The 41,503-nt window shown below is 47.3% G+C and carries 44 protein-coding genes (1 of these 44 running past the window's edge); 27 read left to right on the top strand and 17 right to left on the bottom strand.

Going from position 1 to position 41,503, the window contains the following annotated elements:
- The 5 genes from Q502_RS05340 to Q502_RS05320 all read left to right on the top strand — a co-directional run.
- A partial coding sequence (locus Q502_RS05340) for a transposase (RefSeq protein WP_181815876.1) occupies positions 1-294 on the top strand: 294 nt, incomplete at its 5' end.
- A gap of 428 nt (positions 295-722) precedes the next feature.
- A complete protein-coding gene (locus tag Q502_RS05335; protein WP_207759768.1) occupies positions 723-1,196 on the top strand; it encodes a pyridoxamine 5'-phosphate oxidase family protein in 474 nt (157 codons plus the stop codon).
- Between the two features lie 180 nt (positions 1,197-1,376).
- Positions 1,377-1,856 carry a hypothetical protein gene (locus tag Q502_RS05330; protein WP_243392430.1) on the top strand — a complete coding sequence of 160 codons (480 nt, stop codon included), beginning with the start codon at positions 1,377-1,379 and terminating at the stop codon, positions 1,854-1,856.
- Between the two features lie 11 nt (positions 1,857-1,867).
- A complete protein-coding gene (locus Q502_RS05325; RefSeq protein WP_099830773.1) occupies positions 1,868-2,989 on the top strand; it encodes a sugar phosphate nucleotidyltransferase in 1,122 nt (373 codons plus the stop codon).
- Between the two features lie 56 nt (positions 2,990-3,045).
- Positions 3,046-4,257, top strand: a complete 1,212-nt coding sequence (locus tag Q502_RS05320) for a hypothetical protein (protein WP_099830772.1) — start codon at positions 3,046-3,048, stop codon at positions 4,255-4,257.
- Here Q502_RS05320 and Q502_RS05315 read toward each other — a convergent pair.
- On the bottom strand, positions 4,175-5,521 hold the full coding sequence (locus Q502_RS05315; RefSeq protein ID WP_099830771.1) for a patatin-like phospholipase family protein: 1,347 nt from the start codon (positions 5,519-5,521) through the stop codon (positions 4,175-4,177). The genes Q502_RS05320 and Q502_RS05315 overlap by 83 nt on opposite strands.
- 166 nt (positions 5,522-5,687) lie before the next feature.
- Here Q502_RS05315 and Q502_RS05310 point away from each other — a divergent pair, with 166 nt between their 5' ends.
- On the top strand, positions 5,688-7,418 hold the full coding sequence (locus tag Q502_RS05310; protein ID WP_099830770.1) for an ABC transporter ATP-binding protein: 1,731 nt from the start codon (positions 5,688-5,690) through the stop codon (positions 7,416-7,418).
- Between the two features lies 1 nt (position 7,419).
- Positions 7,420-9,363 (top strand): ABC transporter ATP-binding protein, encoded by a 1,944-nt coding sequence (locus Q502_RS05305; protein ID WP_099830769.1) that lies wholly within the window; start codon positions 7,420-7,422, stop codon positions 9,361-9,363.
- Here the strand turns inward: Q502_RS05305 and Q502_RS05300 are convergent.
- Both Q502_RS05300 and Q502_RS05295 read right to left on the bottom strand, forming a co-directional pair.
- Positions 9,360-10,835 carry an MFS transporter gene (locus Q502_RS05300; protein ID WP_099830768.1) on the bottom strand — a complete coding sequence of 492 codons (1,476 nt, stop codon included), beginning with the start codon at positions 10,833-10,835 and terminating at the stop codon, positions 9,360-9,362. The two genes, Q502_RS05305 and Q502_RS05300, sit on opposite strands and share 4 nt — an antisense overlap.
- Positions 10,836-12,502: 1,667 nt before the next feature.
- On the bottom strand, positions 12,503-13,603 hold the full coding sequence (locus Q502_RS05295; RefSeq protein WP_243392429.1) for a Xaa-Pro peptidase family protein: 1,101 nt from the start codon (positions 13,601-13,603) through the stop codon (positions 12,503-12,505).
- A gap of 240 nt (positions 13,604-13,843) precedes the next feature.
- Between Q502_RS05295 and Q502_RS05290 the strand changes: the two genes are divergently transcribed.
- From Q502_RS05290 to Q502_RS05275, 4 genes are read left to right on the top strand one after another with little or no spacing between them, the layout of a single operon-like run.
- Complete coding sequence (locus tag Q502_RS05290) at positions 13,844-14,197, top strand: class II SORL domain-containing protein (RefSeq protein WP_099830766.1); 354 nt, start codon at positions 13,844-13,846, stop codon at positions 14,195-14,197.
- A gap of 17 nt (positions 14,198-14,214) precedes the next feature.
- Complete coding sequence (rd, locus tag Q502_RS05285) at positions 14,215-14,373, top strand: rubredoxin (protein WP_099830765.1); 159 nt, start codon at positions 14,215-14,217, stop codon at positions 14,371-14,373.
- Positions 14,374-14,426: 53 nt separating this feature from the next.
- Positions 14,427-16,097, top strand: coding sequence for a 2-oxoacid:acceptor oxidoreductase subunit alpha (locus tag Q502_RS05280; RefSeq protein WP_099830764.1), 1,671 nt, complete (start codon positions 14,427-14,429; stop codon positions 16,095-16,097).
- Positions 16,094-16,945, top strand: coding sequence for a thiamine pyrophosphate-dependent enzyme (locus tag Q502_RS05275; protein ID WP_099830763.1), 852 nt, complete (start codon positions 16,094-16,096; stop codon positions 16,943-16,945). The genes Q502_RS05280 and Q502_RS05275 overlap by 4 nt, the downstream gene beginning before the upstream one ends.
- Here Q502_RS05275 and Q502_RS05270 read toward each other — a convergent pair.
- From Q502_RS05270 to Q502_RS05240, 7 genes are read right to left on the bottom strand one after another with little or no spacing between them, the layout of a single operon-like run.
- Positions 16,938-17,615: a DUF554 domain-containing protein gene (locus tag Q502_RS05270; protein ID WP_099830762.1), complete on the bottom strand. Its 678-nt coding sequence runs from the start codon at positions 17,613-17,615 to the stop codon at positions 16,938-16,940. The genes Q502_RS05275 and Q502_RS05270 overlap by 8 nt on opposite strands.
- Positions 17,609-18,397, bottom strand: coding sequence for an energy-coupling factor ABC transporter ATP-binding protein (locus Q502_RS05265; RefSeq protein WP_099830761.1), 789 nt, complete (start codon positions 18,395-18,397; stop codon positions 17,609-17,611). The genes Q502_RS05270 and Q502_RS05265 overlap by 7 nt, the downstream gene beginning before the upstream one ends.
- Positions 18,391-19,104 carry an energy-coupling factor ABC transporter ATP-binding protein gene (locus Q502_RS05260; RefSeq protein WP_099830760.1) on the bottom strand — a complete coding sequence of 238 codons (714 nt, stop codon included), beginning with the start codon at positions 19,102-19,104 and terminating at the stop codon, positions 18,391-18,393. Before Q502_RS05260 ends, Q502_RS05265 begins: the two co-directional genes overlap by 7 nt.
- Entirely contained in the window at positions 19,085-19,693 is a 609-nt protein-coding gene (locus tag Q502_RS05255) for a class I SAM-dependent methyltransferase (protein ID WP_099830759.1), read from the bottom strand. The genes Q502_RS05260 and Q502_RS05255 overlap by 20 nt, the downstream gene beginning before the upstream one ends.
- Positions 19,690-20,037, bottom strand: coding sequence for a histidine triad nucleotide-binding protein (locus Q502_RS05250; protein ID WP_243392428.1), 348 nt, complete (start codon positions 20,035-20,037; stop codon positions 19,690-19,692). Before Q502_RS05250 ends, Q502_RS05255 begins: the two co-directional genes overlap by 4 nt.
- Positions 20,034-20,699: a 5'-methylthioadenosine/S-adenosylhomocysteine nucleosidase gene (locus Q502_RS05245; RefSeq protein WP_099830757.1), complete on the bottom strand. Its 666-nt coding sequence runs from the start codon at positions 20,697-20,699 to the stop codon at positions 20,034-20,036. Before Q502_RS05245 ends, Q502_RS05250 begins: the two co-directional genes overlap by 4 nt.
- 48 nt (positions 20,700-20,747) lie before the next feature.
- Entirely contained in the window at positions 20,748-21,125 is a 378-nt protein-coding gene (locus Q502_RS05240) for a DUF1292 domain-containing protein (protein WP_099830756.1), read from the bottom strand.
- Between the two features lie 101 nt (positions 21,126-21,226).
- On the opposite strand from Q502_RS05240, the gene Q502_RS05235 reads away from it, so the two are divergent.
- A complete protein-coding gene (locus Q502_RS05235; RefSeq protein WP_258553705.1) occupies positions 21,227-21,808 on the top strand; it encodes a hypothetical protein in 582 nt (193 codons plus the stop codon).
- Between the two features lie 4 nt (positions 21,809-21,812).
- On the opposite strand, the gene Q502_RS05230 is transcribed toward Q502_RS05235, so the two are convergent.
- The 5 genes from Q502_RS05230 to Q502_RS05210 form a co-directional block, all read right to left on the bottom strand.
- Positions 21,813-23,144, bottom strand: a complete 1,332-nt coding sequence (locus Q502_RS05230; RefSeq protein WP_099830754.1) for an SH3 domain-containing protein — start codon at positions 23,142-23,144, stop codon at positions 21,813-21,815.
- A gap of 25 nt (positions 23,145-23,169) precedes the next feature.
- Positions 23,170-24,000 carry a carbohydrate ABC transporter permease gene (locus tag Q502_RS05225; protein WP_099830753.1) on the bottom strand — a complete coding sequence of 277 codons (831 nt, stop codon included), beginning with the start codon at positions 23,998-24,000 and terminating at the stop codon, positions 23,170-23,172.
- An 11-nt stretch (positions 24,001-24,011) separates the two neighbouring features.
- Positions 24,012-24,932: a carbohydrate ABC transporter permease gene (locus Q502_RS05220; RefSeq protein ID WP_243392427.1), complete on the bottom strand. Its 921-nt coding sequence runs from the start codon at positions 24,930-24,932 to the stop codon at positions 24,012-24,014.
- A 64-nt stretch (positions 24,933-24,996) separates the two neighbouring features.
- Entirely contained in the window at positions 24,997-26,340 is a 1,344-nt protein-coding gene (locus tag Q502_RS05215; protein WP_099830751.1) for a sugar ABC transporter substrate-binding protein, read from the bottom strand.
- Positions 26,341-26,369: 29 nt separating this feature from the next.
- The gene (locus Q502_RS05210; protein WP_099830750.1) at positions 26,370-26,942 is read right to left on the bottom strand and encodes an HAD family phosphatase; all 573 of its coding nucleotides are present in this window, start codon (positions 26,940-26,942) and stop codon (positions 26,370-26,372) included.
- 239 nt (positions 26,943-27,181) lie between these two features.
- Here Q502_RS05210 and Q502_RS05205 point away from each other — a divergent pair, with 239 nt between their 5' ends.
- From Q502_RS05205 to Q502_RS05135, 15 genes are all read left to right on the top strand, one after another.
- Positions 27,182-27,862: a Crp/Fnr family transcriptional regulator gene (locus tag Q502_RS05205; RefSeq protein WP_099830749.1), complete on the top strand. Its 681-nt coding sequence runs from the start codon at positions 27,182-27,184 to the stop codon at positions 27,860-27,862.
- A 174-nt stretch (positions 27,863-28,036) separates the two neighbouring features.
- Positions 28,037-29,116, top strand: a complete 1,080-nt coding sequence (locus Q502_RS05200) for a DUF933 domain-containing protein (protein WP_099830748.1) — start codon at positions 28,037-28,039, stop codon at positions 29,114-29,116.
- Positions 29,082-29,894, top strand: coding sequence for a TatD family hydrolase (locus tag Q502_RS05195; RefSeq protein WP_243392426.1), 813 nt, complete (start codon positions 29,082-29,084; stop codon positions 29,892-29,894). Before Q502_RS05200 ends, Q502_RS05195 begins: the two co-directional genes overlap by 35 nt.
- A gap of 9 nt (positions 29,895-29,903) precedes the next feature.
- Positions 29,904-30,245, top strand: a complete 342-nt coding sequence (locus tag Q502_RS05190) for a carboxymuconolactone decarboxylase family protein (protein ID WP_099830747.1) — start codon at positions 29,904-29,906, stop codon at positions 30,243-30,245.
- Complete coding sequence (gene polA / locus Q502_RS05185; protein ID WP_099830746.1) at positions 30,245-32,935, top strand: DNA polymerase I; 2,691 nt, start codon at positions 30,245-30,247, stop codon at positions 32,933-32,935. Before Q502_RS05190 ends, polA begins: the two co-directional genes overlap by 1 nt.
- 18 nt (positions 32,936-32,953) lie before the next feature.
- Complete coding sequence (locus tag Q502_RS05180; protein ID WP_243392425.1) at positions 32,954-33,238, top strand: AtpZ/AtpI family protein; 285 nt, start codon at positions 32,954-32,956, stop codon at positions 33,236-33,238.
- Positions 33,174-33,524 carry a hypothetical protein gene (locus Q502_RS05175; RefSeq protein WP_099830745.1) on the top strand — a complete coding sequence of 117 codons (351 nt, stop codon included), beginning with the start codon at positions 33,174-33,176 and terminating at the stop codon, positions 33,522-33,524. Before Q502_RS05180 ends, Q502_RS05175 begins: the two co-directional genes overlap by 65 nt.
- On the top strand, positions 33,514-34,353 hold the full coding sequence (atpB, locus tag Q502_RS05170) for a F0F1 ATP synthase subunit A (protein WP_099830744.1): 840 nt from the start codon (positions 33,514-33,516) through the stop codon (positions 34,351-34,353). Before Q502_RS05175 ends, atpB begins: the two co-directional genes overlap by 11 nt.
- A gap of 13 nt (positions 34,354-34,366) precedes the next feature.
- The gene (locus tag Q502_RS05165; protein ID WP_099772236.1) at positions 34,367-34,612 is read left to right on the top strand and encodes a F0F1 ATP synthase subunit C; all 246 of its coding nucleotides are present in this window, start codon (positions 34,367-34,369) and stop codon (positions 34,610-34,612) included.
- 33 nt (positions 34,613-34,645) lie between these two features.
- The gene (atpF, locus tag Q502_RS05160) at positions 34,646-35,131 is read left to right on the top strand and encodes a F0F1 ATP synthase subunit B (protein WP_099830743.1); all 486 of its coding nucleotides are present in this window, start codon (positions 34,646-34,648) and stop codon (positions 35,129-35,131) included.
- Positions 35,128-35,679, top strand: coding sequence for an ATP synthase F1 subunit delta (gene atpH, locus Q502_RS05155; RefSeq protein ID WP_099830742.1), 552 nt, complete (start codon positions 35,128-35,130; stop codon positions 35,677-35,679). The genes atpF and atpH overlap by 4 nt, the downstream gene beginning before the upstream one ends.
- Positions 35,676-37,190: a F0F1 ATP synthase subunit alpha gene (gene atpA, locus Q502_RS05150; protein WP_099830741.1), complete on the top strand. Its 1,515-nt coding sequence runs from the start codon at positions 35,676-35,678 to the stop codon at positions 37,188-37,190. Before atpH ends, atpA begins: the two co-directional genes overlap by 4 nt.
- Before the next feature lie 6 nt (positions 37,191-37,196).
- Positions 37,197-38,030, top strand: coding sequence for an ATP synthase F1 subunit gamma (atpG, locus tag Q502_RS05145; protein WP_099830776.1), 834 nt, complete (start codon positions 37,197-37,199; stop codon positions 38,028-38,030).
- A gap of 20 nt (positions 38,031-38,050) precedes the next feature.
- Positions 38,051-39,472: a F0F1 ATP synthase subunit beta gene (gene atpD, locus Q502_RS05140; protein ID WP_099830740.1), complete on the top strand. Its 1,422-nt coding sequence runs from the start codon at positions 38,051-38,053 to the stop codon at positions 39,470-39,472.
- Positions 39,465-39,872 carry a F0F1 ATP synthase subunit epsilon gene (locus Q502_RS05135; protein WP_243392424.1) on the top strand — a complete coding sequence of 136 codons (408 nt, stop codon included), beginning with the start codon at positions 39,465-39,467 and terminating at the stop codon, positions 39,870-39,872. Before atpD ends, Q502_RS05135 begins: the two co-directional genes overlap by 8 nt.
- A gap of 770 nt (positions 39,873-40,642) precedes the next feature.
- Here Q502_RS05135 and plsY read toward each other — a convergent pair.
- Both plsY and der read right to left on the bottom strand, forming a co-directional pair.
- Positions 40,643-41,251: a glycerol-3-phosphate 1-O-acyltransferase PlsY gene (gene plsY, locus Q502_RS05130; protein WP_099830738.1), complete on the bottom strand. Its 609-nt coding sequence runs from the start codon at positions 41,249-41,251 to the stop codon at positions 40,643-40,645.
- Positions 41,248-41,503 carry the 3' end of a ribosome biogenesis GTPase Der gene (gene der / locus Q502_RS05125; RefSeq protein ID WP_099830737.1) on the bottom strand. Its footprint extends 1,070 nt past the window's final position, so only the last 256 of its 1,326 coding nucleotides appear in the window; the start codon falls outside the window, past its right edge; the stop codon is at positions 41,248-41,250. Before der ends, plsY begins: the two co-directional genes overlap by 4 nt.

The raw sequence follows: 41,503 nt of genomic DNA, 5'->3' as shown, positions 1-41,503 counted from the left end.
TTGTCAATAAAAAGCTGGAAGGAAAACTGGGAATCTCTCTCAACCTTTTTTCAATATCCAGAGGAACTGAGAAGATTGGTTTATACAACTAATCCCATTGAATCAGTTAATAGACAACTGAGGAAGGTAACGAAGAATAAGGGAGTCTTTCCTACGGATACTTCTCTCTTAAAGATGGCTTATCTAGCAATAATAAATATAACAAAGAAATGGACAGTAAGAACCCTTGAATGGTCAAAGATCCTTACTCAACTTGTGATAAAGTATGAAAGATTAGCTAAGTACATAAGCTGATTCTTAAACCCATTACAAAAAAGGGGTTTACACAAAAAAAGAGACAGAACCTCTCGTGAGCGCAGCGAACGTCTCGACATTGCTCTTTCTCGATCGGATGGTCTTAGCGGTGAACGGGTACTTGTGCTTGGACGGCTGACGGAGGACCGCTCTTCCAGCGTACAGCTGCTCTTCTCGGGCGGTGGACGGCGAACCGTTGACGGACAACGTTGTCTTCGTCAGCGTTCAGCGGGTCCTTGTTCTTAAGCGTCCAGCGGTTCTTCCAGCGTTCAGCGGGTCCTTGATCTTAAGCGTACAGCGGCTCTTCCAGCGATCAGCGGGGCTTTCCAGACGACGATACGATGTAACGTCAACGATGGACCAATATCGCCTTTTGTCTTTGCCTTGTAAGGTACAATACAAAGGAGACATTCGGGGGGGTGAAAACTTTGCAGTTCAGGAAGATGAGGAGATCGGATAAGGAGCTGTCACTGAACGAAGCTAGTGAAATTCTGAAAAACGCTTCCTATGGGGTATTATCTACTGTAGGTATAGACGGGATGCCCTACGGGATCCCCGTGAACTACACGTACGAAAACAATTGCATTTTCTTTCACTGCGCCACCACCGGTCACAAGCTTGACAACCTTTCTCAAAACCCCAATGTTTCTTTCTGTGTTGTTGAGTCCTCTAAAGTGATTCCGGAGTCTTTTTCTACGATCTTTAGAAGCGCCATCGCCTTTGGAAGGGCCTCGATACTGGAAGACGATGGGGAGAAGACAGAGGCCTTAATGAAGCTCCTTTCAAAGTATGCGGCAGATTACGTTGAGGATGGAGTAGAGGAGATTAAAAACGCCTTGAAGGCCACCTGTGTTATCCGTATCGATATCCTTCATTTGACAGGAAAATCATCGATAAAGTAGTTCGCAGTCGTTCTCTGGTTTTTCTTGCTCAGTAAAATGGATTGATCGGGTTTGCCCGTATTAAGTATTCTGTCCATTCATCGGAAGCCTATCTAAAGGTTCAGGTATTTGATTTGAATACGTAAAGGCATCTCTTCTTGTTATAATTCCGATGAATGAACTAACTGGAGGCGATGGTTGATGAACAGGAACGCTCTTATGAGAACTATAATTGGAGCCATAATGATTCTGCTTGGGATCCTAATCATTTTTGTCAGATCGTTCACTTTCAATCTCTGGCTATTGTTTATCTGGATTCCTGGGATTTTCATGGAATACAGAGCATTCACTGGACGGGACAAGAATCTCTTTGTGCCTGCAGGCATTTTGCTAACGGTCGCTGTAATCCTGACTTTTAATGTTATTTTCCCGGGCTTCATAATGAGAGGCGGCTGGGTGCTATTCATAGCCGCTCCTGCTGTTGGCCTCTTTCAGTCGTATTTTGCCGGAGTTGAAAAGGATAATGGCGTTCTGGTTGCAGCATCGTTCTTATCGGCAATCTCCATGCTCTTTCTGCTCATAGCACTGGCGCCGAAAGTGCTTGGGATTTTCATAGGAATCTCGCTGCTTGCAGTTGGAGGGTTGGTAGTCTACAAAAATCTGAGATCTGTTAAGAGATAGGAGGAGTCTGGATGAAAGCCATGATTTTAGCAGCTGGCGCGGGGACGAGACTTAAACCGCTAACAAGCAGGCTGCCAAAACCGATGCTTCCCATTATTGAAAAGCCTGTAATCGAATTCATTGTCGAACTACTTGCAAAGTATGATGTGAAGGAGATAATGGTTAACGTCTCACACCTTGCCGGAGTCCTTCAGAGCTATATGAGAAGCGGCTACAGATTCGGTGTGAGAATAGGTTACTCCTTCGAAGGTCACTTTGAGAATGGCCAGCTCGTTCCGGAGCCCGTAGGTTCGGCAGGCGGACTGAAGAAGATTCAGGAAAAGTCTGGATTCTTCGATGAGACTTTTATTGTGCTATGCGGAGATGCTATTGTCGATTTCGATATCGCGAAAGCATACGAGTTTCATAAAGCGAGCAATTCTATGGCAACAATAATCTCAAAGGAAGTCGAGACGAAGAAGGTCTCGAATTACGGAATTATCGTTAGCGATTCTTCGGGAAGGGTTGAGTCCTTCCAGGAAAAGCCACCGATTGACAAAGCAAGGTCTAATCTGGCAAACACAGGTATATATATCTTTGAGCCTGAAGTCTTCGATTACATCCCAAGCAAACAGTTTTTCGACATCGGGGGAGAACTCTTGCCATTGCTTGTTCAGAAGAAGGAGCGGGTCTTCTCTCTGGACACGAAGATCGAATGGTACGATATAGGGCGGAATTCGGACTATCTTGAAATCCTTGGGATGGCTCTAAGAGGTCAAATAAGAGGTTTTGAGCCTTCTGGAAAGCAAGTTACCGAAGGTTTGTGGATAGGAACGGGTTCGGTTCTGGAGAAGTCTACGAAGATAATTACGCCCGTGTTTATAGGTGCGGGATCTCTCGTAGAGAAGAACGTGAAGCTTGAAGGGCCGGTAATGATTGGATCCAACTGCAAAATCCACAGCGGCGTTGAACTGAGTAACGTCTTTGTGGGAGACTATACGCGGATCAAACCCGGTTTCAAGGGAAAGAATTTATTGATCACATCTGAGTACTACGTGACAGTAGACGGGAGCGGGGGAAGTATCGCCGACTCGAATCTCAAGAATTACATTTCGGATGTGAGGTCTTTGGAAGGCAACTCCACTGTCCACTAGAGAGCTATCTTTAATCGTGCTACAATTGTCCATACGTTTTTTTGAGGAGTTGCCTTATGTTGAAGATAGTCAAAGTCAGGAGTCAGCGGGACAGGAAAGAATTCATAGATCTTGCCAAGAAGTTTTATTTTGATTTCCCGTTGTGGGTCCCTCCCCTAAGCCACGAGATTAAGGCGGTATTGAAGAGCAAAAGCTCACAGCTCCTTGCGAACGGTCCACACGATTTCTTCCTTGCCAAAGAAGGAAATATCGTTAAAGGAAGGATCGCAGTGGGCATCGAAGAGGTAATGAATAGTGCGAAATCTGTCGAGCATGCATACTTCACGCTCTTTGAGTCGGTAAACGATAGGGCCGTTGCCGACGCCTTGCTTAGGACTGCCGAAAGCTGGGCAAAGAGCAAGGGCATGAAGTATCTGAAGGGACCTGTTTCCCCTACTAACGGCGACGATTATAGAGGGCTACTGATAGATAACTTCGAAAATCCGCCTGCCGTTATGATGCCTTACAATCCCCCATACTATGTTGACTTTTTTGAAGACTTCGATATTTACTTGAAATATCTTGCCTTCAGATACGATCTTGAGCAAGTCATATCCGAGCGCGAGATAAAGTTTACCGAGATCGCAATGGATCGCTACGGGTTCCGCGTTGAAGAGGCCAATTTCAAGCGGCTAAAGGATGTCGCCGCGGATCTTCAGAAGATCATGGAAGAAGCTATTCCGAAGTGGGAAGAGGACGTTCTTCCTCCCACATATGAAGAACTGTGTGATATGGCCAAGACACTCAGGACGGTAGCCGATCAGAGAATGGTAATCATCGCGAAATCAGGAGAAAGGCCAATAGGGTACTTTGTTGCGCTGCCGGATTTCAGCCCGCTCATTCGCGAGATTGACGGCAAGCTATTTCCCTTTGGGTGGTACAAGCTGCTTAGTAAGAGAAAGTCTCTTGAACGGGTGAGGGCGGCGATACTCTTTGTCGTTCCCGATTTCAGAAACAAGGGCGTGCCTTCGGCCATGTTCTTGAGAGCGTACAGAAATATCCAGAATATGGGTTTCAAAGAGATCGAAGGATCATCCATCAGCTCAATGAACGCCAGGATGATCGCAAATGCCCGGCGCGCAGGAGGCCAGGAGTACAAACATTACATAGTCTACGGAAAGAGTCTGCTGAAGAGACCGCTTTCACTCAGTGAGATATACGGGATTGCTGCGAGCAAGTTTGTTCCAAAAGTCCAACAGACTCCTGAAACTCTTCTGCAAAGGATCTAAACTCGTTGGAAAGTTCCGATGTGCAGGGCTTCCGATCGTCTATGAATTCGAGAAAAACAAAGAGTTTCTTGTATCTGGTCAGGTACGTGAGATCCCTTTCGCTCTGAAAGTTATCTGCGCTGAACGCCGTAATGACTTCGTACATTAGAGTTGATGGCGAGTAGGGAGCCAGTCTATCGATCTGGAGAAAGGCAGCCATCTCTTCGAGCATTCCGGTAACGAGATGACAGGTTCTCGAGTAGGGCTGCTTCACAATGCTTTCCAGCCAGGGAATGAATTCCCGGTAGTAGTGGTATTCTGCCGTCTCGCCTTCGACACCTACAAGCCCCAGAAGTCTTAGCGCCTCAATTCTCGATTCTTCTTCTAGTGAAAGAAAATGGGCTCTCAAGGGATCCTCATCTCCTAGAATGAAATAGCTATCACCCCGCAGAACACCGAACTTCTTCATTGTATCGAGATAACCGCAAATAAGATACTTCTTCGAGACCTCAGGATCAAAGGTCATTACTGTCCCAAATTGCTCTGAAGGTTCTATCAACGTGACCTTCATTCCATCGGTGAAGATGTTTATAAAAGCGAGAGCTTCTCCAAAGTAGATTCCAATAAGGTCGACTGCGACAACCTCTTCGTGGCCTCTCTCCTTTGCCATGAAAAGAGGTAAGTTAGAATAGACGCCTCCGTCTATGAAAACCTCTCCGTTTATCTCTTCACGCGCGAAGGCGGGAAAGTTCGCGCTTGCCAGAACAAAATCGACCAGTTTTCCCTCCGGGATGAGGTCTTTGTACATTGCGTAAGGTCGCAAGCCACTGAGAGAGTAGAGAACGATTCCAAGTTCTATATTGCTTGCTCTCACCTTTTCCTCAACGATCATTTCTTTCATCTTGGTTCTCATGGGTTCTATGTCTATTCCATTTTCGGAGGTGAGAGTTCTCATTGCCGAAGCTAGCTCCATCGCATCGAGGCCCAGGAGATTTCCCTGGATCAGTTCGTACAAATGAGGAGAGGCATTCATAAGCTCTTGGTAATCTATGCTGCACCACACATCTCTCGCAGCCTCAAAGCCCTCACTGATAAGACCGGCCGCGTTGATTGCTCCGACAGAGGAGCCGTAAATGGCATCGATTTCCAAACCGAGATCAAGCATGGCTCCGTAAACACCGATTTCGTAAGCACCTCTACCTCCACCGCCAGAAAAAACCACAGCGACCGAGACAGCAGTGACCGCAAGTAGAACTACCGAGAAAACTAGAAGCGCTCTCCTCATTTCTCTTCCCCCAGATTTCTCCAAAGTTGTATGAAGAATTTGATGATATTATTATACATTGGAAAGGAAGAGACTCAGAATCCATATTTAATGAACCAATCACGAGTTCTCTCTCGAAATGGTGTATCATATTAAGTTAGTTTACCGGACTAGTGAGGCGATTGTTTTGATAAGAGACTTCCTGAAACACAACTGGCCAAGGTACCTTTATGGCGCTATTTTTCTTATTCTTGTCGATTTGCTAATGTTGATTACTCCAAGAGTGATTGGATTGATAGTAGATGAAATCAGAGGTGGTGCCCAGGACCTAGGTTTTGTCAGACTGCTTATATTTGCCGTTATCGGGGTTGCCTTCGGACTTTTTATAACGAGATTGTTCTGGCGGGTCTTCATAATGGGGGCGGCAAGAAAATTCGAGTACTACACTCGAAAGACTCTCTTCGAGAAGCTTCTGACGCTTCCACCAACCTTCTATGACAGGACGAGGGTCGGCGATCTTATGGCCAGATTTACGAACGACGTGAATGCCGTAAGAATGGCTATGGGTCCTGCGATTGTCATGATCATAGATGCCTTCTTTCTCGTAACTGTAACGATCTTTGCAATGGGGCTTTTCACGAACTGGAATCTGACATGGATCTCAATCGCTCCGCTTCCGGCGCTGGCTATCGTTTCAACCTTCTTTGGAAAGATGATTCATAAGAGATTCAAAATGGTCCAGGCATCCTTTTCCGATCTTACAGATACAATTGAAGAGTCCATCTCAGGAGTCCGGCTTATAAAGAGCTACGGAATCGAGGACCTTAGAAATGGAACGCTCTCCGATAAGTCAGATATGTATGTAGAGAAGAACATGGCTCTTGTAAGGGTCTGGGGAATGTTCTTCCCGTTGATTCAAACTCTCTCTATGCTTGGTACTGTGCTGGCGACATTGTTTGGAGGACGCATGGTAATACTGGGTCAGATAACTCTAGGAGAGTACATCACGTTCACTTCGTACCTGGGAATGCTGATCTGGCCGATGACGGCCTTTGGCTGGGTGATCAACATCATCCAGAGAGGACGCGCCTCTTACAGAAGGCTTATGGAAGTCCTTGAAGAAGATAACAACATAACTACCGATGACCCTGTAAAAATCGACGAATTTGAAGGTCATATAGTCATGAAGAACCTCACCTTCACCTACCCGACCGGAAGCAGACCTGCCCTTGAAAACATTGATTTCGAAGTCAGACCCGGCTCTAAGATAGCCATCGTCGGAACCACTGGCTCGGGAAAGTCGACGATTGCAAAATTGATCGCCAGGCTGTACCCCGTTGACGAAGGGATGCTGTTCATAGATGGAGTGGATATAAATAAACTGGAACCTAAGGCGATAAGAGAAAATGTTGCTTACGTTCCGCAGGAGACCTTTCTCTTCTCCGAGACCGTTGGAAACAACATTCGTTTCGGAGACATGGGAATATCCGACGAAGAAGTTAAAAAGTACGCGAGCATCGCCTCGATTCATGAGGATATCGAAGGCTTCAGCAATGGGTACAAAACCATTGTGGGTGAGAGAGGCGTGACCCTTTCGGGAGGTCAGAAACAGAGGATTTCTATAGCGAGGGCACTCATAAAGGAGGCACCGCTCGTTGTGCTCGATGATTGCCTTTCGGCCGTCGATACCGAGACTGAAACGGAGATTCTAAAATCCTTGAAGGACTCCGAGGACACCAGATCGATAATCGTCATCTCTCACAGGTTAAAGGCCGTGGTGGATTCCGACGAGATTTATGTGCTCCATGAAGGCAAGGTAGTCGAGAGGGGCGTACACTCCGATCTAGTTCAGGGCGGAGGCCTTTACCAGAGGATGTACGAGAGACAGATGTTAGAAGAAAAGCTCGAGGAGGAATAGCATGGCCGAAAACGTATACAGCGAAGTAGAAGAGAAACTTAAGGTTGAAGACTGGCGAGTCGTCTTCAGGCTGTGGAAGTATACGAAGCCCTATGTCGCTATTCTGATTCTCAGTTTGATTTTGATCGGAGCCTCTTCGGTGCTTGATCTCCTTCCACCACTCCTGATGAGAAGAGCAATAGACAACTACATGGACAATCAGTATTCGCTGGTCGTGGTTGAAGAAAACGGTTCCTTTAGCTTCGCTGAATCCGATGAAGGAGTTTTCTATCTCCAACAGGATGAGTCGGGTCTCTACAGTGTGACCGACGGTACGACAAGTTATCCGATAACCGAAGAACAACTCAGAGACTTGAGGGTGCAAGACCTTAACGGGATAGGTCAGATAGCAATCTTCATGATCCTGATCCTCGTTTCGCTTTTCTTCGTCAATTACGGGCAGGTCTATGCAACATCCTACATGGGACAGAAGATAACTCATGGTATCAGGGTGGACCTCTTCCGGCATCTTCTGAGAGTGCCGATGAGGTTTTTTGACACGAATCCCAGCGGAAGATTGGCGACTAGGGTTGCTAACGACACGCAGAATCTTGCCGAGTTCTTTACAAGCGTCATTACGTCGATGGTGAAAGACGTCCTCCTGCTGGGAGGAATCATCATAATAATGCTTAACCTATCTACTTACCTGGGATTGATCACAGTGGCCATTCTTCCGATCATTGCGGGAGCGATCTTCGTTTTCCGTTACTTCGACAGGATAGCCTATAGAAAGGTGAGAACGCGCCTTGCGATAATCAACGCCTTCCTTGCCGAGCATATCTCCGGCATGTCTATCACCCAGGTCTTCAATCAGGAAGTTAGGAAGAAGAGCGAGTTCGATTCGGTTAACAAGAGCCACCTAAAGAGCCTTATGGAACAGCTCTGGGTATTTGCCATTTTCAGACCGCTGTTGGATCTTCTTTATTATGTGACCATAGCTATCGTTATCTGGTTTGGCGTAAAAAGCATTCTGGGAAACACGCTGGCCTTCGGAGTGCTTGTTGCCTTCATTTCGTACATCGATATGTTCTTCCGACCGCTGCATGACATCGCAGAAAAGTACGACATTGTACAGAATGCGCTTGCCTCGGCCGAGAAGATCTTTAAGCTGATGGACGAGAACGAAGAGACATACAATCCCGATAAGGCTGCCACGAAGGCGCTCGAAGGAAGCGTTGAGTTTGAAAATGTGACCTTCGCGTATGACGGTGAGCACAAAGTGTTGAAGGACATCAGCTTTGGGGTGAAACCGAAGGAGAAGATCGCCTTCGTCGGCGAAACTGGAGCCGGCAAGACCTCGATCATCAGCATTCTCACCGGACTGTATAAGATTCAGGCCGGCCAGATAAGGATAGATGGCAAGAACATCTACGACTACAATCTCCAGAGTTTACGTAAGAAGGTTGGAGTTGTACTACAGGATGTCTTCCTCTTCTCAGGAAGTATTCTCGATAATATTCGTCTCTTCGACGAGACGATTTCGAGGGAGAAGGCTATAGAGGCTGCAAAGTACGTCTATGCTCATCACTTCATTGATCGCCTTCCAGATAAATACGATTCAGTAATCCTTGAAAGAGGGGGCACATTGTCTGCCGGAGAGCGACAGCTGATTGCGCTTGCCAGGGCCGTTGCCTTCAATACGGATATTCTTGTTCTCGACGAGGCGACTGCGAATGTCGACACAGAGACAGAGGCTCTAATTCAGAAGGCTATGGAGAGAATTTCAAAAGAGAAGACAATGATCACGATCGCTCACAGGCTCTCCACCATAAGAAATGCAGACAGAATAATGGTGATTCATAAAGGTATGCTTGTAGAGTCGGGAACTCACGATGAGCTCCTCTCAAAGGGAGGAATATACTCGGATCTCCACAGACTGCAGTACGAGCTTGGAGATATCGCTTAGGAGTCTGATCTCTTTTCCTGGTCAGCGCCGTCTTTGGGTTCTTCGGAAGTGTTCTCTTCGATGTCGCTTGTATCCTCCAGAGAGGCAGGCAGGTCGAGCTTCAAAGGCTCGTCCTCAGGTCTTCTCTTTTTAGGCCTGAGTTGAAGCATGGGGAATTCATACGGTCTCGTAGCCATTCTTCTTCCCACAGTAGACATGACGTTGAAGAAGACCTGAGGTACAGTCTTAATCTTTGTCGTCTGCACTCTCTTGAGAAGAAGAAACGCCATGAACCTGAAGAAGGAGCCCAGCAGGAAGATCACCTGAATGCCGTAGAAGTCTACTCCCAGTATCGTCATACTCTTTCCCTTCAAGTACGAAGCGACAAAACCTCCTAGGAGAGAGCCGGCCAAAGCACCCAGACCATTCAAGAATGCCTGAACGGCCACATAGGATTCCACCGAGTGACCCCTGATCATCCCCATCATCATGGTGAAGACACACAGGTTAATTGCACTCCAAACAACTCCCGTTACTACGGCATCGACAGGTATTAGTATAGCAGCCGTCTGAGGGGTGACAAAAATCCACATAAGAGCGAGAATCGTTGCTCCAAGTACTCCAAACTCCGCAACCGACTGGTGTCCTATCTGGTCGGATATCTTGCCCCAAACAACGTACATCATCATGGAGGCAAGTGAGGCGACTATACTCATAACACTCAGATACGAGTAGCTGATCTCGAGGTTCACAAGCTGGTGGTAGGCGTAGAAAGGTCCGGAGATAGTAATTGCAAAATTCCATACTACAGCGAACTTCAAGTACTGCCTGAATCTGAGATTGGCAAAAACTTCCTTGAATACTCTTCCCTGGCCAAACGTCTTCACTGGAGGAGCATAGTGGCTCTTGAGAAGAACAATCGTTATTACTGCAAATACACTTGCCATAGAAGTTACAATGACAAATCCCAAAGAACCCGTATAACGATCCAGTATAAACGAGTACAATGGAGTGATAAGCATTGTGCCCAGAGAGAGAATCAGATTACGTCTACCAAAATATTTGCCTGTCTTTTCGGGATCGATGACGTCTCCCATTATCGAAGCCCAGAAAGTGCCCACAAGAGAGTTACCAAACGCAACTGAAGAAAGGAGAATCAGCAGCAGCGATTGCGATTTGATCCCCAGGGCAAGTGTAACGGGAATAAAGGCAAGTGGTATCCTCCCGATAAGTGCGCTGAAAAGCATCGCCTTTTTCCTGTCCTTGAAAAACTTCATCACGAATGGCGCAAGCAGCTGAACTAGTTGAGCAAGCGTAGGGAGAACTCCAATTATGGCGATTAGCATCTCAGAAGCGCCGTATTCAAGAGCTAGACCGGTTACTATGAAGCCTTGAGTAACCAGAAAGGCCATGTTGAAGAACGACCCCTCGAAGATCGCACGTCTTCTAGTTCTTCTGTATTCCGGTTTGTTATAACCCAGGTAGTCGTCCATTGACTCTCCCGCCAGATCAAAATCAGCTGATTCACTTGAGAGTTTATCATTGAAAGCACCGCGTATGTGGCACTATCCCAAACTCTTTCGTTTCATTTTCTGTACACAGATAGTAAAGGGATGCAAGGCGCCGAGGAACATCGACGCACACAAGGCTGGCGAAGATCACACCGGGTCGCATTGCTGCCTTCGGCAGGAGGCGAGGCCCGAAAGAACATCCGGGGAAGTGATGCGGCGAAGAGCATCGCCGGAAGTGAGGCTCGCTAGCGCGAGGAAGTGATGCCCGGAGAAACGTCCGGGGAAGTGATGACGCTTCGCAGCAGGCCTCTCAGGTCAACCGTCAACGGTCCACCGTCCTCCGAGAAACGCATCAGTTGCAAGTTCCATGATGCAAGTTGAATAAGAAAGGTTATCCGTTATCGGTTCACCGTTCTCCGAGCAGAGCTTCAAGACCTATCAAGCTCTTTGGATGATGATCTTAAGTCCTCCCTTGAGGGAGTAGGGTCACGAAGTGGCGGAGGGTGTCTGTTTCAAAGAAGAGCATGGAGAGCACAAGAGGAGGAGAGAGTACGAGAAACAGGAGAGAGGGAGTTCTCGCCTTCTCGTGAGCGCAGCGAACGTCTCGACAGTGCTCTTTCCTTAAGAAAAAGGTTCTCGGGTTTGCTTTCAACAAAGTCGGCTCTAAACAGCGTTCAGCGGGTCCTTGATCTTAAGCGTATAGCGGCTCTTCACAGCGTTCAGCGGTCTCGGTCTTCTCGGAGGACGGCGGACCGTTGACGGACAACGTTGTTTTGAACAGCGTTCAGCGGGTCCTTGATCTTAAGCGTATAGCGGCTCTTCACAGCGTTCAGCGGGTTCACCGCTTTTAAGCGTTCAGCGGTCTTGGTCTTCTCGGAGGACGGCAGACCGTTGACGGACAACGTTGTTTTTAAGCGTATAGCGGATCTTCAGGGCGAGATCCCGTGCAGGTACCCTGAACAGGTGCACATCAGGGCAGGCTCTACGGGATGACTGTCCTTTCTTGCTTCAGGTCATCCTGGCAATGTTCAGGCCAGGATCTCGATCTTTGAAACAGTTGCAAGTTCCAAGATGCAAGTTGTGAGTTATAAGAACAAGAGCCAATAAACTCTATAAGTCTCTTGAAATGCTCTTCTTGGTCGGAGGACGGCGGACCGTTGACGGACAACGTTGTTTTGAACAGCATTCAGCGGGTCCTTGATCTTAAGCGTATAGCGGCTCTTCACAGCGTTCAGCGGGTTCACCGTTTTTAAGCGTATAGCGGATCTTCAGGGCGAGATCCCGTGCAGGTGCATCACGGGATGACTGTCCTTTCTTGCTTCAGGTCATCCTGGCAATGTTCAGGCCAGGATCTCGATCTTTGAAACAGTTGCAAGTTCCAAGATGCAAGTTGTGAGTTATAAGAACAAGAGCCAATAAACTCTATAAGTCTCTTGAAATGCTCTTCTTGGTCGGAAAACGGCGGACCGTTGACGGACAACGTTGTTTTGAACAGCGTTCAGCGGGTTCACCGCTTTTAAGCGTTCAGCGGTCTCGGTCTTCTCGGAGGACGGCTCTTAAAAGCGAAAAGCGGTTCTTCCAGCTCATAAGCTTCTTTGGCGAGCGATCTTACACAGAGGGTTTGGGGATAGGTTGACTCATGCGATGAATTATATGATCATTACCCACGGTCTATGAACCCGGAAGCTTTCGAACCTGACTTTTACCTTCGGGAAGTCTTCTCCGAGTGTTACAAACTCGGCCGTGCCGTCAGGATTAAGAAGTACGGTGTCTTCACTGAACAGACCGCCTATCCTTGGACAAAGGACATAGCTGGCAGGAGATCTCATCTCAATAGATGAGTTCGGAGCAAATGAAAATCTTTTCTGAATGTAACCTATGCTTCCCCCGGGGCTGAAGTATGTTATCTCATCTACCGCATTAAGAGCAATATATGCGTTTCTAATCTCTTCGTATACTTCGCCCATGCTCTTTGCCCTCATTATCGCAACAGCAGCCTTGGCGGCAACGCCGGAGGCTCTCTCGTGCTTCTCTTCAATTGAGTGAGGCACGGCTCCAAAGTGGAAGTATCTGCTGAGAGAAACGGAAAGTCCTTGCTTCCTTATTGTCGCCCTGAGCATCAAATAGCGGTCTATCTTTTTTGCTGTTGAAACCGGATAAGGAGACTTTGCAATTCTCTCATCGGAAGCTACGCACAGAGTTGGAGCTTCAAGTCCTGACTCGATGAAGATAGCCCTCAATACTTTTTCGATTTCCAGCTCCGCCATACCGGGCTGCAGTTCAGGTGCAAACTCGCACAAGATATTCTCAGTAAGTTTTCCAACTACTCTCAGACGCAATATCTCTCGATCGTCGAGAATCTGCATTTTCTCATAGAAGGATTTGTCCAAAGGAACATAGTTTGAACAGGAGAGGAAAAGTTCGCAATCTACTGCAGTCTTTCTGAACTTTTCACATATTTTGCTTATTGTCTCCCTGTAGTTTTTATATTCGTCGATAGCAAGTATCTCAATCCCCGCCGGAAGAATCTCGTCCTTGATTCTTTCAGCATCGTAACTTGGACTAAGTGCAACTACCATCGATTCCGTGACTAAAAGCCAGAAGGCTCCGAAGTCAGATGAGGTGTCTATTCTCGGATCGACCTCGCCTTTGAAGAACCACTGAATATTCGAGTTTCTTGTCAAGAGGACTGCTTCTACGGAAGCTTCCCCGATGTATTCTCTGACAACTTCGTGTCTAGTCAAACACACCCCTCCAGCTCACTTTAAACCTATTCTATCAGAGGGGACGAAGAATATTCAGCGAATATGCACTGATAGACTTTCATACTTTGGTTCCTTGTTCCGACGGAATTTGTAAGCATTCAAAATAGACTTCCGTTCTTAGTGATATGGTATAATTGCTGTGATTTCTATAGTTGTTGTATAGAGCAGTTCTGCAATGATTGCTATCGATTCCTTATATAGATTATCATGCGAGGAGGGGATAAAATGCAAATTGGTGAGTATGTTAAAAGCGCCGACTGGAAAAGCGAAAAACACGTGCCGGTTATTGACATCCCTGAAGCTATTAAGCCGGGTGAAGCCTTCAATGTAGAGATCACGGTGGGCAAAGAGATTTCTCACCCAAACACTATCGAGCATCACATCAAATGGTTCGATCTGTACGCAATCTATGATGATGGCCAGTTTCTGATTCATCTGGGTCACGTCGAGTTCACTCCTGTAACAACACAGCCTAAGGCAGTTTTCAATGTGAAACTGGAGAAGTCAGGTTCTCTAATCGCCACCTCTTACTGCAATATACATGGTCTCTGGGAGAGCAGTAAGAGAGTTGATTTCTGATTAAGGAGGTTGGCACGATGAAGTACAGATGCACTATCTGCGGTTATATTTACGATCCCGAAATTGGAGACCCCGATAACGGCGTAGATCCCGGGACCACTTTTGAGGATGTTCCAGAGGATTGGGTTTGTCCGCTTTGCGGAGCTAGCAAAGACGACTTCGAACCAGTCGACTGAGATGAGGCGGGAGAATCACTCCCGCTTTTCTTTACCTCAACGGGGGTGTTATTGTGAAAGATTATGTGATAGCCCTTTCCGGCGAAGCCGGGCAGGGGTTGAATACAATTGGCGATATGCTTGCACTAAGTCTCTTCAGAAATGGCTACTGCATCTTCACAGACAAAAGTTACCACTCAAGAATAAGGGGCGGAGAGTACGTCTACAGAATTCGGATCTCAGAGTCTCCTCTTCACTCGATGCGGCAGGAGTTCGATCTAGTAGTTTCTCTTAGCAAGAATACTACGCTTTCACAGCTCGAGTACTTCCACGATGGGACAACTCTTGTGTTCGATTCCGACTCAGATCGTGTAACACAGGAGGATGTCGATTTCAGGCTCAATGTGAAAGACTTTCCCTTCAAATCGATCGCCAAAGAGGCCGGGGAACCAAGAGCTCAGAATGTTGTTGCGCTGGGTGCTATCCTCAGCCTATTCAAAGTAAAAAAGGAGATTTCTTCTCGACTCATCGAAGAGGTCTTCTCCGGAAAGGAAGAGGTAATCAAACCAAATCTCGAAGCGTTGAAGAAAGGTTACGATCTTCCTCTGTCGATAGAGGTACCCGATTTTGACGTCCAGAAGCACGACTACTTTCTGATGAACGGAACTGAAGGCACAGGTTTGGGAGCGATAGCTGCCGGCTGCAGATTCCTCGCTGCATATCCCATGACACCAGGAACGGGAGTCATGACATTCCTTGCCGCAAACGCTGAGAAGCACGGAATTGTTGTTGAACAAGCCGAAGATGAGATTGCTGCAGTGAATATGGTTATCGGTGGCGCATTCGCGGGGGCTCGTTCTCTTGTCACGACTTCAGGAGGCGGTTTTGCGCTCATGCAAGAAGGTGTCTCACTTGCCGCGATGACTGAGACTCCTCTGGTTATAGTCGATGCTCAGCGTCCAGCTCCGGCAACTGGTCTGCCGACGAGGACGGCTCAAGAAGACCTCCTCTTTGTCGTAAACGCCGGACATGGAGAATTTCCGAAGTACGTTGTCGCACCAAGAACCCCCAAAGACGCCTTCGAGTTAACTGAAAAGGCGTTCTTCATTGCCGACAAATATCAGATTCCTGCGATCATTCTACTAACCGAATCGCTCGTAGACTCCTCGGCAACCGTAGAAGCACCTATACACAAAGACGAGTTGCTCGAGAGGTTCATTGTTGAAGGAGACGAAGGATACCGAAGATTTGAGATTACCGATGACGGCATCTCTCCAAGAGCAGTCCCCGGAGGTAAGGCTTTGGTTAGGGTAGACTCCGATGAACATGATGAATATGGATTCATAACCGAGGACCTCAATATAAGGAAGAAGATGGTCGAGAAGAGAATGAGAAAGATTGATACTCTGCTCGGTGAACTTGCCGCTCCCGCCAAGTTCAATCTCGATGCCCCCTTGATTCTAATAAGTTGGGGCGACAGCTGGGGAGCTATCGACGAGTTTACTGTTGGCAGAAAGGATATTGGTTACGTCCACTACACCGAAGTCTTTCCAATCGATCCCGAGATTAAGGAAGAACTGGAAGGGAAGAGACTTGTTTCCGTCGAAGGGAACTTCACGGGGCAGTTTGCCAGTTTACTGAGGTCGAAGACCGGTCTCCCTATTGAGCACATAGGTAGATACGACGGCCGTCCGATCAGCGCAAACTGGATAGAGAAGACGCTCAAAGAGGAGGGGATTATATGAGTTTTTTGAGAGAAGTTGACCCGGCATGGTGTCCCGGATGCGGGAACTTCCCCCTCAGAATGAATCTTGCGAGCACTCTCGAGGAGATGGGGGTAGATAAGTCTCATTTTGTGATGGTAACCGGAATAGGGCAAGCCGCCAAGATGCCTCACTATTTGGATATCAGTTTCTTCAACGGACTGCATGGAAGAAGCCTTCCAGTTGCCTTTGCAATAAAGGCAGTGAATCCGGAACTCACAGTTATTGCCGAGTCTGGAGACGGAGACATGTACGGTGAGGGTGGAAATCATTTCATTCATGGAATTCGAAGGAATTTCGACGTTACTGTTCTGATTCATGACAACCAGATTTATGGCCTCACAAAGGGGCAGGGATCTCCGACTACCGGTAAAGGCCAGAAGACAAGCTCTCAGCTGCAGGGTGTTATGAACGAGCCGTTGAATCCTCTCGCACTGGCGATAACGATGGACGCCGCCTTCGTAGGCAGAACTTTCACTGGTGACAAGGAACACTTCTTCAAGGTCGTTTCTGCTGCGCTCAATCACAAAGGTTTTTCCGTGGTCGATATAATGCAGCCCTGTGTGACTTTCAACAAAGTGAATACGCTCAAGTTTTACAAGGAAAGGCTTTACGACGTGAGTGAAGAGAACGGCAACTACGATCCCACCGATAAGCCAAACGCCTTAAAGAAGGCCCTAGAATGGGGCGAGAAGATTCCTATGGGAGTTTTGTACTTGAACGAAAAGGAGACGTATCACGAACTCCATCCTGTTCTCAAAAAGAAGATCGTTCTGGCAAATGAGAGAAAGCAGATTGATATTTCTGCTGAGATGGAAGCCTTCAGGTAAAGAGCATAGAGACCCAAGTAAATATCGGTGACAGAATCAGGGCCGGAAGAAAGTTTCCGACCTTGATTTCTTTTATTTCAAGCAGTCTGATTCCCAGCCCGAGAAGCATTAGTCCCCCAACACCGGAGAAATCTCCCATGTATTGAGGGGTCTGTAGAAAGCAAAGAACACCTGCAAGAGATACTAGCCCTCCCTGTACAAGGTATACTGCTGCTGCAGAGAGGAGCACACCCTTCCCGAGAGTCGCGGCAAGCATTACAGATGATATCCCGTCCATAAGGGATTTGATGTAAATAAGCTCATTCTCTCCCGAGAGACCTGCACGTAGCGATCCGATAACCGTCACCGGGCCTGCAACGAAGAGAACCGAAGCAGTTATGAATCCCTTGACGAAGTTTGCATCTTCGCTTCTCTTGCCCACAAGCCTCCCTATCTTCTCCTCAATATCAAAGAATTCTCCTACAGCCCCTCCGACAATAAGACTACCGAGCACGACGAGGACGCTGTTGGTATCGAGAAACATGCTAATTCCCAGACCCATTGTCAGGAGTCCTATTACTTGAAAGAAGACCTTTCTATAGCGCTCCTTCAGAAGTTTTCCACCGAAGAGTCCTAACAATGATCCGATGATTACAGCGACGGTATTGACAATGACAGAAATATTCAACATCTCTTATCTCTCCTAATGAATAGAATCAACTCTTCTTCGCTTTGAGGGAAGCGGCGGAAAAGTTTGTAGTAGTTTAGCAGATACCGCTCCTTCTCTTCAAGTCGCTCCCGATGAAGATTAAGGTCAACATAGTCAGCAACAGTAACAAAAAAGTCAATTCTTCCATCTTTGAGATTCATAACATGTGTCGCTAAGTCCATAACCTCTGCCGGCCAGTGGGTCGCCACTACGACCGTCTTGTTTTCACTCTTTTCTACGTTCAAAATCTGCCGTACGGTTGCGACCGCCTTTTCATCTAGGCCGGATGTCGGTTCATCCAACAAGATGATCTCTCTATCGAGCGCGATTATCGAGGCGATTGCGACAAGTCTCTGTTCGCCGCCGGAAAGAGATAGAGGTCTCCTCGTTCCGAACTCGGCAAGATCAAAGCCTATCGATTCGACTATTTCTTCCAGACGTCTGGAAGCATTTCTTCCCGATCTCCTGATACCGAACTCTATCTCCTCTTTCACCGTGGCGTTGAAAAAACAATCCTCGGGATACTGGAAGATCATCGAGGAGATCGAAGAGAGGTCGCGGGATTCGCAATCAATTGTTCCTTCATCGGGTTCGATGAGACCGCAGAGAAGCTGGAGAAGTGTAGTCTTACCGGCACCGGTCCTTCCAGTAAGTATCACGAAGTCTCCCCGCTTCAAATCAAACGAAATCTTCTCAAGAGCCGGAATCCTCGAGTCCTTGCCCGGTCCCCTATAGGCGAATGATGCTTTACGAACCTTCAGCATGACTGGACTATCTCAAAAGGAACCGACATCCCGGCTTCATAGAATACCGAAGGAGTCCTCTTGAGTTCTTCAATACCCCCGTCGAAGAGCTTTCTCCTGTTTCCGATTATCACGAAGCGATCAAAGCCCACGACTTCAGAGAACCTATTAGTTGCGAATAGTAAAGAAGTCTCTGAACCGACAATTTCTGAAACCGTTTGCAGTATACTCTCTCTATCTTGCCTATCCATCATAGAAAGAGGTTCATCAAGCAGCAGAATAGATGGTTCCGAAATCAAGGCGGCAGCAATGGATACGAGCTGACGCTGCCCACCCGAAAGCGTAAGGATGTCTCGATCCAAAATCTCCGTTAAGCCGAATTTCCTGGCAGATTGCTGGATTCTTTCGAAAATTCTGTTCCTGTCCAGTTGCAGAGATTGAAGCGGAAAGGCAAGATTCTCTTCCACGGTCGCGCCAAAAAGTGCAGACTCGGGATTCTGAAAGACCATTCCGATTCCGCCATCTAAAGTAATCTTCCCAGAACTGAATCTTTTCAGGCCGGCAATCGTTCTAAGAAGGGTTGTCTTCCCCGAACCATTTCGTCCAAGAAGCGCTACGCTTTCTGCCTTTGAAACATCGAAAGAAAAGCTTTCCAGGATCTTTCTTCCATCGGCATGCACGGTTACAGCTTCAAGAGACAGAAGAATATCACAGCTTTCTCGAGACATAGACTCTTATACCGCCTGATTTCGTCGTAGTAATAACATTTCCGAAAGTCGTTTTCATTATCCCTTCAAGTCTCGACCCGCCCTTATTATGATAGGCGACTATCTGAAGTCTTCCATTTTCAGTTAAGAATTTCGGCGCTTCACAAATCAGCTTTTCCCAAACCGCTTTACCCGCAGCCATGGGTGGATTAGAGAGAATCGAATCGAATCGAAAACCCTCCCATGGATCGTAGAGGTCGCCTTTGCGGATGTCAGCTAGCAGATTGAAGTCCCTCGCATTGATCTTCGAAAAAGTCACCGCCCTGGTATTAGTGTCACTCATGAAAAGCTTTAGGTCGGGGTTTTCAAGTTTGAGGGTTATTCCTATTGGCCCGTAGCCACAGCCCAAATCCAGAAGATTCTCTTGGCCGTCCAAAACGCAGTTTTCAATCAGTATAAGAGAGGCCCTATCGGCTTTTCCGAAGGCAAAGACGCCATCCGGACTCTTAAAGGAATACGAATGACCGTTCTTCAGCCTGAACGTGGCGGGTTTAACTCTTTCCGGAGCTTCCGTCTGGTCCGTATAATAGTGCCGAAAGTCTTCTCTCATCCAAGTCTGCCCAGCTTTCTTCCTCCGAGTATATGGAAGTGGAGATGCTCGACTTCCTGACCGGAATCGCTGCCTTGATTGACTATGAGCCTGTATCCGCTGCTTTTTATTCCTTTTGACTCGACGATCTCATTCACCAGTGAGAACAGACTCTTGACGGCTACTCCATCACATTCTGCCAGCTCTTCGAGTTTCGCGATATGCCTTCTTGGAACGATTAGAATATGGGCCGGAGCCGAAGGATTGATGTCGTCAAATGCCACGAAAGTTTCGTTCTCTGCAATGTAACTGCTCTTGATTTCTCCGTTGGCGATTTTGCAGAAGATGCAGTCCAATGATCTCACTCCCTATCAATATAGTGATTCTTCATTATCTCTACAAGTAGATCCGCGGACCTTCCCGAAAGATTCGCGAAGTTCCTGTCGAAGTCTCTATTGGACTGTTCGTCAGCTCTGTCGAGAATAGTCTTCAGGACGATAAATCCGCAACCGTTCTCGTAAGCGACTTTTGCGAATGGTGCCGAATCCATGTCAAGTGCAAGTCCTCCATATGAGGAGTGCACTTCATCTCTTATAGATGAGTTTGCAACTACTGCATCGCCGGATAGAATCTTTCCAAACTTTCCTGCCTTGAAATATACTCTGAGGAACCTCATAAGAAGACTGTCCGATGCCTTCATAACCATCTTACCTTCGCTGAGAGGAAAGACTGTGTCGTACTCCTCGAATTCAGTGCCGACTACAACGTCACCAATTTCCACGGACTCATCTATCCCAGCCGCACCCGAAGTAAGGACCGCAAGTCTTGGGCTGAATCGATCTATCATCCTTTGTGTGATCATTGAGACCTCGACTTTGCCCACAAACCCTCCGCAGGCCACGACTTCGTTATTGCCTATTACTCCTCTGCAGTAGTGCCTTCCAAGAATCTCGCCCGATTCGAGGACAAGCATACTGTCCATCACAGGTCTTACTTCTGGAAGAAAGACGCCGAGAGCAAGAATCATGTCAACACCTCCATAGAGGATTATAACAAATAGGGGACCTCCGGTCCCCTATTCTTCTTCGTCGTCCTCGTCCGATATCTCTTTCACGAGTTCAGCCCAGGATTTGTTCACCTCTTCGAACTCCTCATCTTCAACGGAATATAGGTAGGGATTCTCATCGTCATCGTATTCAACTCTAAAAACAATGTACCCATCTTCTTCTCCGGCCAGTGAGACATCCTGTCCTTCTTCATAGAACTCCTCGACGACCCAGTAAAGCTTTCCATCGCTCTCAAGCTCGGCAATTACGTCGAAATGATGTTCTACTCCTTCTTCATCTGTGACCGTAAATCTGTCAAACTCAGCATCCTCTCCATGATCATGATCACAGTCAGGATCTGTACATTCGTCGCAGTCATGCATTTCAAGTTCTTCTCTTTCTTCCATCATAAACCTCCATTATTTCGCGATTCGGTTCATACTAACATAGTAACGTTGAAGACGCAACTTGATGACCGATGAATAATCGTATACACTGTATCTGGAGTGTGAAGGCAGTGCTTGAAATCGAGAGAAAGTTCCTCTTTGGAAAAGATTTGCCAGTAGAAATTATCGAAGAGGCAGAAAGACACCAGTTGATTATTCAGTGGTATCTAGAGCATCCCGATAGGCGGAGAATAAGACTCGGAGTTGATGAATCTGAGATTTTTCTAATTGAGACCGTGAAATCTGGGAGCGGTCTCGTTAGAGAAGAGGAGGAAAAGTATCTCGATCCTGCCAAGATCACCGAGATAGCTGAACAACTCAAAACATCCAGGGCAGTTATTAAATCGAGGCATATTTTTGCTCGCATGCAAGTTGAGGGTGTAATTGACTGGTATCTTCTTCCCCAGATGGGGTATGTTTTTGAAGTTGAAACGTCCAGTCCATTTGTGAGACTTCCCGATCCATGGGAATACTGGATGCAGCCGCAAGAAGGGTTTAGAGAAGTCACCGAAGAACCATATTACACAGCTAGATCTCTCGCAGTGGTTGTTCACGACATTGAAAACATCTTTCCTATGAGTTTGCCACTGATTAGCAAAAAACAGATGAAAAAATTTGAGATGCTCCTGAAACTGATCTACTAGAGCCCTAGCCCTTATCTATTTGAAGTGCAGAAGTAAGCAGTTCCAGATAGCTCTTATCGCTGTTCATTGTACGGAGGGACAGATCCACGACGAAAACTCCATGCACTGAAATCTTCTTCCCCTTTGAATCTTTGTAGCCAGCTCCATCATGAATAGCGAAGAATCTCCCGTTGTCCTGACCGAGATAGATCAGCGTATGGCCCGGCATATACAGTGGATTTCCGGGTCTTAGGGACCGCAACTGAATCTTCCTTTCTTCTGAATTTCCCTCGAAGAGAATTTTGTTCTTGGATCCCAGCATTTCCTGAGCCCAAGCATCTCTGGGAAGTACGAGACCAAAAGAGGCGAAGATATCCTGAACGAATCTCGAACAGTCCCTCCTGTTGTAGAGGCCTCCCCAGCCGTAACGCTCGCCGAGCATCTTGAAGGCTTGATTTAATATCTCCCTGCCGGTGAGCTTCAAGTTCCCGATTCTTACATCTTCGCTCATTCTCACAAGGCCTTTTCGAAAACTCAGCGAGCCCAACCTCTCTCTTGCAGGAATCTTGACTGTGAAACAACCAAATGGTCCTTGCGCATGGAGATTCTCGCTTTCTTCGGGATCCTCAAGAGGGAGTTTGTCTCCCATTTGCAGAAACAAACCCGAAGAATTTAGTTCAAAGGGGTCAGGCTCGATCTCTACTCTGCTGCCAGTTGCAAGGAGGAAGTTACTCGACCGGTAGAAGTTCTGTACAGAGAGCCTGCTTTCCGTAACGGCAGAATCATTTGCCTTCAGCCAGCCTCTGTAACCTGGGGTTTGAACGAAAAGCCACGAAGTGTCCCTGCTGCGCGCTAGAACCACAAATGGTGTCCCAAGGCTTACAGAAGTCAACTGGAGGCGGTCATTGTCGATATACTCGTCGCAGGAAATGAAATCTGTGGGAAGCGCTCTCAGATGAGTCCTCCGAGTCACGATGCCAAACTTCTCGGCAATATCCTGATCAAGGATAGCGGTAGCATTGTCAACGATGTCTCCGCGAATTCCCGAAGGGACAATCTCTCCTTCATTGCTCAAAAGAGGAGTTTGCATGAAGTGCTCGGGAATTGAACCGTTGATCATTGCTCTTACTTCATCAAACACAAGTCTCAAAGGAAAGTTTTCGAGCTTACAGGCAAATGCAGCGCGACCAGAAGCTTCAGCGCGTGAGATAACCGATCCGTTGAAAGCATGAATCTCATCCTCACTCAGCCACTCTTCATCTGGATCTGTCATCTTCTCGCACCAGAAGTTCGATTGCTGCATCTCTTTTGAAACGTTCTCCGGAAAGACCATGTACCGCTCAGAAGCCTTCTTCATCTTCGAAAACACCCCTTCCCGCTGCCTATTTGATTGCTCCCACTGTAATTCCTTGCAGGAAGTACCTCTGGAAGGCAAGGAAAACAATGATCATAGGAATTGCCGAGTAAGTAGCACTGGCCATTAGATACGAATACTGCATTGGAACCTGTTCCTGCAAGAGAGAGAGTCCTGCCTGAAGAGTTCTCATCTCCGAAGTGTTAGTAACAATCAGCGGCCAGAGAAAACTGTTCCACTGCCCCATGAAAGTGAAAATCCCCAGCACCGCCATTGCAGGCTTTGAAATAGGCACGATTATCTTCGTGAATGTCCTGAATTCGCTTGCACCATCGATTCTCGCCGCCTCGATGATCTCGGTTGGAACAGAGACCATAAACTGTCTCATCAGAAATACTCCGAAAGGAGCAGCAATCGCAGGCAAGATCAGCGCCTGATATGTGTCTACCATACCCATTTTCGAGATCAGGATGTATAGAGGCACAAGTGTTACCTGCGTAGGTATCATCATCGATGCAATGTATATAGAGAAGATCACTTTGCTTCCTGGGAATTTCTTCTTTGCAAGGGCGTAACCGGCCATGGCACAAACAAAGATCTGAGCAAGTGTGACCGTACCCGCAACTATGAAGCTGTTCAGAGTCCATCTGAATATTATCTTCCTTTCGAAAAGGTCCTTGAAGTTCTGGAGAGTAGGATTCTTTGGTATGATATCCGGAGGGAACTTCATGGTCAAAGATGGCTGAGTAAAGGCAGTGGCCACCATCCAGTATAGAGGAATGAAGGCGAGGGAAGCGAGTACTCCGAGAATCACCAAAGAGATCGCCTTTTTTATATTAGTCTTGGTCTTTGCTTTCATAACCGATCACCTCAATACTCCACATTGGATCCCAGCCACTTGAACTGGATTATTCCAAGTACAACCAGGATTGCGAACATAACCATTGACATTGCAGAAGCAAGCCCAAGGTTATAGTTCTTGAAGGCAGTTTCATAAATCAAATAGGCAATTGTCGTTGTTGAGAACTCTGGACCACCGCTTGTCATAATGTAGATATTCGAAAAGGTCTGAAAGTTCGCGATCGTTCCCATAACGAGAGCATAGAGGATAGTTGGCTTCAACAAAGGCACCGTGATCTTTCTGAAGACCGTCCATGAGCCTGCGCCTTCCAGTGTGGCAGCCTCAAAGTAGTATTCGGGGATCGATGCCATCGCTGCCGAAAGAAGAACTATAGTCGAACCTCCCCCCATTATTACCTGCATAATTATCAGCGATGGCATTGCCGTCAAGGACCTTCCAAGCCATACTACCGGTTCCAGCCCGAGAACGGTCATAAAATAGTTCAGAAGTCCGAAGTTCGGATTGAAAACCCATAGCCAGATCATTGAAATGATGACGGTAGAAGTTACATGCGGCAGATAGAAGGCCGCTTTGAAAAAAGTTCTTATGCCTTTTCTGAACGGGTAGATGAGCACTGTAACAAGCAAAGCCTTTCCGAGCCATAGAGGAACAACACCGAATGTGTAAAAAAAGGTATTCTTAAGAGATTTCAGAAAGAGCCAATCGCTCAGAATGCGTTTATAGTTGTCGAACCAGATAAATGTCTGTGAGAAGACGTTGTACTTGAACATACTGAGGTACATGCCCCAGCCAACCGGTACAAGAAAGAATACTGCAAACAGGGCAAAATGCGGAAGAATGAAGAGATATCCCGATCTACCCCTCCACACGTCGTTCAAGGTAGTTTTCCGTCTTATTGGTTTAACTGGAATCTGCTCCAAATCGATCACCCCATTAAACGGGAACAGCCCCGTGCCCTCAGGGGCGGGGGGCTGTTCCCTTCAACTCATCTGCTCAAAAATAGTAAGAGAGCGCCCGGTTCGCCTCGGTCACAAAACTATCGAGGGCCTCCTGAGCGGTCTTTGTCTTACCAAAGGCTCCCTGCATAGAACTGGTGAAGAACTTGGATATCTCCGACCAAGGGAAGCTCTGAGAACCAAAGAAGTCCATACCTGTCTCATCCATTATTCTTGCAAAAGTCTGAGCCTGTTCGTTGAGATAGTCGTCGTTCTGGAAGAGTATCGCATTAACGGACTTTCTCGCCGTAAGATAAGTCAAGCTTTCCAGCAGCGCCGTGTTCTCCTTGTTTGTCAGGAATTTCGCAAACTCCATTACGGCGTCCCTCTTTGCTTTGTCGTTCTGCTTGAAGACAACAAAGCCGCTGGCAGTAGCGTATGACGCACCCTTCTTTCCTTCAACGTGAGGGAATGGGGCAATTACCGGATAGAATGACTCTGTGAGCTGACCGGATTTTACGTATCGTGTGATTCTACCGATCTCGTAAGGACCGCCAAATCCGATGCTCGTTCTGTGAGAATGGAAGTTACCTATAACATCATATACTCCCATCGCTTCAACGGCACTAGGAGCGACCTTGTGTACTTCAACTAGATCGAGAAGGAACTGAAGACCTGCAACTGCCTCAGGAGTATTGAAAGTAACCTTCGTCTCATCTTCATTAGTCAGTTTCGCTCCATGTGCATAGATGAAATTCATAAGGTTGTGCGTGTCCTGCGCTCCGAAGCTGATTGCATAATGGTCAATCTTGCCGTCGCCGTCGGAATCCCATGTAAGCTTCTTGGCGATTTCGACAAACTCTTCCATTGTCCAGCCCTCTTCTACTATCTTTCGCCAGTCGACGCCGGCCTTCTCGAAATCGGGAGTGTAGAGAAGCATGCTGGTTCCCATGCCATTCGTCCCGAGGTTCCATGGCCAGATGTAGTGCTTACCGTCGACATAACCTGTCTCGAGAGCAAGATCGTAGAAGTCTTCAAGGTCTTCGGGAGAGATGTAATCATCGATCGGCTCGAGCAGTCCCGCTCCTACCCATCTGTTGTCCCAAACGGGGCCTTTGAAGATGTCGGGCTGAGTTCCGGTCGCGATGGCCGCAGCCATCTTCTGTGAATACTCCGTGTTTCCGACAACTACGTACTTAACCTCAACGTCCGGATGAAGTCTCATGAACTCCTCGGCAGCCCACTTCGGGAAGTCCTCTTCCGTCGGAGCCTTATCGGCCGGGAAGCCTGGAGGTGCAATTCTCCACGGGTTGATCCACCAGGTGATTGTGATCTTCCCGAGCGCAGAAATTGGAACAGCGAGCATCAACAATACAAGAAGAATAACGCTAAGCCTTTTCATAAAAACACCCCTTTCGATGTGAAGTTAACTCAAAGGTACTCCTTGAGTCTTTCTCGTAGACTCGATGGATCTGTGAATTGAAAAGCGATAATTCCCATATCTGCCGCCGCTTTCACATTTCTTGCCGTATCATCTGTGAAGAAAGCCTCCTCAGGCCCGCAATCCTCTTCATGAAGAATATGTCTGTAGAATCGTCTATCGGGTTTCGCAAACCCAATAATGTGCGAGGCGTAGACCCTGTCAAAGATGTTGTAATCGCCTCTTGACCTATGTACCTCGTAATGTGGTTCAATTGTGTTTGTTCCGGCAATCACTCTATATCTCTTACGCAACTGCTTAATTATTTCTATGGTCTCTTCAACTGGGGTGGGCTTGAAGAACATCTCCCAGATATTCCCCGGAACCGGTCTGCCCAGCTTTCTGGAGAGAGAAAAAACAAACTCCCCAACAGTTATCCTTCCGGTCTGCAAGGCAGTAAGGTTTTCCGTCTCGGCAATTTCGACGAAATCGTGTTCAGAAATCCCCAAGAAGTTTCTAATAGCTGGAACTACGCTGGTATTATCGGCTATTACTCCTCCCACATCGAAAACAAAAAGCTTCAAGACGACCTCCCGGTAATGTCTTTACAAGAGTACAACGAATGGACATTAACAGCAGAAAATGGCTATAACTCCCATTCGTAACAACCCTAAAAAAGAAGATACCAAAGTGTACTTTAATATAATACTATTTTGAGGGACGAGAAATCAAGTTTTCGCGTCGATGGCGACTGGAGAAGGGCGCAAAAAGCAAAGGGCTTTGGTTATAATCAAGATGAATCAACATTTTACGGAGGTGTTTCTTGAACCCTTTAATCTACAACCTCGGTCGATGCGGTCTCTTTGATGGGATAACAGTGGGACAGCTTGAGAGGATATTTGGTTGTGTGAGACACAGAGTAACCTTCTTCCTGCAAGGGGAGTTGATCGAAGAACAGAATGCTCTCTGCGATGAAATGTTGATACTTCTTCAGGGTAGTACCAAAGCTCAAATGCAAGATTTCTCAGGGAAAGCAATAACCATAGAAACGATGGAAGCACCCTCAATTCTTGCATCTGGCTTTCTCTTCGCCACAAAGAACGTAATACCGGTCGACATAGTCTCAACCGACAAGAGCGCTGTTCTGTACATTGAAAGGGATGGAATAATCTGGCTCTGTAGAGAGTATGAGGTTTTTCTGAGAAACCTGCTGAGAGACATGGGGGACAGACTCACCACACTGGCTGAGAAAATCTGGATGCTGTCTCTCAACACGCTTAACCAACGGCTCGCTAATTTCCTTCTGAGACAAAGCGAAGACCTGGGTAACGAGTTTGAGCTGAAGAGCACTAAAGAAGAGCTTGCCGATGCTCTGGGAGTTGCCCGTCCATCTCTTTCGAGAGTATTCGCCAGTTTTGTCGGTGAGAATATAATCAGACAGGAAGGCAAACTGATCAAGATATTGGATAGAGAAGCTCTGAAGAGAATCACGGGCGCTGTTTGAGGAGCTGTTCGATTTACCAAGCGGTTGAAGCAGTATCAGTTATGCTCTTTCCGCATTTTTAGGATCGCAGATCTAACTCGTAGCGTTCTGGGCCTGGAGTTTCCTTAAGGTCGATCGATGTTTCTAACATGATTTCATTCTGATAGTATTGATGTGTCAAGAGGAGGCGGTGTTATGGAAATAGGGATTTTTGGTCTGCCATTGAGTGGAAAGAGTACACTGTTCACCCTCCTAACCGGTGTTGAACCCCATTCAAGTCACAAAAACGAGGCCCATACAGCTGTTGCTAAAGTCCACGATAGGAGAGTAGACGAGCTTTCGAAGATCTTCAATCCGAAGAAGACTGTATATGCAACCGTTTCATTTACGGACATTCCTGGATACGACCTTTCCTCCAACCAGAAGGAAAAGAATCGAGTTCTCCAGTTCATACAGAACTCTGAAGCGGTTCTTGCAGTAGTAAGGGCGTTCAAGGACGCCTCAGTTCCCTGGCCAACCGAAGCCTACACACCTGTCAAGCAGCTGGAGACCATAGTGACAGAGCTTCTGGTTCGTGATATGGAGGTAGTTGAAAACCGGCTCGCAAGGCTTGAAGAAGCAAAAAAGAAACGAAAACTTTCAACAGAAGAGGAAAGAGAGATAGAACTTCTTCACCTGATCGAAAAGGGCTTTGAAGACAACAGCTTTGCCTCCCAAATCGATTTTGCAGAGGAAGACCTGAAGTTGCTCGGTTCGCTCGCCCTCTTCACAGCCAAGCCTATCATCGTTGCAATAAATCTCGATGAAAATCAGTTCTCCTCGGGTGAATATCCAGAGAGAGATTTGCTGCTCTCGAGAATAGACGAGAGTGGATTCGCGCACATAGAACTCTCTGGAAAGATTGAAGCAGAACTTGTGGAACTTTCAGATGAGGACAGGGAGATGTTCATGGAGGAACTCGGAATCTCCGAAAGTGGTATAGAAAGGCTTTCGAGAGTCGTGTATCGACACATGGGACTTATTTCCTTCTTGACCGTCGGCGAAGACGAGGTGAGAGCCTGGACCATAAAGAAGAACACCCCTGCAAAAGCTGCGGCTGGAAAGATACACACAGATCTCGAAAGAAGCTTCATAAGGGCGGAAGTGATACCATACGAGGAATTCATGACAGTGAGGAGTATGCAGGAAGCGAAGTCCAGGGGCATGGTTAAGGTTGTTGGAAAAGAGGAGATAGTCAAGGATGGTGACATCTTCCATGTCCTGGCCAATGCCTGATTTCACCTCTCTGAAGCTTGTAGATACTCACGCTCACATTTCCTTTTCTCAGTTCGACCATGACAGAGGAAGGATAATCGACCAGATAGAAGAGGACACCATCTCTCTTCTTATAGAGGTTGGAACCAATGTAAAGGACTCTCGAAGGGCGTCCGACACCGTGTGCGGTTTAAAGAACGCTTTTTTCTCCGCCGGGGTCCATCCCCACGACAGCAGCGAGCTCGATGAACAGGGAGTGCTTACACTTGAAAAACTCCTCTCTCATCCTAAGGCCGTCGCTCTAGGAGAAATGGGCCTCGACTACTTCAGAAACCTGTCTCCAGTCGATGCGCAGATCAACGCCTTCGAAATACAGCTAGAGCTTGCATCGAAACTGGGAAAGCCCGTAATTATTCACGTGCGCGATGCATACAACGAAGCCTACGAGATAATAAAGTCAACAGGATACTTCAACGGAGTAATTCATGCCTTTTCCGGTGATCTCGAGTTTGCCAGGAAGTTTGTCGATCTAGGCCTGTTCTTGGGAATAGGTGGACCGGTGACGTATAAGAAGAACGATGAACTAAGAAGAGTTGCGAGAGAGATTCCCCTTGAGAGGCTTCTCTGCGAGACAGACTGTCCGTATCTTCCACCGGTTCCCTTAAGAGGAAAGCGGAATGAGCCATACTACGTGGGGTATGTTATCGAAGAGATAGCCGCTCAGAAGAATATTCCGGCTGTAGACTGTTCCGTAAAGCTTTTCGAGAACGCTCTCGAGCTTTTCTCACTAAAATCATAGGGAGGTACTATGGGAAGACTCGAAGAGTTCAGGCGTTTCCGAGAGAAAATGAATAACAGAATTCTAGAAACTGGTAATATTGAGACGAAGCGTTTTTTCTCGCTCGATGGAGCCGTTTACAAAGACGGGGCTCTCGATTCGAAAACGAAAGAGCTTATGGGATTGGTCGCTTCTGCAGTACTCAGGTGCGATGACTGCATTGCGTATCATATAATCCAGTGTAAAGCTACCGGTTCAAGTCGTGAAGAGATTATGGAGGCGCTCAATGTCGCACTAGTAGTCGGAGGCTCAATCGTCATACCACATTTTCGCAGGGCAGTTGAGCTGCTAGACGAACTGGAGGCAGAGTAATGCCCGGAAGACTGTTCTTATTCGATGGAACCGCGATTTTCTACCGCGGTTATTATGGAATTGATGTCACCCTCACTAATTCGAAGGGAGAGCCGACCAATGCTCTCTTCGGAACGGCCAGGATGCTTTCGAAGTTCACGAAAGAGAGAATGAAGGAAGGCGACTACGCAATCTTCGCCTTTGACAGAAAAGAAGAGACGAAGCGTCACAAGGCATACGAGGCCTACAAAGCTACAAGAGAAGCGATGCCTGATGCTCTTGTTGCACAGTTGAGGGATATTCCCGAGCTCGTCGAAGCGTTCGGAATCAAGTTCCTTTCGATTGCCGGGCTTGAGGCCGATGATATAGTTGCAACAGCGGCAAAACGTTATAGAAATGACGTCGACGAAGTGCTGGTCATTACGGGAGACAAGGATCTTCTTCAGCTTGTAGATGATAAGATACGCATTTTGCGTTTCGTTACAGGCCTTACCGATCTCGAGCTTTATGACAAGAAGAGAGTGCTGTCGAAGTTCGAACTCGAGCCAGAGAGGCTTCACGCCCTTCTATCTCTTGCAGGGGATTCATCCGACAACATCCCCGGGATTCCGGGAATCGGAATAAAGACTGCTCAGAAGCTTCTGAAGGAGTATGGCGATATCGACGGCATTTACGAGAACATAAGACAGTTGAGTCCGGGACTTAGGAAGAAGCTAATTGACGGGCGAAACTCGCTGGAATTGTCGATGGAACTCGTCAGACTCTTAGATGATGAAGACTTGAAGATCACTCTGGATGATATAAAATACCAAGGCTACAGAAAGAGTGATCTTCGGAAAGTTCTGCTCAAGTTGGAGTTCTCCTCGATAATCAATGAGTATAGTCTGATCGATGAAGCAGATGACTCGCTTTTGGATATAGACGGATACAGACTCTTGAAGAGCGAAAAGGAGCTCGAAAAGCTGTTTGCCAGGATGCGCGAAAATCCTCTGTTCGCGATTGACCTCGAGACTTCCTCGCTGGATCCTCATTCAGCCGAGATAGTAGGCATTTCTGTCTCTTTTGAGGAAGGGACCGGGTACTATATACCAATCGCTCACAAGTCAAATGAATGGCAGGCTGACAAAGATAAGGTTCTCGAGAGACTAAAAGAGCTGCTCGAAGACGAAGCGACGAAAGTGATCGGTCAAAATCTGAAGTTCGACTATTCGGTACTGTCGGTAAACGGCATTCATCCGGTCGACCCTGAGTTTGATACTATGATTGCAGCTTATCTGCTCTCTCCGGATACAAAACGCTTTAATCTTGACGAACTGGCGCTGAAGTTTCTTGGATACAAGACGATCAAATTCGAAGACCTTATGAAGAGGAACCAGTTGGGCACTGATTTTTCAAAAGTGCCGCTGGAAGAGGCGGCACGTTATTCTGTTGAAGATGCAGACATCTCTCTGAGGCTTTCTGGTGTTTTGAGAAAGAAGATATACGAACAGGAGCTCGAGGAGATTCTCAGAGACATAGAGTTGGCTTTGATTCCTGTGCTTGCCGATCTAGAATTGAACGGAGTGTACTTCGACATTCCCTCGCTCAACGGCCTGTCAAAGAAGTACGGAAAGATTCTTGACAAGATTCTTGAAGATCTCTTCACTTTGACCGGGGAGCAGTTCAATCCTAACTCTCCTTCTCAAGTGGGTCGTGTCCTTTTCGACAGACTGGGACTCGCTCCTTCGAAGAAGACCAAGAGCGGCTCTTATTCAACAAGCGCGTACGCTCTTGAAGAGCTCGCAGGGGAACACCCGGCGGTTCAGAAGCTTCTTGACTACAGGAAGTACCAGAAGCTGAAGGGAACGTATCTCGATTCGCTTCCTGCTCTTGTGAACAGCGTGACGGGAAGAATACACACAAGTTACCATCAGACGGGAACGGGAACGGGAAGGCTTTCAAGCAGTAATCCAAATATGCAGAATCTTCCAATAAGAGATGAAGAGGGAAAGGAAATAAGAAAGTGCGTTGTTCCCCAGAAGAAAGGCTGGAAAATAGTCAGCGCAGACTATTCTCAGATTGAGCTCAGAATTCTCGCACATCTTAGCCAGGATGAGCAATTGCTAGATGCCTTCAAGAACGAGAGAGATGTTCACAGCCTCACTGCTTCAAATCTTTATGGAGTCAAGGGAAGCGATGTAACAGAAGAGCAGAGGAGAATAGGAAAAATGGTGAACTTCTCGATAATTTACGGCATCTCTTCTTACGGACTTGCAAATAGGCTGAAGATCCCTTCCAATGTCGCCGAGGAAATGATTTCCAATTACTTCAAAGCCTATCCACAGGTAAGGTCCTTCATTTCCAATACCATCTCTGAGGCCAAAGAGAAGGGCTTTGTCAGAACTATGTTTGGAAGAAGGCGAGAGATACCGCAGTTTAAGACTAGGAATCGAAACGTCATTCAGGAAGGCGAGAGAATTGCCATTAACACTCCTATTCAAGGAACAGCTGCAGATATAATGAAGATGGCTATGATAAAGATCTATAAGCTTCTCAACGAAAACAGCATGGAGAGCTTTGCCATTCTTCAGGTCCACGATGAGATGGTTTATGAAGCTCCCGAAAGTGAGCTTGATAGACTCAAAGAGATTCTGAAGGAGGGAATGTCAAAAGTTGTAACTTTGAGTGTTCCTCTGGATATCGAAATCTCTGTAGGTGACTACTGGTGTTGATAAGGAGAGCAAATACAGTTGAAGGATAAGAGAAGTAAGATCGACTGGACGGCTCTCTCATCGCTCTATCAGTTTGCAGTTATTGTAATTGCTAATATAATGGTCTCAGGAGGTATTGGCTACCTTTTTCATAAGTACGTCGGAATGAATAGACTCTGGATTTCGTTTTTCATGCTTTTCGGAGCTTTTTCAGGCATATATAATGGGATTAGATATTTGATGAAAGAGGCAGAGAGATATGACAGAAACAAGGACAATGATGATCAAGACATCGATAATACTGGCAGTCCTGGCAATGGTTGAAAGCGCCGTCCTTGCATTAACACCTCTGGGCGAGTCAGAACTGGGTGTCTTCTACGGAACATTGTTTGCCATGATCGGTTTGCTCCTGCTAAACTATGATGCACACACTCTAATCAGGGAAAAGAAGAGGGTTCCCGCTGGCTTTATTGCAAGATACGTGCTGTACGGTATCTGTTTTGCAACTGCAGCCACCATCTCCCTCGAGTTTTTTCTTGGAAGCTTTCTCGGAGTGATGAATCTGAAAATCGCCGCAATTGCTTTTGGGGGGTGGCTCTGTGAAACTTAATCTCACTAAGTCTGACAAGATCTTCCTCGGGGTTGTCTTTGGCGGATATGTTGCAGTGATTATCTATATAGTTGCCACGGGCTACAAGTTCCAGCTTGAAGGCGTTGGGCAGCGATGGATATATCAACTGCCGTTTGGAGAAGGGCCGCTCAGCAGGATCAATCCACTAACAATAATCATGACGTGGGTGGTAATGGGGATAGTGATCTTCATGGCAACCAGGGTGAAGGTTTTCAAGCTCGTGCCCGGCAAAAAGCAAAGTCTTCTGGAGGCGTTGCTCGACTATATCTACGATCTCGTGAAGGATTCAGTTTCGAGAAAGGAGTTTGTGAGGCCGATATTCGATATTGCAGCCTCTCTGTTTCTGTTCGTAATCGTCTCAAACTTCATCGGAAGCTTCCCTGGAATAAACGCCATTCCTCTCGAAAGTGGAGGAGTGAAGTTCACAATTCTTTCAGACAGCTGGTACGCTCCTACCTCGGATCTGAACATGAATCTTATGCTCGCCTTCTTCGTTTTTGTCATGAGTCACGTCTACGCGATAAAAGTGAAAGGGTGGAAGAGTTGGGGAAAGAGTTTCTTTGAACCAATATGGTGGATGTTTCCCATTAACATCATCGGAGAAATCGCAAAACCATTATCACATGCTTTGAGGCTTTTCGGAAACATCATGGGCGGATCGATACTGATACTTATTCTTGGCTATCTTGTGAAGTACTTTGTTTTGCCTGCAGCTCTGTGGGGTATTTTCGGACTCTTCTTCGGGGCGATCCAGGCGCTTATCTTCACAATACTCGCAATTGCATATATTAGCTCATTAATAGAGTAAGGAGGTTTTCACAGTGGATATTGGAGAAGGCTTGATGCTGATGGGAAAGTTCATTGGTGCCGGACTGGCAATGGGCATAGGTGCTATCGGTGCCGGTATCGGTGAAGGTAGAATCGGTGCAAGTGCTATGGAGGCAATGGCAAGACAACCGGAAATGATCGGTACTTTGACCACGAGGATGATTCTTGCAGACGCTATCGCTGAAACAACTGGAATCTATTCGCTTGTTATAGCGTTCATGATTCTTCTCGTAGTCTAAATATCTTCCCCTGAATAGAGGAGGGGTGATAACTTGATTGAACTTAATCTGACGGCCATATTGTCGATACTGAACTTTTTGCTGCTCTTCTTTGTTCTGAAGAAGGTGCTATTTGACAAATTCTTCGACATCCTAAGACAGCGAAAAGAAAAGATCAGCAATGAGATAGCTGAGGCCGAGAAAATGCGGACTGAAGCCAACGAACTCAGAAGAGAATACCAGGCAAAAATGGAAGAGGCGCGTTCTGCTTCAGACGAAATCGTAGCACAGGCTGAAAAGCTAGCGGAAGAGATCGTAAGACAGGCAAGAGAAGATGCACAGGACGAGATACAGAGAATGTATAAGTCCGCCGAGCTTCAGATTCAGCGTGAGCGGGAAGAAGCTGCCGATGAGGTAAAAGGAGCGATAGTAACTGCCGCAGTAGCCATAGTAGGAAGGTTTCTTCAAAAGGAAATGGACGAAAACGCAAGGAAGCAATATGCAAAGAGGATTTTGGAGAGCATGGGTGATAAGGAGTGAAGAGAATTCTTTCACTTTCGGCAAAATACGCCAACGCTCTCTTCTTAAGCCTTCCCGAAGAGGCTAGAGAGCAAGGGCTGAAACAGCTCCATGAGCTTTCTAAAAGTGTTTCTAACATCGACCTTTCGAAATTCCTATTCGACCCAACTCTCGATGCAGAGAGAAAGGTAAGGATCTTCCTTAGCTTCGTTGAAAAACCTCTGGAACAGATTGAAAGGTTGATTTCGCTTCTGGTCTCTATGAAGAGGCTTGAATTGCTGGAAGATATCGTGATCTCCTTTGGTGCAAGGCTTTTGCTTGAAAGCAACAGGATTGATGTTGAAGTCGATTCGGCAGTAGCTCTCAGTTCTGAAGAGAGAGTTGCCATTCTCAAGAAAGTGAGAGAAAAGACTGGAATGGAGGGGGTTATGAAGGTCAATATTAATCCATCTCTCATTGCAGGATATGTAATTAAGTTCAGAGACGAAGTAATAGACACAAGTCTCAGCGGTCGTTTAAAGAGAGTGAGCCAGGAGCTGGGCTCGGGCCCTCGGGAGGTGATTGAGTGAAAATCAGTCCATCTGAGATTACGAAAGTCATACAGAATCAGCTAGAGAAGACTGACATAGAGTTTGATTATTTCGAAGCGGGAAAGGTAATACAAATAGGTGACGGCATTGCGAGGGCATACGGCCTCAAAGGTGTAATGGCAAATGAGCTCGTGAAATTCGAGAATAACGTCTTCGGTCTTGCATTGAACCTTGAAGAGGATAATGTAGGTATAGTTATTCTAGGGGAATACAAAGAGATAAAAGAAGGCGACCTCGTCAGAAGGACCGGCAGGATCATGGAGGTCCCCACAGGACCTGAGCTCCTGGGAAGAGTCGTGAATCCTCTCGGAATTCCACTAGATGGAAAGGGGCCTGTTCAAACAAAGAAATTCAGGCCAGTTGAAGTGAAGGCGACTGGAGTTGTAATGAGAAAACCGGTCGACACTCCTCTACAGACGGGAATAAAGGCAATAGATGCGACGATCCCCATTGGAAGAGGACAGAGAGAGTTGATAATTGGGGACAGGCAGACCGGGAAGACGGCCCTAGCAATCGATGCGATAATAAACCAGAAGGGACAGGGCGTGAAGTGCATCTACGTCGCAATTGGTCAGAAGACGGCCGCCCTTGCCAGGATCATCGATAAGCTGAATCAGTTCGGGGCAATGGAGTATACGACGATTGTCTTTGCTTCGGCTTCAGATACGGCATCTCTCTCCTATCTCGCTCCGTATGCGGGAGCTGCAATGGGCGAGCACTTCATGTTTGAGGGCCAGGACTCTCTTGTCATCTACGATGATCTTTCCAAGCATGCATCCGCTTACAGAGAGCTTTCATTGTTGCTGAGAAGGCCGCCTGGAAGGGAGGCTTATCCCGGAGATGTCTTCTATCTGCATTCCAGATTGCTAGAGCGGGCTGCAAGGCTCAACGAGAGTTTCGGTGGAGGCTCTCTCACCGCCTTACCGATCATCGAGACGCAGGCAAACGATGTATCGGCATTCATACCGACTAACGTAATATCCATAACGGACGGACAGATTTATTTGGATCCCAACCTCTTCTATGCGGGAAATCGACCTGCAATCAATGTCGGCCTCTCGGTTTCGAGGGTTGGAGGGGCTGCGCAGATTAAGGCTATGAAGAAGATTGCAGGAAGTCTGAGAATCGAGCTTGCTCAGTACAGAGATTTGCTCTCTTTTGCTCAGTTTGCGACCGAACTCGACAAGGCCACCCGCGACCAACTCACGAGGGGAGAGAAGCTTACGGAACTTCTCAAGCAGGATCAGTACGTCCCAATGCCGGTTGAAGAACAGGTCGCTGTTCTTTACACCGGAACAAAGGGTTATCTTGACGAAATGGAAACTTCGAAGATTTCGAAATTCGAGGCCTCTCTACTCAAGACGCTTCGCAGCTCTTACAGTGATGTACTATCTTCAATAAGAGAGAAGAAGGTCATAGAGGAAGGTATAGAGACCCGTCTTAAGCAAGCTATAGAAGACACCAAGAAGCAGCTTGAAGAGCGAGGTTGATTGACGGTGAGCAAGGGTAAACTGCGTACGATTAAGAAACGCATCGAGTCAACGAACTCGACGATGCAGATTACCCGCGCCATGGAGATGGTCGCGCGGGCCAAAATCAACAAAGTTCAAAAGGGACTGAAGTTCGTCAGGCTATACGAAAGAGCTATGGAGCGGGCTCTCATCAGAGCTTATTTTGGAGATTCGAACCATCCCGACTCCGGGGGTGAAGGAGAGATTCTTCTCGTAGTCAGCTCAGATATGGGACTTGCGGGAGCCTTTAATGCAGAGATAATGAAGGCAGCCGAGCGCGAAGTTGCAAAGTCAAACGTCATACACATCGTTACGGTGGGAATCAAGGCCGAAAGTCATTTCAAGAAGAGCGGAGTACCTATTACTCCTTTCAGTCATTTCTTCGATACTCCCGATCTTGACGAGGCGGCAATTATCGTTGACGATATTGAAGAAATCATGGATAGCAAGAACGCGTCCGGCTTGAAAATGGTTTTCAGCAGTTTCAAGAATCCGCTCGCTCAGATACCGAAGACTGTCAAGCTTCTTCCCGTTGAAGATTTTGAGAAGCCAGACAACGACTTATTTGATTTCGAACCTGAAATCGAGGTTCTGTACGAAGATGTGCTTAATTCGTGGCTTGTAGCCAAAGTTCTTCAGGGCTTATATGAAACGAAGGTCGGGGAACTCTTCTCCAGACAAGCTGCAATGAAGAACGCAACCGAGAATGCAAAGAACATGATAGAGCAACTGACTCTGGTTAGGAATAAACTGCGCCAGTCGAATATCACACAGGAAATAATCGAAGTCGTAAACGGCGCTGAAGCGCTTAACGGTTAATTGATTTTGGAGGTGTGAGTGTGCCCGACAAAAAGGAACAAAATATTGGGAAAATAATCGCGATAACTGGTCCGGTCGTAGACGTATCATTCGAAGGAGCGAGGCTTCCCGACATTCTGAATGCCCTGAAAGTAAAGAACGAATTCTTAGATAAAGAGATAGTACTCGAAGTTGCCCAGCTGATTGGAGATAACAGCGTCAGGGCAATTGCCTTGGACAGTACAGACGGACTCGTGAGGGGCCAGGAAGTACTTGATACTGAAAAGCAGATCACCGTACCTGTCGGAGAAGAGATTCTCGGAAGAATGTTCAATCTTCTCGGCGAACCGATCGACGAACTTGGAGAGGTAAAGTTTGCCGATCACTGGGAGATACACAGAGCGTCTCCTTCAGTCACCGACCAGCAGACCGAAGTCGAGATACTTGAAACGGGAATAAAGGTCATCGATCTTCTTGCGCCATTCAGCAAGGGCGGAAAGATTGGCTTCTCCGGAGGTGCCGGAGTCGGAAAGACGGTTCTCGTTATGGAACTCATAAGAAACTTCGCAATCGAGCAGAAGGGGCTTTCTGTCTTTGCCGGAGTCGGTGAGAGAACTAGAGAGGGAAATGATCTTTGGCTCGATATGCAGGAGGCCGGTGTCATTGAAAATACCGCTCTCGTTTTTGGGCAGATGAACGAACCTCCTGGAGCAAGATTCAGAATCGGTCTCTCTGCTATAACCATGGCTGAATACTTCAGAGATGTTCAGAAGAAGGACGTTCTCGTATTCATTGACAACATCTTCAGATTTGTTCAGGCCGGTTCAGAGGTTTCGGCTCTCCTTGGAAGAATGCCTTCAGCGGTTGGTTACCAACCGACATTGGGGACTGAAATGGGAAACCTGCAGGAGAGGATCACCTCGACGAGATCTGGTTCTATTACTTCCGTCCAGGCAATATACGTTCCTGCGGACGATTTCACTGATCCGGCGCCTGCTACTACCTTCAGCCATCTCGATGCGACCGTTAACCTTTCGCGTTCAATAGCCGAGCAGGGGCTGTACCCGGCCGTTGATCCGTTGGATTCGACGTCGAAAAATCTTGATCCCGTAGTTGTGGGCCAGGAACACTACCAGGTCGCAAGAAGCGTCCAGGAAGTTCTTCAGAGATACAAGGACCTTCAGGACATCATTGCGATTCTGGGTATGGAAGAGCTGTCTGAAGAGGATCAGCTAGCCGTTCAGAGAGCGAGAAAGATCCAAAGGTTCTTGACGCAGCCGTTCTTTGTCGCTGAGAAATTCAGTAACATGGATGGGAAATACGTCCCCATTTCCGAAACGATACGTGGGTTCAAAGAGATACTCGAGGGCAAACACGACTCTCTTCCTGAACAGTCCTTCATGATGGTTGGCACGATTGATGAAGCCGTTGAGAAGGGCAAGAAGCTTACGAAGGGTGAATGACTTGGCATTGAAGACCACGATAATCACGCCTTATGAGATCGAGTGGGAGGGAGAAGCAGATTACATCTCCTTCCGCTCGACCGAAGGGGAGATAGGCTACCTGCCTGAAAGAGCTCCAGCTCTTATGAAGTTGACCGTTGACGTAATGGAGATAACGTCAGGTTCTAAGACTTTGCGGTTTGCCGTTCACGGAGGATACGTTCTCCAGGAGAGAGACAGCTTGACTATTGTGACCGATGCCGCCGAAACTCCTGAGGAGATTAGCGTAGAAAGAGCAAAGCAGCGGCTAAAGAGAGCAGAGGAATTGCTGGAAGTAAGTAAATCCAGGCGCGAAAGGGCTAGAAACGAGGCCAAACTGCAAAGACATATGCTTAGAATCAGAGTGGGGTCTGGGGAATAGCTGCTCCTCTTGAAGAGCCGTCCTCCGAGAAGAGCATCAGTTGCAAGTTCCCTGTTGCAAGTTGCAAGACTTTGAAGAAGCCAGTCTGCTTAGGCAGGCCAGTCTTTGCTTCGCAAAGGCAAGTTCCGCTTCGCGGGCAAAAGAGCCGCTGGACGCTGGAAAGAACCGCTTTGCGCTTAAGAGCGGAGAACCTGCTGATCGCTTTGAAGAGCAGTCCTCCGTTATGCGTCCCAGATCATGGACCCGTCCTACGATAAGATCAATCGAGGAACTGCGTTGTCGAGACGTTCGCTGCGCTCATTAGAAGGCTCCAATTGACACGTTAACCGTTGACGGTCCGCCGTCCTCCGAGAAGAGCATCAGTTGCAAGTTCCCTGTTGCAAGTTGCAAGACTTTGAAGAAGCTAGTCTGCTTAGGCAGGCCAGTCTTTGCTTCGCAAAGGCAAGTTCCGCTTCGCGGGCAGAAGAGGCGCTTGACGCTTAAGAATAAGGACCCGTTGATCGCTGTGAAATGCGGTTCTCCGTTGACAGTCCAAGGGCATGGACCCGTCCTGCGATAAGATCAATCGAGGAAGTGCGTTGTCGAGGCGTTCGCTGCGCTCACGAGAAGGTGGGAGAAAAGCCAGTCACTGCTGAAATAAGACGCAATGCCGCCTTCGGCGGGACGCAAGGCGCCGAAGAGCATCGGCGGACGCAAGGCCCGCCTCACCGGATCGCAATGCCCGGAAAGGCATCACTTCCTACTTTTGAAGAGGTCTATCGATCTTTCATTTAATTGCGTTTTCTCTTGAATGCTTCTATCAAATCCGTTTTTCTCTCTTCGCCTCTGAGAAGAGCGGCGACATTCTTCCGGTGTCTGAACAGAGACAGCCCGAAGAAGGCGAGCATCCAAAGACCTACGGCGTAGCCTTCAGTCAGGAAGAGGATGCTAGATAAAATCGCCAGAGCAAGAACTGAACCAAGGGAAACGTATTTAGTGAGCAGAACGATCGGTACCCATATTCCAAAGAAGACCGCAACATACCACGGTAATGTCCCTGAAAGCGTCCCCACCGTGCAGGCAACGGCTTTGCCACCTCTGAATCTGAGGAAAATCGAATAGCTGTGGCCCACTGCTGCAAAGAAACCGATCATCATACCTTCGGGCAATGAGACTCCAAAGACAGCTCTAGCGATTATCACGGGAATGAAGGCCTTCACCCCATCCAGAATCATGGCGACGGCACCAGCATAGCCCCCCATGCTTCTAAGAACGTTTGTTCCACCTACGTTTCCACTGCCCACCCTGGTAATATTCACGCCCTTAACAAGTGGCACAATGAAACTGAAGGGGATGGAACCCATAATATATCCAACAAGAGCAAATACTACGTACCTCATCTCTTCCTCCTGAGCTTCAAGAAGATTGGAGTTCCGTCGAATGGATCGAAATTAAGCCGAATCGTGTTTCTAATCCCTCTAAGATAAGGCTCGGTAAAGAGCGTAGGGTCGTTTACATTCAGCATTATTATCGGCGGCCTGCTTGAGATCTGGGAACCGTAATATATCTTGCCTCGCTTCTTCCCCTTGCCGGGTGCCGGCGTTCCCTCCGAGTATCTCTGAATGAGAGTGTTAAGAAGGCCGGTCGGAATT

This window comes from Mesotoga sp. Brook.08.YT.4.2.5.2., assembly GCF_003351125.1.
Lineage (GTDB): Bacteria > Thermotogota > Thermotogae > Petrotogales > Kosmotogaceae > Mesotoga.
This window is presented reverse-complemented; position numbering and strand designations above follow the sequence as displayed.

Bases quoted from the DNA above. Each gene is read 5' to 3' on its own strand.
- Q502_RS05175 (WP_099830745.1), top strand. From the start codon at position 33,174: ATGACAGAAACAAGGACAATGATGATCAAGACATCGATAATACTGGCA.
- Q502_RS05230 (WP_099830754.1), bottom strand. From the start codon at position 23,144: ATGAAGAAGGCTTCTGAGCGGTACATGGTCTTTCCGGAGAACGTTTCA.
- Q502_RS05330 (WP_243392430.1), top strand. From the start codon at position 1,377: ATGAACAGGAACGCTCTTATGAGAACTATAATTGGAGCCATAATGATT.
- Q502_RS05195 (WP_243392426.1), top strand. From the start codon at position 29,082: ATGGTGACATCTTCCATGTCCTGGCCAATGCCTGATTTCACCTCTCTG.
- Q502_RS05200 (WP_099830748.1), top strand. From the start codon at position 28,037: ATGGAAATAGGGATTTTTGGTCTGCCATTGAGTGGAAAGAGTACACTG.
- Q502_RS05240 (WP_099830756.1), bottom strand. From the start codon at position 21,125: ATGGAAGAAAGAGAAGAACTTGAAATGCATGACTGCGACGAATGTACA.
- Q502_RS05265 (WP_099830761.1), bottom strand. From the start codon at position 18,397: ATGCTGAAGGTTCGTAAAGCATCATTCGCCTATAGGGGACCGGGCAAG.
- Q502_RS05325 (WP_099830773.1), top strand. From the start codon at position 1,868: ATGAAAGCCATGATTTTAGCAGCTGGCGCGGGGACGAGACTTAAACCG.
- polA (WP_099830746.1), top strand. From the start codon at position 30,245: ATGCCCGGAAGACTGTTCTTATTCGATGGAACCGCGATTTTCTACCGC.
- rd (WP_099830765.1), top strand. From the start codon at position 14,215: ATGAAGTACAGATGCACTATCTGCGGTTATATTTACGATCCCGAAATT.
- Q502_RS05305 (WP_099830769.1), top strand. From the start codon at position 7,420: ATGGCCGAAAACGTATACAGCGAAGTAGAAGAGAAACTTAAGGTTGAA.
- Q502_RS05225 (WP_099830753.1), bottom strand. From the start codon at position 24,000: ATGAAAGCAAAGACCAAGACTAATATAAAAAAGGCGATCTCTTTGGTG.
- Q502_RS05260 (WP_099830760.1), bottom strand. From the start codon at position 19,104: ATGTCTCGAGAAAGCTGTGATATTCTTCTGTCTCTTGAAGCTGTAACC.
- Q502_RS05320 (WP_099830772.1), top strand. From the start codon at position 3,046: ATGTTGAAGATAGTCAAAGTCAGGAGTCAGCGGGACAGGAAAGAATTC.
- Q502_RS05315 (WP_099830771.1), bottom strand. From the start codon at position 5,521: ATGAGGAGAGCGCTTCTAGTTTTCTCGGTAGTTCTACTTGCGGTCACT.
- Q502_RS05255 (WP_099830759.1), bottom strand. From the start codon at position 19,693: ATGAGAGAAGACTTTCGGCACTATTATACGGACCAGACGGAAGCTCCG.
- Q502_RS05245 (WP_099830757.1), bottom strand. From the start codon at position 20,699: ATGATTCTTGCTCTCGGCGTCTTTCTTCCAGAAGTAAGACCTGTGATG.
- Q502_RS05215 (WP_099830751.1), bottom strand. From the start codon at position 26,340: ATGAAAAGGCTTAGCGTTATTCTTCTTGTATTGTTGATGCTCGCTGTT.
- Q502_RS05275 (WP_099830763.1), top strand. From the start codon at position 16,094: ATGAGTTTTTTGAGAGAAGTTGACCCGGCATGGTGTCCCGGATGCGGG.
- Q502_RS05300 (WP_099830768.1), bottom strand. From the start codon at position 10,835: ATGGACGACTACCTGGGTTATAACAAACCGGAATACAGAAGAACTAGA.
- Q502_RS05270 (WP_099830762.1), bottom strand. From the start codon at position 17,615: ATGTTGAATATTTCTGTCATTGTCAATACCGTCGCTGTAATCATCGGA.
- Q502_RS05290 (WP_099830766.1), top strand. From the start codon at position 13,844: ATGCAAATTGGTGAGTATGTTAAAAGCGCCGACTGGAAAAGCGAAAAA.
- plsY (WP_099830738.1), bottom strand. From the start codon at position 41,251: ATGAGGTACGTAGTATTTGCTCTTGTTGGATATATTATGGGTTCCATC.
- Q502_RS05190 (WP_099830747.1), top strand. From the start codon at position 29,904: ATGGGAAGACTCGAAGAGTTCAGGCGTTTCCGAGAGAAAATGAATAAC.